Annotated in this window: 58 protein-coding genes (2 of these 58 running past the window's edge); 21 read left to right on the forward strand and 37 right to left on the reverse strand. The window is 29.5% G+C overall.

The features are described from left to right. The 5 genes from ACYPV9_RS01015 to ACYPV9_RS01035 all read right to left on the reverse strand — a co-directional run. Positions 1-804: the 5' portion of a LytTR family DNA-binding domain-containing protein gene (locus tag ACYPV9_RS01015; protein ID WP_299064423.1), read on the reverse strand. 72 nt of this gene lie to the left of the window's left edge; only the first 804 of its 876 coding nucleotides appear in the window; the start codon lies at positions 802-804; its stop codon lies off the left edge, out of view. Positions 805-811: 7 nt separating this feature from the next. Beyond that, entirely contained in the window at positions 812-1,252 is a 441-nt protein-coding gene (locus ACYPV9_RS01020; protein ID WP_299064425.1) for a LytR/AlgR family response regulator transcription factor, read from the reverse strand. A gap of 500 nt (positions 1,253-1,752) precedes the next feature. Further along, complete coding sequence (locus ACYPV9_RS01025) at positions 1,753-2,679, reverse strand: SPFH domain-containing protein (protein ID WP_299064427.1); 927 nt, start codon at positions 2,677-2,679, stop codon at positions 1,753-1,755. A gap of 153 nt (positions 2,680-2,832) precedes the next feature. Continuing rightward, a complete protein-coding gene (gene gltX, locus ACYPV9_RS01030; RefSeq protein WP_299064429.1) occupies positions 2,833-4,353 on the reverse strand; it encodes a glutamate--tRNA ligase in 1,521 nt (506 codons plus the stop codon). A gap of 121 nt (positions 4,354-4,474) precedes the next feature. Next, positions 4,475-5,314, reverse strand: a complete 840-nt coding sequence (locus ACYPV9_RS01035) for a hypothetical protein (protein WP_459741300.1) — start codon at positions 5,312-5,314, stop codon at positions 4,475-4,477. A gap of 113 nt (positions 5,315-5,427) precedes the next feature. On the opposite strand from ACYPV9_RS01035, the gene ACYPV9_RS01040 reads away from it, so the two are divergent. From ACYPV9_RS01040 to ACYPV9_RS01055, 4 genes are read left to right on the forward strand one after another with little or no spacing between them, the layout of a single operon-like run. Beyond that, complete coding sequence (locus ACYPV9_RS01040) at positions 5,428-8,850, forward strand: DUF4175 family protein (RefSeq protein ID WP_459741301.1); 3,423 nt, start codon at positions 5,428-5,430, stop codon at positions 8,848-8,850. Then, positions 8,850-9,263, forward strand: a complete 414-nt coding sequence (gene ybeY / locus ACYPV9_RS01045) for an rRNA maturation RNase YbeY (protein ID WP_299064435.1) — start codon at positions 8,850-8,852, stop codon at positions 9,261-9,263. The genes ACYPV9_RS01040 and ybeY overlap by 1 nt, the downstream gene beginning before the upstream one ends. A 43-nt stretch (positions 9,264-9,306) precedes the next feature. Continuing rightward, entirely contained in the window at positions 9,307-11,184 is a 1,878-nt protein-coding gene (mnmG, locus tag ACYPV9_RS01050; RefSeq protein ID WP_459741302.1) for a tRNA uridine-5-carboxymethylaminomethyl(34) synthesis enzyme MnmG, read from the forward strand. A gap of 54 nt (positions 11,185-11,238) precedes the next feature. Next, positions 11,239-12,096, forward strand: coding sequence for a class I SAM-dependent methyltransferase (locus ACYPV9_RS01055; RefSeq protein ID WP_299064439.1), 858 nt, complete (start codon positions 11,239-11,241; stop codon positions 12,094-12,096). Positions 12,097-12,239: 143 nt separating this feature from the next. On the opposite strand, the gene ACYPV9_RS01060 is transcribed toward ACYPV9_RS01055, so the two are convergent. The 6 genes from ACYPV9_RS01060 to panB all read right to left on the reverse strand — a co-directional run bounded on the left by ACYPV9_RS01060 (position 12,240) and on the right by panB (position 15,787). Next, a complete protein-coding gene (locus ACYPV9_RS01060) occupies positions 12,240-12,638 on the reverse strand; it encodes a DoxX family protein (protein ID WP_299064441.1) in 399 nt (132 codons plus the stop codon). Positions 12,639-12,641: 3 nt separating this feature from the next. Further along, positions 12,642-13,028 carry a hypothetical protein gene (locus tag ACYPV9_RS01065; protein ID WP_459741303.1) on the reverse strand — a complete coding sequence of 129 codons (387 nt, stop codon included), beginning with the start codon at positions 13,026-13,028 and terminating at the stop codon, positions 12,642-12,644. A 31-nt stretch (positions 13,029-13,059) separates the two neighbouring features. Then, positions 13,060-13,449, reverse strand: a complete 390-nt coding sequence (locus tag ACYPV9_RS01070) for a VOC family protein (protein ID WP_459741304.1) — start codon at positions 13,447-13,449, stop codon at positions 13,060-13,062. Next, positions 13,450-13,908: a DUF1801 domain-containing protein gene (locus ACYPV9_RS01075; RefSeq protein WP_299064447.1), complete on the reverse strand. Its 459-nt coding sequence runs from the start codon at positions 13,906-13,908 to the stop codon at positions 13,450-13,452. 24 nt (positions 13,909-13,932) lie between these two features. Next, on the reverse strand, positions 13,933-14,871 hold the full coding sequence (locus ACYPV9_RS01080) for a 2-hydroxyacid dehydrogenase (protein WP_459741305.1): 939 nt from the start codon (positions 14,869-14,871) through the stop codon (positions 13,933-13,935). Positions 14,872-14,968: 97 nt separating this feature from the next. Beyond that, positions 14,969-15,787 (reverse strand): 3-methyl-2-oxobutanoate hydroxymethyltransferase, encoded by an 819-nt coding sequence (gene panB, locus ACYPV9_RS01085; protein WP_299064451.1) that lies wholly within the window; start codon positions 15,785-15,787, stop codon positions 14,969-14,971. A 127-nt stretch (positions 15,788-15,914) separates the two neighbouring features. On the opposite strand from panB, the gene ACYPV9_RS01090 reads away from it, so the two are divergent. From ACYPV9_RS01090 to ACYPV9_RS01105, 4 genes are all read left to right on the forward strand, one after another. Beyond that, positions 15,915-16,394 carry a nuclear transport factor 2 family protein gene (locus ACYPV9_RS01090; RefSeq protein ID WP_459741306.1) on the forward strand — a complete coding sequence of 160 codons (480 nt, stop codon included), beginning with the start codon at positions 15,915-15,917 and terminating at the stop codon, positions 16,392-16,394. 27 nt (positions 16,395-16,421) lie between these two features. Then, positions 16,422-16,988 (forward strand): sigma-70 family RNA polymerase sigma factor, encoded by a 567-nt coding sequence (locus tag ACYPV9_RS01095; RefSeq protein ID WP_079737767.1) that lies wholly within the window; start codon positions 16,422-16,424, stop codon positions 16,986-16,988. A 3-nt stretch (positions 16,989-16,991) separates the two neighbouring features. Further along, entirely contained in the window at positions 16,992-17,255 is a 264-nt protein-coding gene (locus tag ACYPV9_RS01100; RefSeq protein WP_299064457.1) for a hypothetical protein, read from the forward strand. An 84-nt stretch (positions 17,256-17,339) separates the two neighbouring features. Continuing rightward, a complete protein-coding gene (locus ACYPV9_RS01105) occupies positions 17,340-17,981 on the forward strand; it encodes an O-methyltransferase (RefSeq protein ID WP_340931869.1) in 642 nt (213 codons plus the stop codon). A 3-nt stretch (positions 17,982-17,984) separates the two neighbouring features. On the opposite strand, the gene ACYPV9_RS01110 is transcribed toward ACYPV9_RS01105, so the two are convergent. After that, complete coding sequence (locus tag ACYPV9_RS01110) at positions 17,985-18,266, reverse strand: Sec-independent protein translocase subunit TatA/TatB (RefSeq protein ID WP_077810643.1); 282 nt, start codon at positions 18,264-18,266, stop codon at positions 17,985-17,987. A gap of 115 nt (positions 18,267-18,381) precedes the next feature. On the opposite strand from ACYPV9_RS01110, the gene ACYPV9_RS01115 reads away from it, so the two are divergent. Continuing rightward, positions 18,382-18,588, forward strand: coding sequence for a hypothetical protein (locus tag ACYPV9_RS01115; RefSeq protein WP_459741307.1), 207 nt, complete (start codon positions 18,382-18,384; stop codon positions 18,586-18,588). A 3-nt stretch (positions 18,589-18,591) separates the two neighbouring features. Here the strand turns inward: ACYPV9_RS01115 and ACYPV9_RS01120 are convergent, their stop codons facing one another. After that, the gene (locus ACYPV9_RS01120; protein WP_459741308.1) at positions 18,592-19,050 is read right to left on the reverse strand and encodes an RNA methyltransferase; all 459 of its coding nucleotides are present in this window, start codon (positions 19,048-19,050) and stop codon (positions 18,592-18,594) included. Positions 19,051-19,380: 330 nt separating this feature from the next. Beyond that, positions 19,381-21,954: a DNA mismatch repair protein MutS gene (gene mutS / locus ACYPV9_RS01125; RefSeq protein ID WP_459741653.1), complete on the reverse strand. Its 2,574-nt coding sequence runs from the start codon at positions 21,952-21,954 to the stop codon at positions 19,381-19,383. Between the two features lie 159 nt (positions 21,955-22,113). On the opposite strand from mutS, the gene ACYPV9_RS01130 reads away from it, so the two are divergent. From ACYPV9_RS01130 to ACYPV9_RS01140, 3 genes are all read left to right on the forward strand, one after another. Then, positions 22,114-22,641 carry an RNA methyltransferase gene (locus tag ACYPV9_RS01130; protein WP_459741309.1) on the forward strand — a complete coding sequence of 176 codons (528 nt, stop codon included), beginning with the start codon at positions 22,114-22,116 and terminating at the stop codon, positions 22,639-22,641. Positions 22,642-22,717: 76 nt separating this feature from the next. Then, positions 22,718-24,676: a tetratricopeptide repeat-containing sensor histidine kinase gene (locus ACYPV9_RS01135; RefSeq protein WP_459741310.1), complete on the forward strand. Its 1,959-nt coding sequence runs from the start codon at positions 22,718-22,720 to the stop codon at positions 24,674-24,676. Beyond that, positions 24,666-25,343 carry a response regulator transcription factor gene (locus ACYPV9_RS01140; RefSeq protein WP_459741311.1) on the forward strand — a complete coding sequence of 226 codons (678 nt, stop codon included), beginning with the start codon at positions 24,666-24,668 and terminating at the stop codon, positions 25,341-25,343. The genes ACYPV9_RS01135 and ACYPV9_RS01140 overlap by 11 nt, the downstream gene beginning before the upstream one ends. Positions 25,344-25,549: 206 nt before the next feature. Here the strand turns inward: ACYPV9_RS01140 and mgtE are convergent, their stop codons facing one another. From mgtE to ACYPV9_RS01165, 5 genes are all read right to left on the reverse strand, one after another. Next, a complete protein-coding gene (mgtE, locus tag ACYPV9_RS01145) occupies positions 25,550-26,899 on the reverse strand; it encodes a magnesium transporter (RefSeq protein WP_459741312.1) in 1,350 nt (449 codons plus the stop codon). Then, positions 26,889-27,692 (reverse strand): 16S rRNA (adenine(1518)-N(6)/adenine(1519)-N(6))-dimethyltransferase RsmA, encoded by an 804-nt coding sequence (gene rsmA / locus ACYPV9_RS01150; protein ID WP_459741313.1) that lies wholly within the window; start codon positions 27,690-27,692, stop codon positions 26,889-26,891. Before rsmA ends, mgtE begins: the two co-directional genes overlap by 11 nt. Positions 27,693-27,798: 106 nt before the next feature. Beyond that, on the reverse strand, positions 27,799-27,981 hold the full coding sequence (locus ACYPV9_RS01155) for a hypothetical protein (RefSeq protein WP_459741316.1): 183 nt from the start codon (positions 27,979-27,981) through the stop codon (positions 27,799-27,801). After that, positions 27,982-28,311 carry a DUF4286 family protein gene (locus ACYPV9_RS01160; RefSeq protein ID WP_459741317.1) on the reverse strand — a complete coding sequence of 110 codons (330 nt, stop codon included), beginning with the start codon at positions 28,309-28,311 and terminating at the stop codon, positions 27,982-27,984. A gap of 27 nt (positions 28,312-28,338) precedes the next feature. Then, a complete protein-coding gene (locus ACYPV9_RS01165) occupies positions 28,339-30,162 on the reverse strand; it encodes a tetratricopeptide repeat protein (RefSeq protein WP_459741318.1) in 1,824 nt (607 codons plus the stop codon). A gap of 126 nt (positions 30,163-30,288) precedes the next feature. On the opposite strand from ACYPV9_RS01165, the gene ACYPV9_RS01170 reads away from it, so the two are divergent. Next, complete coding sequence (locus ACYPV9_RS01170; protein WP_299064483.1) at positions 30,289-30,432, forward strand: hypothetical protein; 144 nt, start codon at positions 30,289-30,291, stop codon at positions 30,430-30,432. Between the two features lie 87 nt (positions 30,433-30,519). Here the strand turns inward: ACYPV9_RS01170 and serS are convergent, their stop codons facing one another. Beyond that, the gene (gene serS / locus ACYPV9_RS01175) at positions 30,520-31,794 is read right to left on the reverse strand and encodes a serine--tRNA ligase (RefSeq protein ID WP_459741319.1); all 1,275 of its coding nucleotides are present in this window, start codon (positions 31,792-31,794) and stop codon (positions 30,520-30,522) included. A 120-nt stretch (positions 31,795-31,914) separates the two neighbouring features. Beyond that, positions 31,915-32,853 carry a bifunctional riboflavin kinase/FAD synthetase gene (locus ACYPV9_RS01180; RefSeq protein ID WP_459741320.1) on the reverse strand — a complete coding sequence of 313 codons (939 nt, stop codon included), beginning with the start codon at positions 32,851-32,853 and terminating at the stop codon, positions 31,915-31,917. 192 nt (positions 32,854-33,045) lie between these two features. On the opposite strand from ACYPV9_RS01180, the gene ACYPV9_RS01185 reads away from it, so the two are divergent. Next, complete coding sequence (locus tag ACYPV9_RS01185) at positions 33,046-35,763, forward strand: TonB-dependent receptor (RefSeq protein WP_459741321.1); 2,718 nt, start codon at positions 33,046-33,048, stop codon at positions 35,761-35,763. Positions 35,764-35,781: 18 nt separating this feature from the next. Beyond that, entirely contained in the window at positions 35,782-37,368 is a 1,587-nt protein-coding gene (locus ACYPV9_RS01190) for an SGNH/GDSL hydrolase family protein (RefSeq protein WP_459741322.1), read from the forward strand. A gap of 77 nt (positions 37,369-37,445) precedes the next feature. On the opposite strand, the gene ACYPV9_RS01195 is transcribed toward ACYPV9_RS01190, so the two are convergent. The 4 genes from ACYPV9_RS01195 to ACYPV9_RS01210 all read right to left on the reverse strand — a co-directional run bounded on the left by ACYPV9_RS01195 (position 37,446) and on the right by ACYPV9_RS01210 (position 40,382). After that, positions 37,446-38,660 (reverse strand): aminotransferase class V-fold PLP-dependent enzyme, encoded by a 1,215-nt coding sequence (locus ACYPV9_RS01195; protein ID WP_459741323.1) that lies wholly within the window; start codon positions 38,658-38,660, stop codon positions 37,446-37,448. A 71-nt stretch (positions 38,661-38,731) separates the two neighbouring features. Further along, positions 38,732-39,001 (reverse strand): hypothetical protein, encoded by a 270-nt coding sequence (locus ACYPV9_RS01200; protein WP_459741324.1) that lies wholly within the window; start codon positions 38,999-39,001, stop codon positions 38,732-38,734. 5 nt (positions 39,002-39,006) lie between these two features. Beyond that, positions 39,007-39,591 carry a hypothetical protein gene (locus ACYPV9_RS01205; RefSeq protein WP_459741325.1) on the reverse strand — a complete coding sequence of 195 codons (585 nt, stop codon included), beginning with the start codon at positions 39,589-39,591 and terminating at the stop codon, positions 39,007-39,009. A 14-nt stretch (positions 39,592-39,605) separates the two neighbouring features. Next, positions 39,606-40,382, reverse strand: coding sequence for a hypothetical protein (locus ACYPV9_RS01210; RefSeq protein WP_459741327.1), 777 nt, complete (start codon positions 40,380-40,382; stop codon positions 39,606-39,608). A gap of 152 nt (positions 40,383-40,534) precedes the next feature. Between ACYPV9_RS01210 and ACYPV9_RS01215 the strand changes: the two genes are divergently transcribed. After that, positions 40,535-41,854: a serine hydrolase domain-containing protein gene (locus ACYPV9_RS01215; RefSeq protein WP_459741329.1), complete on the forward strand. Its 1,320-nt coding sequence runs from the start codon at positions 40,535-40,537 to the stop codon at positions 41,852-41,854. 49 nt (positions 41,855-41,903) lie between these two features. On the opposite strand, the gene ACYPV9_RS01220 is transcribed toward ACYPV9_RS01215, so the two are convergent. From ACYPV9_RS01220 to ACYPV9_RS01260, 9 genes are all read right to left on the reverse strand, one after another. Then, positions 41,904-42,107, reverse strand: a complete 204-nt coding sequence (locus tag ACYPV9_RS01220) for a hypothetical protein (protein WP_459741330.1) — start codon at positions 42,105-42,107, stop codon at positions 41,904-41,906. Between the two features lie 91 nt (positions 42,108-42,198). Next, a complete protein-coding gene (gene sufD, locus ACYPV9_RS01225) occupies positions 42,199-43,512 on the reverse strand; it encodes a Fe-S cluster assembly protein SufD (protein WP_299064509.1) in 1,314 nt (437 codons plus the stop codon). 69 nt (positions 43,513-43,581) lie between these two features. After that, a complete protein-coding gene (sufC, locus tag ACYPV9_RS01230) occupies positions 43,582-44,331 on the reverse strand; it encodes a Fe-S cluster assembly ATPase SufC (RefSeq protein WP_077810620.1) in 750 nt (249 codons plus the stop codon). A gap of 78 nt (positions 44,332-44,409) precedes the next feature. Beyond that, entirely contained in the window at positions 44,410-45,858 is a 1,449-nt protein-coding gene (gene sufB, locus ACYPV9_RS01235) for a Fe-S cluster assembly protein SufB (RefSeq protein WP_299064511.1), read from the reverse strand. A 13-nt stretch (positions 45,859-45,871) separates the two neighbouring features. Further along, entirely contained in the window at positions 45,872-46,201 is a 330-nt protein-coding gene (locus ACYPV9_RS01240) for a HesB/IscA family protein (protein WP_077810618.1), read from the reverse strand. Positions 46,202-46,307: 106 nt separating this feature from the next. After that, positions 46,308-47,366, reverse strand: coding sequence for a cytochrome-c peroxidase (locus ACYPV9_RS01245; protein WP_459741333.1), 1,059 nt, complete (start codon positions 47,364-47,366; stop codon positions 46,308-46,310). A gap of 4 nt (positions 47,367-47,370) precedes the next feature. Further along, complete coding sequence (locus ACYPV9_RS01250) at positions 47,371-48,123, reverse strand: MbnP family protein (protein ID WP_459741334.1); 753 nt, start codon at positions 48,121-48,123, stop codon at positions 47,371-47,373. Continuing rightward, positions 48,120-49,439: a hypothetical protein gene (locus ACYPV9_RS01255; RefSeq protein ID WP_459741335.1), complete on the reverse strand. Its 1,320-nt coding sequence runs from the start codon at positions 49,437-49,439 to the stop codon at positions 48,120-48,122. The genes ACYPV9_RS01250 and ACYPV9_RS01255 overlap by 4 nt, the downstream gene beginning before the upstream one ends. After that, positions 49,440-50,657 (reverse strand): choice-of-anchor B family protein, encoded by a 1,218-nt coding sequence (locus ACYPV9_RS01260; protein WP_299064515.1) that lies wholly within the window; start codon positions 50,655-50,657, stop codon positions 49,440-49,442. A 158-nt stretch (positions 50,658-50,815) separates the two neighbouring features. Between ACYPV9_RS01260 and thiL the strand changes: the two genes are divergently transcribed. Further along, complete coding sequence (gene thiL / locus ACYPV9_RS01265) at positions 50,816-51,865, forward strand: thiamine-phosphate kinase (protein WP_299064519.1); 1,050 nt, start codon at positions 50,816-50,818, stop codon at positions 51,863-51,865. A gap of 198 nt (positions 51,866-52,063) precedes the next feature. On the opposite strand, the gene ACYPV9_RS01270 is transcribed toward thiL, so the two are convergent. After that, positions 52,064-52,846: an alpha/beta fold hydrolase gene (locus tag ACYPV9_RS01270; protein ID WP_299064521.1), complete on the reverse strand. Its 783-nt coding sequence runs from the start codon at positions 52,844-52,846 to the stop codon at positions 52,064-52,066. 44 nt (positions 52,847-52,890) lie between these two features. Between ACYPV9_RS01270 and brnQ the strand changes: the two genes are divergently transcribed. From brnQ to ACYPV9_RS01290, 4 genes are all read left to right on the forward strand, one after another. Beyond that, the gene (gene brnQ, locus ACYPV9_RS01275; protein ID WP_299064523.1) at positions 52,891-54,162 is read left to right on the forward strand and encodes a branched-chain amino acid transport system II carrier protein; all 1,272 of its coding nucleotides are present in this window, start codon (positions 52,891-52,893) and stop codon (positions 54,160-54,162) included. A gap of 62 nt (positions 54,163-54,224) precedes the next feature. Then, on the forward strand, positions 54,225-55,064 hold the full coding sequence (locus ACYPV9_RS01280) for a helix-turn-helix domain-containing protein (protein ID WP_459741338.1): 840 nt from the start codon (positions 54,225-54,227) through the stop codon (positions 55,062-55,064). A gap of 367 nt (positions 55,065-55,431) precedes the next feature. Next, complete coding sequence (locus ACYPV9_RS01285) at positions 55,432-55,965, forward strand: carboxymuconolactone decarboxylase family protein (RefSeq protein WP_299064527.1); 534 nt, start codon at positions 55,432-55,434, stop codon at positions 55,963-55,965. A gap of 41 nt (positions 55,966-56,006) precedes the next feature. Then, positions 56,007-56,363: a cupredoxin domain-containing protein gene (locus tag ACYPV9_RS01290; RefSeq protein ID WP_459741340.1), complete on the forward strand. Its 357-nt coding sequence runs from the start codon at positions 56,007-56,009 to the stop codon at positions 56,361-56,363. Positions 56,364-56,419: 56 nt separating this feature from the next. Here the strand turns inward: ACYPV9_RS01290 and ACYPV9_RS01295 are convergent, their stop codons facing one another. Next, complete coding sequence (locus ACYPV9_RS01295) at positions 56,420-57,439, reverse strand: transporter family protein (protein ID WP_459741341.1); 1,020 nt, start codon at positions 57,437-57,439, stop codon at positions 56,420-56,422. After that, positions 57,414-57,671, reverse strand: the 3' portion of a protein-coding gene (locus tag ACYPV9_RS01300; protein ID WP_459741342.1) for a cytochrome-c peroxidase. The gene runs 795 nt beyond the window's last position; only the last 258 of its 1,053 coding nucleotides appear in the window; its start codon lies off the right edge, out of view; its stop codon occupies positions 57,414-57,416. Before ACYPV9_RS01300 ends, ACYPV9_RS01295 begins: the two co-directional genes overlap by 26 nt.

Genomic DNA, 57,671 nt, shown 5'->3' on the forward strand with positions numbered 1-57,671 from the left:
AGATTTTAACAAATAACCTCTTGCATTGCCAGAAATATCGTTAATAAAATTAGTGTTTACAATGTAACTTTTATGACATCTAATTATGTTAGGATAATTTTCTAATTCTGATATAATTTTTAGTAATGTTACGCGTAAAATTTTCTCTTTTAATTTATCCTCTTTTTTGATAAAAAAACTAGCATAGTTTCCTTGTGAAGTTATATACACTAAATGATCTATATGAAAGTTAATTTTTTCTTTTCCGTTGTCTGATGTTATACTAATTTCTTTATCAAGTTTTTTTGTATTATTTATTTCTTGTACTCTTTTTATTTCTTTGATATCTTTTACTTTTTGCTCTCTTTTTAGTCTAATATTTTTCTCATTTATAAAAACAAAAAATGTTAAAGGTATAAGACTAACCAAAAATGTATAAGATAAGAACTGTAAAAGATTTATTTTTCTTAAGTTATAAGGTTCTTTATAAATTTCACCAAAATACCACAATGCAACTCCTATAAAGGTTACACCAACAAACATTAGTAATAAATTTCTACCTATAGTCCATTTATCTTCACTAAAATAATCTTTAAAAATAAGTGCTGGTATGTATAAAATTAAAAAAGTGGCAACAAAAGCTGTAATACCAATGCCTAAGGTATATGGTAATATAATTTCATCAAATTCGTGTAAATAAAAAGGTCTAAAAATATATAAGAAAAGAAAAATAAATAATCCGTGATAAATACTTACTTTAAGTTTATAAGCAGGTTTAGGATTAAAATAATATGGTTTTTGTAACCAATTAATTATATTTTTCATAAAAATTTTAACTTATTAATTGTTGTAGTTCTTCTTTTTTATAAGTTCTAGATATTGGTATTTTAATTGAAATAATATCAGATTCATAAAAGTAACCTCTAGAATTTCCACTAATGTTGTTCATAAACTTGGTATTAACAATATAAGATTTGTGACATCTAAAAATATTGGTATTTTCATGAACTTGTGACATAATTTTAGTTAATGTATTTCTCAAAATCAATTCTTTTAATGTACTATTTTCTAAAACAAAAATGCAAGCATAATTACCTTCTGATGTTATGTAGACAATATTAGATATTTTAATATTTAAAGTTTCTTTTTTATTTTCTGAATAAATAGTTTTAAATTCTATAGGTATTATAGGTAATTCTACCTTTTTTTTAGATTTTAGTTGAGTGATTTTATCATTAATAACATAAAGTAACGGAAAAGTAATCAATGCCATTGAGAAAGAATATTTAGAAAAACGAAATAAACTTAACTTATTAACGTATAATAAAAAAACATCTTTATAAGCTCTACTAAATCCCCAAGTTATAACACATAAGACACAAAGAAATAAGATAGAAGTAAGTATAATTTTTAAAATAGAGCTTTTATTAAATTTTAGTTTTTGGCATAAACTCAAAAAAAATAAAGGAATAATAAAATATAAAACACTTATTAAAGCACTATAACCATAAAAATGTAGTTTTAATAAAACTAATTTAAAGGGTTTAAATAAGTTTAGAAAAATAAATAGAAATATACCATGAAATGCAGAAAGATATAATTTATTAGAAAAAAAAACTTCTAAGTCTATTTGTTTTCTTAATTTTTCTTTTATTGATTTTAACAAAGCATTTTATTAAAACATAAAGATATAAATTTTTATGTTCTTAAAACAAAACAAGTCTATAACTATTTAGTTATTGACTTGTTTTTTAATGATTTAAAACTTAAAATTTATTCTAATTTTTTTGTTTTTGCATTTTTCATTGCTTCACCAATTTGATTACTTGCTGTAAAACTTGCAACCATATCATTTAGCATTTGGCTACCTGCTTGTGGTGAGTTTGGTAATAAAATTAAGTTACTATTTGTTTCTTGTCCTATAGATTGTAAAGTATCATAATGTTGCGTTACAACAATTAAAGCAGATGCTTCTTGCGAGTTGATACCAACTTTATTTAAAACTTCTACAGATTCTTCTAAACCGCGTGCAATTTCTCTTCTTTGATCTGCAATACCTTGTCCTTGTAAACGCTTGCTTTCTGCTTCTGCTTTGGCTCTTTCTACAATTAAAATACGTTGTGCATCTCCTTCAAATTGTGCTGCAATTTTTTCTCTTTCAGAAGCATTAATTCTATTCATAGATTCTTTTACTTGTGCATCTGGATCTATATCTGTTACTAAGGTTTTTATAATATCGAAACCATAATCTAACATAGCGTCGTTTAATTCTGATTTAACAGCAATAGCAATATCATCTTTTTTTACAAAAACATCATCTAATTTCATTTTTGGTACTTCTGCTCTTACTACATCAAAAACATATGAAGTAATTTGATCATGTGGATAATCTAATTTATAAAAAGCATCATATACTTTATTGTAAATGACTTTATATTGCACAGAAACTTTTAATTTTACAAATACATCATCTAAAGTTTTTGTTTCTATAATTACATCTAATTGCTGAATTTTTAAACTCAATCTTCCGGCAATTCTATCTATAAATGGTATTTTAAATCGAAGACCAGATTGTCTTATTGCATTAAATTTACCAAAACGCTCTACAATTGCTGCAGTTTGTTGTTTAACGGTAAAAAATGATGCAAAAATTATTAATCCGATTATAACAATAAAAATAATAAATGGTGGTGATATCATAACAAAGTTTTTAATAGTTAATAAATAGTTGAATTGTAAATATACTTCTTTTAAGTATTTAATTATTTGACGCAGATTTGTTTGCAATGTTACATTATTAAACAAAAAAACCTCTCGAAATTAACGAGAGGTTTTATATTTAGTTGTAAATAATTACAATTTTTCTATGGCATTTTTAAGCCTTAATAAAGTTTCTTCTTTACCAATCATAGCAATAATATCAAATAAATGTGGGCCAGCTAATTTACCAACTAGACTTAATCTTAATGGTTGCATAACTTTACCAAAACCAATTTCTTTAGCAGTTATCCATTCCTTTACTTCTTTTTCTGTATTTTCTGATGAAAAATCTTGAATATTAGAAATAACTTCTATCAATTCTTGCATTAATTCTGCAGTTCCTTCTTTCCAGTTTTTCTTTGAAGCTTTTGCATCATATTCAGTAGGTGTTTCAAAAAAGAAATTAGATAAATCCCAAAAATCGTTTACAAAAACAGCTCTTTCTTTTATAGCTGTAACAACTTTTAAAACATATTCTTTATCTTTTGTGATGCCTTTTTCTGCTAATATTGGTAAAAATAGTTCTGTTAATTCAGCATCAGACTTTGTTTGCATGTATTGCTGATTGAACCATTTTGTTTTATCTGGACTAAATTTAGCACCAGATTTGCTAACTCTTTTTAAATCGAACGCTGCAATTAATTCTTCTAAAGAGAAGATTTCTTGTTCTGTACCAGGATTCCATCCTAAGAAAGCCAACATGTTTATAAAAGCATCATTAAAATAACCATCTTCTTTATAACCACGTGAAACATCACCAGTTTTTTCGTTGGTATATTCTAACGGAAATACCGGAAATCCTAACTTATCTCCGTCTCTTTTACTTAATTTACCTTTACCAACTGGTTTTAAAATTAATGGTAAATGTGCAAATTTTGGTGCTTCCCAACCAAATGCTTTGTATAATAAAACATGCAATGGCATAGAAGGTAACCATTCTTCACCACGAATTACATGCGTAATTTGCATTAAATGATCATCAACAATATTTGCTAAATGATAGGTTGGCATACCGTCTCCTTTAAATAAAATTTTATCATCTAAAGTATTGGTATCAATTTTTATATTTCCACGAATTTCGTCTTCCATTCTTAAAAGCTCGTCTTGCGGAGTTTTAAAACGGATTACATAATTTTCGCCAGCATTTATTTTCGCTTGAACTTCATCTGCAGTTAAAACTAAAGAATTTACCAATTTGCCTTTTTCTCTATTATGCCAATTGTAAATAAATGTTTTACCTTCTGCTTCGTGCCCTTTTCTAAGCGCATCTAATTGTTCTGATGTATCAAAAGCATAATAAGCCCAACCAGTTTTTATTAAAATATCTGCGTATTCTTTATAAAGATTTTTACGTTCCGATTGTCTGTATGGTCCAAATTTTTCGTTTTTATTTGGTCCTTCATCAAAAGGAATATTACACCATTCTAAAGCGTCTATAATGTATTGTTCGGCATTCGCAACGTAACGAGTTTGGTCTGTATCTTCTATACGCAATACAAAAGTACCATTGTATTTTTTTGCAAATAAATAATTATATAAAGCTGTTCTTACACCACCAATATGCAAAGGTCCTGTAGGACTTGGTGCAAAACGCACACGAACATTAGATTCCATTTTTTCTGTTTTTTTAATGCTGCAAAGATAGTTTTTAAAAGAGAAAATAGAAATTAGAGACCAAAAAAAAGACTTTAGAATATTATTTTCTAAAGTCTGTATTATTTAAAAATAATTTGGTTTAAAATGTATTAAAAATACCTATTGAAAAAGCTGTTTTTTTAGGAACGTTATTACCAAAAAAAGCATTACCAAAACTTGTTGTAATACCTAAATCGCACAATTGTAAAATTCCTTTTAAACCATAAGAACCATATTCTTGGTCTGTTACATATAAACCATTTCTAGGTGTTAATGTTTGCGGATTAATTTCACCTGTTTTGTATACGCCATTATCTATATTTTTTACAATATCTACAAAGCCAATTAACCAAATATTTTTTGATATTTTACCACCAAACTCTCCACCAATTTTAAAATTATTACTGTAATCGTTTGTTCTAATATCTGCGCCAATTTGTGTTTGTAAAAACGTTTTACCAAAACTTTTACCAATTAACAATTGAGGTGTAAATGTAAAAGCATCGTAGCCAGTTCTAATTTTCGTGTTTTCATCAAAAGTACTTGTGTTTAATGCTGTAACCAATTGCCCAGATATAACCCAGTTTTTATTATAAAATTGATGTTTTAAACCTAAAGAAATGTTACCAAAAGCAGTTTTAGAACCAGAATCTAAACTAGATATTAAGTTATTAGTATCTTCTGTTTTTATAGATTTTATAGGAATATTAAAAACAAGTGCTGTTTTATTAGTTAACCCATATTCACCGTAAATTTGATACGTTCTATCTGTAATATTTTTCTCGGTATTATAATCTGGATTACCAAATAATTGGTTGTAATTTGCTATAGAAGTGTAAGATAAATTTAGAAACAAATTTTTCTTTTCTTTTGTCCACGGACTTTGAGAAAGTGCTGATAAACTTACTAGAAAGAATACTATTTTAAGACTTTTTTTCATGGTATTTTATTATTTATGTTTAGTTGCAAGCTTGTAATAAAACTTACAAAAAAGCTTTTAACATTTAATTTCATTGTAAATCCTATCAAAAATACTATTTTTATTAGTTGATTATGAGCGCATTTAAAATAATTGAGCAAAAGCTACATCAGTTTACTAGAAAATATTACGTAAACGAATTAATTAAAGGAGTAATTTTATTTCTTTCTTTAGGATGTTTATATTTCTTTTTTACTCTTTTTTTAGAGTATTTTTTATGGTTAAAACCAACAGCAAGAACTTTCTTATTTTGGCTTTTTATTTTAGTAGAATTATTTCTATTAATTAAGTTTATTGTTATTCCAATTTTTAAATTATTTGGTTTACGAAAAGGGATTTCTTTAAAAGAATCATCATCAATTATAGGCAATCATTTTCCGGATGTAAAAGATAAGTTATTAAATGTAATTCAGTTACAAGAGTCTTCTTATCAATCAGATTTGTTATTAGCAAGTATAAATCAAAAATCTAAAGATTTACAACCGATTCCTTTTGTTAAAGCAATTGATTTTACTCAAAATAAAAAGTATTTAAAATTTGCCATTTTTCCTGTTTTTATTTTGTTAACTATTTTATTTACAGGTAATAAACATTTTTTTTCTGAAAGTTTAGAAAGAGTTGTAAATCATAGAACTGCATATACGCCTCCAGCACCTTTTTACTTTAATATTACTAACAATTCTTTACAAGTTATACAAGGAAATTCTATTACAATCAATGTTGAGACGATTGGAGACGTGTATCCATCCGAAGCAAAAATTCATTTTAATAACGAACAATATTTTCTTCAAAATAATAACGATGGTACTTTTTCTTATACATTTTCCGATGTTTTAAATCCTATTGATTTTTACATAGAATCTAACAGTGTTATATCGAATAATTATACCATTGATATTGTAAAAACACCAGTTATTAACAATATAAGTTTAGAATTAAAATATCCTTATTACACAGGTAAAAAAAATGAAGTAATTAACAATTCTGGTAATTTAATTGTGCCAGAAGGCACAAAGATTAATTGGTTGGTTTCTGCTGTAAATACTAACGAAGTTTTTTTTATCAATAATGCCAAAAGAGAAAAATTTACAAATGATGGAGAAAATTATTTTAAATTTTCTAAAAGAATTATAAATGCTGTTAATTATGAAATTTCTTCGTCTAATGATAATTTAAAAGACTTTGAGAATTTACAATTTTCTGTAAATGTTATAAAAGATGAATTACCAGAAATTAAAGTAGAAACCAATATAGATTCTATTTCTAGAGGTACTGCTTTTTTTGCTGGTCAAATTTCTGATGATTATGGTTTAAAAAAATTGCAATTGGTTTATTATGATGAAAATAATCCTGAATCGATTAAAACACATCAATTAAATATTTCTAAAGCTAATGTTCAAGCTTTTTTTTATGAATTTCCAGATAATTTAAATTTAGTTAAAGGAGTTAATTATGAGTTATTCTTTGAAGTTTATGATAATGATGCTGTAAACGGAAGTAAAAAAGCTACTACAAAAGTTTTTAATTATCGTCAAAAAACAAATAATGAAGTAGAAGAGGAGCTTTTACAAGAACAACGAAACACAATTAATAGTTTAGAAAATTCTATACAAAAACAACAAAAGCAGCAAAAAGACTTAGATCAAATAAAAGAGCAACTTCAGAATAAGAAAAAACTGAGTTGGAATGATAAAAAGAAAGTTGAGAGTTTTATAAAAAGACAAGAACAATATAAAAACATGATGCAGCGTCAAACAGATTTGTTGCAAGAAAATTTAGATGAAAAGAAAGAACAATCAGAGAATTTACAAAAGAAAAAAGAAGAATTAAAAAAGCGTATAGAAGAGTTAAAAAAAACTGATAAACAACAAAAACTCTTAGATGAAATTGCAAAACTTGCAGAAAAGTTAAATAAAGAAGATTTGGTTAAAAAAGCCAAAGAATTAGCACAACAGAATAAACAACAACAAAGAAGTTTAGAACGCATGTTAGAATTAACAAAGCGCTTTTATGTTGAGCAAAAAACGATGCAAATTGCAAATAAATTAGAGCAGTTATCTAAGAAACAAGAAGAATTAGAACAAGATGATATATTAGATTTAGATGCGCAAAAAGAAATAAATAAAGAATTTAATGAGTTAAAAGAAGAGTTAAACGAGTTGGCTAAAGATAATGAAAAATTAAAAGAGCCAATGGAATTACCAGATGTAGAAGATGAAAAGCAAGCTATAGATGCTTCATTAAAAAAGTCTGAAGAAGACATTCAAAAAAATGATAAAAAATCTGCTAAAGATTCTCAGAAAAAAAGTGCTTCTAAGTTGAAAGAGATGAGTGCTAAAATGCAAAAAGCTATGATGGAGATGGAAGGTGAATCTATTGAAGAGAATATGGATGATTTGCGTAAAATATTAGAAAATCTTGTTACTTTTTCTTTTAAACAAGAAAATTTAATGAATAAGTTTAACGAAATATCTACTTCACATCCAGATTTCGGAAAAGACCTAAAAAAGCAAAATGATATAAGAACTTATTTCGAACACATAGATGATAGTTTGTATGTATTGTCTATGCGTTTGCCTAAAATTTCTGCTAAAATTCAAGATGATTTATCTTCTGCACATTATAATTTAGAGCAATCTTTAGAAAATTTTTCAGAAAATAGATTTAACAACGGTATTTCTAACCAACGTTATGTAATGACGGCTACTAATAATTTGGCAGATTATTTAAGTAACATGTTAAATAGTATGAAAAATGCCTCCATGAAAATGGGTAAAGGAAAAGGTAAGGGGAAAGGCAATGGTTTTAGTTTACCAGATATTATTAAGAAACAAGGCGAACTTTCTAAGAAAATGGATCAAGGTATGAAAAAGGGTTCTAAATCTGGTGAAAATAAATCACCGGGTAATGAAGGAAAAAAACCTGGAGATAAAAAAGGAGAAAAAGGAAAATCTGGAAAAGAAGGAAAAGGAAATAATGGTGAAAAAGGAAGTGAGCAAGGTGATGGAAATGGTAAAAGTGGTAATGGCAAGAAACAAGGTGAAGGAAATTCTGATAATGATGATTTAGACGGAGAATTGTATGAAATTTATAAACAACAATCTCAACTTAGACAACAACTACAAGATGCTTTAAAAGAATCGGGTCAGTTGGGTTCTGGTAATAATTCTAATGCAAAAAAAGTTTTAAAAACTATGGAGCAGTTAGAAAATGAAATGTTAGAAAAAGGTTTCAATGCAGCTACATTACAAAAAATGCAGCGTCTTAATTATGAATTATTAAAATTAGATAAAGCTGCATTAGAACAAGGTAAAGACAGTAAGCGAAAATCTAATGCCAATAATTTACTAAATAAACGTAATAAAATTAAAGCCTTAGAATTTAAAAAGCAGTTTTACAATCAAATAGAAATATTAAACAGACAATCATTACCTTTGCACCTAAAATATAAATTAAAGGTTAGAGAATATTTTTCTTTACCTAAGAATAAAGCATAATGATTACGTTTAATTACGAAACGAATTTTAAATTAGATAATGAGGATTCTACTTACAATTGGATTCAAAATACTATTGAAAAGCATAATTGCGAGTTAGGTGAAATTAATTATATTTTTTGTGATGATGATTATCTTCATAAATTAAATGTTCAATTTTTACAACACGATACACTTACAGATATTATAAGTTTTGATAATTCATTAGGAAAACTTTTGAACGGTGATATCTATATTTCTGTTGAAAGAGTTGCGGATAATGCCAAAGATTTTAATGTATCTTTTGTCGAAGAATTACATAGAGTTATTATTCATGGTGTTTTACATTACATTGGTTTTAAAGATAAAACAGAAAAAGACCAAAACGAGATGACTTTACAAGAAAACCATGCTTTAAAAGAGTTAAATTATTAATAATCAATAAGTTAATTTACACGTTTCACGTGGAACTATAAAAATGAGTTTATTTTCAACAACATTTGATGTTATAGTAGTCGGTGGTGGTCACGCAGGTAGTGAAGCCGCGGCAGCAAGTGCTAATATGGGCGCGCATACATTATTAATTACAATGAATTTGCAAAATATTGCGCAAATGAGTTGTAATCCTGCAATGGGTGGAATCGCAAAAGGACAGATAGTAAGAGAGATTGATGCTTTAGGTGGTTATAGCGGAATTGTTACTGATAAAACAGCTATACAATTTAAAATGCTTAATAAATCTAAAGGTCCTGCAATGTGGAGTCCTAGGGCTCAATCTGACAGAATGCAATTTGCAGAATGCTGGAGAACGATGTTAGAACAAACTGAAAATTTAGATTTCTATCAAGATTCTGTGAATGGATTGTTGTTTGATGGTGATAAAATTGTTGGTGTAAAAACGGCTTTAGGTTTAGAGATAAAATCTAAAACTGTTATTGTTACAGCTGGTACTTTTTTAAACGGATTGATTCATATAGGTGATAAAAGTTTTGGTGGTGGTAGAGCAGGTGAAGGTGCATCAAAAGGTATTACTGAAGATTTAGTTGCGAAGGGTTTTGAAGCTGGACGAATGAAAACCGGAACTCCACCTAGAGTTGATGGAAGATCTTTAGATTATTCTAAAATGTTAGAACAACCAGGTGATGAAATTACAGAGAAATTTTCTTATTTGCCAACAACAAAAGCATTGCAAAAACAACGTTCTTGTTGGTTGACTTATACTAATCTTGATGTACATAATTTACTTCGTGAAGGTTTTGATCGTTCGCCAATGTTTAATGGTAGAATTCAATCAACAGGACCAAGATATTGTCCTTCGATAGAAGATAAAATCGATCGTTTTGCAACAAAAGATAGACATCAGATTTTTGTAGAACCAGAAGGTTGGTCTACAGTAGAAATGTATGTAAATGGTTTTTCTACTTCTTTACCTGAAGATATTCAAGATAAAGCAATACGTTCAATTGAAGGTTTTGAAAATGTAAAGTTTTTAAGATATGGTTATGCAATAGAGTATGATTATTTTCCGCCAACCCAATTAACGCATACTTTAGAAACAAAGCTAATCGAGAATTTATATTTTGCTGGTCAAATAAATGGTACTACAGGTTATGAAGAAGCTGCTTCTCAAGGTTTAATGGCTGGTGTAAACGCTGCTCTAAAAGTACAAGAAAAAGAACCTTTTATTTTAAAAAGGAATGAGGCTTATATAGGTGTTTTAATAGATGATTTAATTACAAAAGGCACAGAAGAACCATATAGAATGTTTACTTCTCGTGCAGAATATAGAACTTTATTAAGACAAGACAATGCAGATTTAAGGTTAACGCCAAGAGGTTTTAAAATAGGTTTGGCATCTAAAGAACGAATGGATCGTGTTTTGGAGAAGCAAGAAAAGACCAATATGTTGATTCAGTTTTTACAGAAAACAAGTGTAAAGCAAGAAGAAGTAAATCCTATTTTAGAGGCTAAAAATTTAGCATTAGTTAATCAATCTATGAAGCTATTTAAAGTAGCTGCAAGACCTCAGTTGTCTTTTGATGATTTTAAGTCTATTAAAAAGTTAAATGATTTTTTAATTGATAACAATATAGAAAAGGATGTTATAGAACAAGCCGAGATTTATTTAAAGTATTCTGGTTATATTGATAAAGAAAAGAATAATGCAGATAAATTAAATAGATTAGAAAATGTTGTAATACCAACTAATTTTAAATATGATAAGGTGAAATCTCTTTCCTTTGAAGCTAGAGAAAAATTAAATAAAATTAAACCAGTTTCTATTTCACAAGCAAGTAGAATTAGCGGTGTATCTCCAAGTGATATATCTGTACTTTTGGTTTATATGGGAAGATAAAAAAAAGAAAAATTGCAAATGTTCCTCGTGGAACAAGTCTAAAAATTAAGTGATATGGAGAATGAAAAAGAACTCTATACAAATTTAACACCCCTTTTAAATTGTAAAGATTATACTGTTTCTGGTGATACTTTCGAAGTAATGCAGAATGATAAATATGAAATGTTAGTTACATCTCCTGTACCAGTAGATTTAGAAAACTATTATAAAAGTGAAAACTATATTTCACATACAGATAGTAGAAAATCACTTTTTGATAAAATTTATCAAAAAGTAAAAAATCATACTTTAAAACAGAAATTAGGTTTACTTAATTCATTTAAAATAGAATCTAAAACAGTTTTAGATGTTGGTGCAGGAACCGGAGATTTTCTTAAAATTTGTAAAAATAAAGGTTGGGAAACTTATGGTGTAGAGCCAAGTTTAGATGCTAAAGAAATAGCTAAAACAAAAGGAATATTACTAGAAGATGATTTATTTAATATTTCTAATAAAAAATTTGATGTCATTACTCTTTGGCATGTTTTGGAACATGTAGAAAATTTAAAGAAAACAATTAAAACACTAAAACAATTATTAAAGCCAAATGGTAGAGTAGTGGTTGCAGTTCCTAATTATAAAAGTTACGATGCTAAACACTATAAAGAATTTTGGGCTGCTTATGATGTGCCAAGGCACCTTTGGCATTTTAGTCAATGTTCAATTCATAAATTATTCTCTGAAGTAGAAATGGTTGTAGAAAATACTTTGCCTATGAAATTTGATAGTTATTATGTTTCATTATTAAGTGAAAAATATAAATCAGGAAAATCTAATCCTATAAAAGCAAGTTATGTCGGTTTTGTGTCAAATATCAAAGCAATGTCAACTTCTGAGTATTCTTCGCTTATTTACGTCTTAAAAAACTATTAAAAATAGATTTTAAAGCTATTTAATCGTGTTTTAATGATTTATATGTGTAAATACCTTCTAAAAATAAAAAAAGGTCTTAAAACTTAAGTTTTAAGACCTTTTTTTATAGTTTTTAATTATTTTAAAATTATAAATAATAGTTTTTAACTATTTAATAGATAAACACCAATCACTGTTAGGATGAAGTAGACAGTTAAAGACATCGCTCCGGCATAATCTTTTGCAAGTCGTTGCCCTACTAATAAAAAAAGTAAAGTGATTGCAGAGAGCTCAATTCCTAATAATGCAATTTCTTTGGCTTCTAAAGTATAAATTTGATATACGCCAATAATCATTAAAATCGAAGCGATAATTTCTACAATTAAAACTATAGCGAGTAATACAGGAACATTATTTTTTAAAGGAGAATTTTTAAAATGCTCTTTTATAAATGAAATATTTCCTTTCCAGTCTGTTAATTTATCGATGCTCGATTGTACGTAAGTAATTATTAAAAAGAATAGTATTAAAATTTCTGCAGGATAATTAGATAATAATTTCATATTTTATTTTCCGAATAATCGTTTAAAAAAACCTTTAGTTTTCTTTGTTGCCTGTTCTAATTCTTCTTTAGCATCTTCTGCAAAGTCTGCTAAATTTTCTACAGCATCGCTAGCTAATTCTGATGCTTTTTCAGAGACATCTTCTAAGACATCCTTTGCATCATCTGTATATTCATCTAATTTCTCTTTTACTTTATCAATATTTTCTTCAGAAAAAGTTTCATTCATTTTTTCTTTTACGGTTTCAAAAGCTTGTTTTGATTCTTCTTTAAATTCAGTTGCCTTAACATTTACTTCATTTTTTAGCTCTTTTGCTTGCTGTTTTATATTTTCTAAAGCATTTTTATCTGTGTTTTTTACGCCTTTATTTGGTGTTAAATCTTTTTTCATTTTTTTAAATTATTGATTATCAGTATTTTATTTATTTAAAAGCTTCATCTACAGGCTCCCAAAGTTCTATTTTGTTATTCTCATTGTCTAAAATCCATCCAAATTTACCATATTCAAACTCTTGAATTTCACCAACAATAGTTACACCTTCTTCTTTTAGTTGCGCTAACAATTCAACTAAATTTTCTACTCTATAATTAAACATAAAGTCTTTTTTAGAAGGTTCAAAATAATCGGTATCGCTGCTAAAAGGACTCCATTGTGTAGTTGCATCTTTACCATTTTTATCTTTCCACCAAAAAGTAGCGCCCCAATCGTCTGTATTAAAACCTAAATGTTTTTGATACCAATCTTTTGCGTTTTTAGGATTATCAGATTTAAAAAATACACCACCAATTCCTATTACTTTTCCTTTTTTCATCTATTTGTTTTTAATTGAAGATTCATACAAAGAAATCCAATCTTCTACAGTTACTTTTTTACATAATGCTGCTATTAGTTCAAACGGAATTTCTTCAACTTTTTTAAATCGGATACAACTTTTACCCATATCTAACTTTCTTTTACAATGTTTTGGGTATTCATTTACAAACCAATCATACAAATCTTTATTTGCATAAATACCGCTGTGATATAAATTTATTGAGTTTTTTTGTGATGCAAAACTCATAAAAGGCAACGGTTCTTTTTGGTTACAATGATAACCATCTGGATAAATTGAATGTGGTACATAATAGCTAATAAAACTATATTGCATACCTTCTTCAAAACCTTTAGGAAGGTTTTCTTTTATAATTTTACGAAGTTTTTTTAAAGTTTCTTGTCTTTCTTCCGGAACTTGATTTATGTAATCTTCTGGTGAATTTGCCTTGTATTGCATTCTTATGGTTTTAGTGTTAACAAGTTAACAAAATTTTGATTTAATTTTATTTACAATAGTTTGGGCTAATCTTTCTTTGCTTTCTATGGTCCAACCAGCTACATGTGGAGATAAAATAACAGCATCAGAATTTATTAAATATTCAAAAGCTGCTGGCATTTTATTATCAGAAAAAAGGTTTTCGAAAGATGATTTTTCATATTCTAAAACATCTAAACCTGCACCTAAAATTTTACCAGATTTTAAAGCTTCAACCAAATCTTTAGTAACTACAGATGTTCCACGTGCGGTATTTATCAACCAAAAATTCTTTTTAAAATTATTGATAAAATCTGCATTTATCATGTTTTTTGTAAGTGGTGTTTGTGGCGTATGTAAACTTAAAACATCTGCTTTTTCTTGTAATTCTTCTAAAGAAACTTGCTTGCAATTTTTATCGCCAACATTAGGTTTTAAATCATAACAAAGTACTTCTACATCAAAACCGCGTAATTTTTTAGCAAAAGATTTTCCCATATTACCATAACCAATTAAACCTACTATTCTTCCGTCTAATTCTATACCTCTATTCTCTTCTCTAAGCCATTTGCCATTTCTAACCTCTTTATCGGCTTTATTTAGTTTGTTAAATAAAGAAAGTAGCATTGCTAAAGAATGTTCGCCTACAGCGTTTCTATTACCTTCTGGTGCCGCAATTAATGTTACTCCCAAGCTTTCGGCATAATCGCAATCTATATTTTCTAAACCAGCGCCAACTCTACCAATAAATTTTAAGTTTTTGGCTTTATCTAAGAATGTTTTATCAATAGAAAAACGACTTCTAATGATAAAACCATCATATAAGTGAATCTTTTCTTCGATATCTTTTTTCGAAGAAGTATAATCTTCATCATTAGTAAAACCTAAAGTGTTTAATTGATTTATTAATAGTGGATGATTTGAATCTAAATGTAAAATTTTCATATTTTTTACTTCAATTTATGGATAAAAATAAAGGCAGAAATCTAAAAATTTTTTCTAGATGTCTGCCTTTATATAAAATTTAAAGTTTCAATTTTTATTAGTATTGTTCTTTTTCGCTAGGGAAATCTCCGCTTTTAACATCAGAAATGTAATTTTCAAAAGCACCTGTCATGTCTTTATATAGATCTAAATATCTACGTAAAAAACGAGGGTTAAATTCATGTGTCATTCCAATCATATCATGTGTAACTAAAACTTGTCCATCTACGCCATTACCAGCGCCAATACCAATTACCGGAATTGTTAATGCATCTGCTACTTTTTTAGCTAAAGAAGCTGGTACTTTTTCTAAAACCAACGCAAAACAACCAATTCTTTCTAGCATTAATGCATCTTCCATTAATTTTTCTGCTTCTTCTTCTTCTTTTGCTCTTACAGTATATGTACCAAATTTATAAATAGATTGTGGTGTTAAACCCAAATGCCCCATTACCGGAATACCAGCATTTAAAATTCTTTTAATAGATTCTTTAATTTCTTTACCACCTTCTAGTTTTATCGAATGTCCGCCAGATTCTTTCATAATTCTGATAGCAGAACGTAACGCTTCTTTTGGGTCAGATTGATAACTACCAAAAGGTAAATCTACCACAACCAAACAACGCTCTATTGCTCTAACTACAGAACTTGCATGATAAATCATTTGATCTAAAGTAATTGGCAATGTTGTTTCATGACCCGCCATAACGTTAGATGCAGAATCTCCTACAAGTAAAACATCGATTCCAGAACCATCTAAAATTTTTGCCATAGTAAAATCGTAAGCAGTTAACATGGATATTTTTTCTCCATTTGCTTTCATTTCTACCAAAGATTTTACGGTAACACGTTTATATTGCTTCTTAGCTACAGACATATTTTTATCATTTTATTAGGTTGTAAAAGTAAGGAATATCAATAGATATTTTAGTACTTAAATTTCTAGTGACACAAAATTATAATTTAAAAATTAGTAGCTTTATGTTTTTAAAAATCAAAATAGTATGCTACAAAAGTTCGTTTTTATCATTTTAGTATTAGGTAGTAATGTGATATTTGCCCAAAAAAAATCAGAAGAAATAGCAATTAAAAACGTAATTTATACTTTTTTTGAAGGATTACACAAAGGCGATAGTACTGTTATGAAAAAGACTTTACATAAAAATATCAAAATACAAACAACCAACACAAATAAAGAAGGTTTACATATTTTAAAAACAGAAACTAGAAATCAATTATTAACTAGTATTGCAGATAAAAATCCAGAAAATGTTTACTTAGAGAAATTGCTTTCTTTTTCTATTAATATTGATGGAAATTTAGCTTCTGTTTGGACACCTTATGAGTTTTATTTTAATGGTAAATTTAGTCATTGTGGCGCAAACTCTTTTCAGTTATTTAATGATAACGGAACCTGGAAAATTATCTATTTAGTTGATATGAGACGAAGAGAAGATTGTAAGTATTTAAAAGAAAAAAATTAACGTTATCTTTGAAGCTTTAAATTATCAATGGCAGAAAAAATACACACAATAAATACAAATAAATGGATAGATAATTATGCCGATTATTTGTATAATTACGCTATTTCTCGTGTTAATAACAGCGATTTGGCCAAAGATCTTGTGCAAGAAACTTTTTTTGCAGGATTAAAATCTGCAAAGAATTTTAAAGGAAAAGCATCTGAAAGAACTTGGTTGGTTTCTATTTTAAAAAGAAAAATTATAGATCATTATAGAAAAATAAATTCTAAAAAAGGACAAGCAGAAGTTCGAATGAATTTTTATAATGATGGTGAAAATGAAGGAGATTGGTTAGAAGAAAGAGTACCACAAAAATGGGACAATACTTCTGAAACTTCTATAGAAAATGAAGAATTAAAAGACCAATTAGAAGCTTGTATAGACAATTTGCCAGAAAAATATGCAATGGTTTTTAGAATGAAAACAGTGCAAGAATTTGAAACAGAAGAAATTTGTAAGGAGTTAGATATTACAGCGTCAAACTTATGGGTTATTATACACAGAGCTAGAACTCAGCTTAGAAAATGTATGGAAGATAACTGGTTTAATAATTAAGAAATGTTTAAGAGTTTAAAAATTACCTGCGACGAAGCCACAACAATTTGTGATAAAAACCAATATGGCGAAGCTTCTATTAAAGAGTTAATAAAGTTAAATATTCACTTTATTAGATGTAGAATTTGTGCTAAATATACCAAACAAAATATGGCTCTAAGTAAACTTTACAAAGGCTATTCTAAAAATTGTAAGAGTATAAAACATTGCTTATCATCAGAAGAAAAAGACGCATTAAAAAATGCTTTAGAAGAAAGCAAACAATAATATAAATAACACTATTAAAAAACGGAACTTATAATTTATAAGTTCCGTTTTTTTGTATTTTTGAACTCTCTTAATCATTATAAAATGCACTTTTTACCAGAAAAATTAGACAATTACGTTGTTGCACATTCGCAAATAGAGCCTAAAATTTTGCAAGAACTTACCAAAGAAACTTGGCAAAAAGTTTTAAACCCTAGAATGTTAAGTGGTGCTTTTCAGGGTAGAATTTTATCGATGATTACAAAATTGATTCAGCCAAAATCTATCTTAGAAATTGGTACTTACACAGGTTATTCTGCTTTGTGTTTGGCAGAAGGTTTGCATAAAGATGGTGAGATAATTACTTTAGATAAAAATGAAGAATTAGAAACGCTTCAAAATAAATATTTCGAAAAATCTGGTTTTAGAAATAAAATTACGCAACATGTTGGTAATGCAATAGAAATTATACCAACGTTAGATAAAAAGTTCGATTTGGTGTTTATAGATGCAGACAAATCTAACTACATAAATTACTTTCATTTAATTATCGATAAAATGAATTCTGGCGGAATAATTTTATCTGATAATGTACTTTGGAGTGGTAAAGTTGTCGAAGAATTAGACTTAAAAGACAAAGACACTAAAGTACTTTTAGAATATAATAGGTTGTTAAATGAAGATGAAAGAATAGAAACTGTATTGTTGCCAATACGAGATGGTTTAACAATAAGTAGAGTAAAATAAACGTTAAAATTGCCTTTTAATTGGGCCTGTAAAATCGTCTATATCATCTTTAACAGCATTAATTTCTTTATTAATGTCTTTAGCGATATTTGTATCTAAACCAGTTTTTTCTGAACTGTCTTTAATTTCTCTTTTAATATCATTGGTGGCATCTTTTACTTGCCTAATACCTTTACCCAAACCTCTAGCAATTTCGGGTATTTTATCTGCACCAAAAACCATTACAACGATTAACATAATCACCATAATTTCTGGACCACTAATAAATAAGAATACTGTATTCATAGTACAAAGATAGTCAGTTATTTTTATAAAAAGAATAAACTATAATTGTTTAACGCAATTTTCTGGTTTTCTATATCAAATAACCAAATAATTATGTATTTTTACTAAAAAAATTATGCTTTTTATTTCTTCTTTTGTTGCCACAGTTATTGTTGGTCTTGTATTAATTTTGCACATTACAGCACTTGTATTTGCTTCAAAAAGTGAAAGTAATTTACGTTTTTTAATTTGGGGTGCAATTATTTTGTTTATTCCGTTTTTAGGCGCAATTGCATGTATAATTAATTACTACGCTACTAAAAATAAGGTAAAATCTGCTTAAAGTTTATTTGAAGTTTAATTTTGCTTGTCTATCGTACATAATAATACTTCCGGCAACAGAAACATTCAAACTCAATTCCGATTTAAATTTTACCAAATGATGCGATTTTTCTATCGCAATTTTAGACATTCCGTGATCTTCTGCGCCTAATAAATAAACACAACGTTTAGGGTGTTTAAAGGTTTCTAATTGCACTGCTTTTTCATCTAATTCTACACCAACTAACATTGCACCTTTTGGTAGGTTTTTAAAAAAATCATCAAAAGTTTCATAATGAAAATAAGGCATGGCACCCACAGCTTTATGTGTATCGCAAGCTTGTTTTGCATATCTATTGCCAATTGTAAAAATAAAACTTGCGCCCATATTTTGTGCAGAACGCCATAAAACGCCTAAGTTTTCTGGTGTTTTTCCATTCTGAATTCCGATACCGAAAAAACCTTGTTCTAAATTGTTTATCATTAATATAATTGGTTTTAATATTTGGTATATAATATATTTTTTGTAGATTGTAATTTCGTTTCAGGTTTAAATAATATAATATGATAACTTCTTCTGAAATAGTTATAATAGTTGGGATTTCTTATATACTCTTTGTTCCTTTCTTTGGATTCAAGAAAAAATATAAACTATTGTTTGTATTATGCGGAATTTTCTTATCAACTTTAAACATAACTTTTAAAGAGGACAAAGATATAATTTTAAATGTTTTAAGTCTTTTTTTACTAATTTTTCCTTTTGTAATAATAAGAATTAAATCGGTAGATTTAATTAAAGAAAATTATAAGTAACCTACTTCTTAACCAACATTCGTTTAATCTCGTTCAATTTCATTAAAGCTTCAATAGGTGTTAAAGCATCTATATTTGTTGCTAAAATTTCTTCTTTGATATTTTCTAATAAAGGATCATCTAATTGAAAGAAACTCAATTGCATTTCTTCTTCTTGTGTTTGTTTTAAAACATCCTTTACTTCTGAATTTTTGTTGTTTTTTTCTAATTTTTCTAGAATTTTATTTGCTCTATGAATCACCATATTTGGCATTCCAGCAAGTTTAGCAACATGAATTCCAAAACTATGATTAGAGCCACCAGAAACTAATTTACGTAAGAAAATAATGTTGTCTTCCAACTCTTTTACAGACACATTAAAGTTTTTAATACGTTCGAATGTTGTGGTCATTTCATTCAATTCGTGGTAATGCGTAGCAAATAATGTTTTTGCTTTGCTTGGGTGTTCGTGTAAGAACTCAGAAATAGCCCAAGCAATCGATATTCCGTCATAAGTAGAAGTTCCTCTACCAATTTCATCTAACAAAATTAAACTACGCTCAGAAACGTTATTTAAGATCGATGCAGTTTCGTTCATTTCTACCATAAACGTAGATTCGCCCATAGAAATATTATCACTGGCGCCAACTCTTGTAAAAATCTTATCTACAATACCAATTTTTGCGTTTTGAGACGGAACATAACTTCCCATTTGCGCTAATAAAACAATCAAAGCGGTCTGACGTAAAATTGCCGATTTACCAGACATGTTCGGTCCGGTAATCATAATAATTTGTTGCTGATTTCTGTTTAAAACAACATCGTTTGCAATATAGGTTTGGTCTATTGGTAATTGTTTCTCTATAACCGGATGACGCCCATTTTTTATTTCCAAATCGGTGCTTTCATCCATAATTGGGCGCACATAATTGTTATCTATTGCTAAAACCGAAAAAGACAATAAACAATCTATTTTTGCAATAATTTGTGCATTTTCTTGCACAATTTGTACATATTGAATGATGTATTGCAATAATTTAGAAAAAATATCTTGTTCTAATTTTGCTATTTTTTCTTCTGCACCTAAAATTTTAGTTTCGTATTCTTTTAATTCTTCAGTAATGTATCTTTCTGCAGAAACTAAAGTTTGTTTACGTATCCATTCTTCGGGAACTTTATCTTTATGCGTATTTCTTACTTCAATGTAATATCCAAACACGTTGTTAAACGCAATTTTTAAACTTGTAATTCCGGTACGTTCGGTTTCGCGCGCCAACATATTGTCTAAATACTCTTTACCAGAGTTAGAAATTGCACGTAAATCGTCTAATTCTTGATGCACTCCGTTGGCAATTGCATTTCCTTTATTGATGTTTACAGGAGCTTCATCAAACAAGGTTTCAGAAATTTTATCAATTAAATCTTGGCAAGTATGTAATTGATTTCCTAAAGATTTTACAGCGTTGTTTTTACTGCTTTCTGCGGATGCTTTTATTGGTAAAATTGCTTTTAAAGAATCTTTTAATAAAACAATTTCTCTTGGAGATGCTTTGCCAGTAGCCACTTTAGAAATTAAACGTTCTATATCAGATACTTGTTTTAATTGATACGTTACGATCTGAGAAAAATCATCAGAATCTATAAAAAACTTTACCAATTCATGACGATTTTTAATCTCGTCGATATTTTTTAAAGGAAGCGCTAACCAACGTTTTAATAAACGTCCGCCCATTGGCGAAATAGTTTTATCTATTATATCTAAAAGGGTTACGGCATTTATAGAATTCGGATTGTACAATTCTAAATTTCGAACAGTAAATCGGTCCATCCAAACATAATTATCTTCTGCAATTCTACTAATATGTTGAATATGTTTTAACTTATTGTGTTGTGTTTCCGATAGATAATACAACACTGCACCTGCAGCAATAATTCCGTTTTTAACATCTTGTACACCAAAACCTTTTAAGCTTTTTACCTCAAAATGATTTTGCAAAGTTTCGTTGGCATATTCCTTTTGAAAAACCCAATCATCTAAATAAAAAGTATAATATCTATTTTCAAAAAGTTCTAAAAATTGTTGCTTGTTTTGTTTTTGAACTAAAACTTCACTCGGATTAAAATTCTGTAATAATTTATCGATGTATTCTGCGGTTCCTTGCGCGACTAAATATTCACCAGTAGAAACATCTAAAAAAGAAATTCCGAGTTGTTTTTTATCAAAATGAACCGCAGCTAAAAAGTTGTTAGTTTTGGTTTGTAAAACTTCGTCGTTTAAAGAAACACCAGGCGTAACCAATTCTGTAACACCACGTTTTACAATGGTTTTAGTCATTTTAGGATCCTCTAATTGATCGCAAATTGCAACACGCATTCCTGCTTTTACCAATTTTGGTAAATAGGTATTTAAAGAATGATGCGGAAAACCAGCCAAAGCAGTTTCAGAATCTGAACCAGCGCCACGTTTCGTTAACGTAATTCCTAGAACTTCTGCGGCTTTCTTAGCGTCTTCACCAAAAGTTTCGTAAAAATCGCCAACTCTAAAAAGCAACATTGCATCAGGATATTTATTCTTGATAGCGTTGTATTGTTTCATTAAAGGCGTTACCTTTTTAGCTTTTGATTTTGCCAAGTTTTAGAAATTTTCTGTTAGTTTTGCGAAGATAGAAAAAAGTCTTTAGCCTTTAGCTCTTAGCCATTAGTTTTCATACCAAACTAGCTAAAAGTAGAAAGCTAAAAGCTAAAAGTTTAAAACATGAGGAAATTAAAAAATAACGAATTAGGTAGAATAACTGTTGATGAGTTTAAAACAGTAAAAAAAACACCAATTATTGTAGTTTTAGACAATATTAGAAGCTTAAATAATATTGGTTCTGTTTTTAGAACTAGCGATGCTTTTTTAGTTGAAAAAATATATTTGTGTGGTATTTGTGCTACTCCGCCAAATAAAGAAATTCATAAAACGGCTTTAGGTGCAACAGAATCTGTTGCTTGGGAATATGTAGAAGATACCTTAGCTTTAGTTGAAAAATTAAAATCAGAAAATGTAAAAGTTTTAGCAATAGAACAAGCAGAAAACTCAACAAAACTAGATACTTTTTATCCGAAGAAAACAGAAAAATATGCCATTGTAATGGGTAACGAGGTAAAAGGTGTACAGCAAGAGGTTGTAAATGCTTCCGATATGTGTATCGAAATTCCGCAATTAGGCACCAAACATTCGCTAAATATTTCTGTAACTACAGGTGTTGTTATTTGGGATTTGTTTCAGAAATTACAATAGAAACTTTTTTATTAAAAATGAAAGGACTAATTTTATGGTGCTATAAATTTAAGAAGTAAACACTTCTTTTTGAACTATGAAAAAAGAAATACCTCTCCTACTTTTATTTAACGTATTTGCTGTTTTTAATGTATTTACGCAAACACCAAAAGATTCACTAAATTTTTATTTAGACAATGCTAAAGGATCTAAAAAGGTTACATATCTTAAAAGAGCTATTACCTTACTAGAAGATTTAAAAATAGATTCTTTAATACAACAAACTAGTATAGAATATGCTAAAGAAAGTTATTTTGCGAAAGATACTTTGGGTTTAACTTTTTCTAAGAATAAATTACAAAATCATTTTAAACGCAGTAAAGATTCTTTTTCTTTAGCTAAGGCTTACCATTTTGCCGCTTTAAATCATAAAATAAAAAATAATTTAGATAGTAGTTTTTACTATTATCAAGAATCTAAAAAAATTTTTATAGGTTTAAAAGATTCTGTAGAAACCGGACGAAGATTGCTCTCTATGGCGATACTTCAAGTTAAAGAACTCGATTATTTAGGTTGTGAAACAACCGCTGTAGAAGGTTTAAAATATATAGAACCTGCCCAAGATAAAGAATATAGAACTCTAATTTCTTTATATCAAACCTTAGGAAATGCTTTAGGCCACTTAAACAGACCTCAAGAATCTAGAGCCTATTATATAAAGGCAAGAGAAATGGCTAAATTTAATACGGTAACCTCTAGAAGAGAAGTTAACTATTTAAATTTATATAATAATATTGGCGCAACTTACGTAGATGAGGGTAATTTTGATAAAGCAATTGCTTTGTTTAAAGAAGGTTTACGTTTTGATAGTATAGCCATAAAATACCCAAGACAATATCAAAATTTATTAGGAAGTTTATCTTCTGTATATTTTAGACAAGGTAAAATTGATAAAGCAATTTCTGGTTATAAAACAGTTTTAGAAGGAAGAAAAAAATCTAAATACGTTTATGGTGAAAGTGTTTCACATAGTTTATTAGCAGAAGCTTACATGAAAAATAAACAATATAATTTGGCAAAAAAACATGCTTATATTGGTTTAGAGTTAGGTAAAAAAACAAGAAATAACGAGCAAGTTTTAGACTGTTTACAATTTTTAACGGAGTTAACTTTTGGTGAAACAGCCAAAAAGCATTTTAAAGAATATGTTCAATTAAAAGATAGTTTATTTACCAGAGAAAGAACTCGAAAAAATCAATTTGCCAAGGTTATATACGAAACCGAAAAAAAAGAAAAAGAAAACACAAGTTTAAAAGTAGAAAATCAACGTAAAGAACTACTAATAAAAAGTGAAAAACAACAAAAAACGATTGGCTTTTTAGTTGCAGGCGCTGGTATTCTTTTTATTGGTTTTGGTGCAAATATTGTTGCTAGTAGAAGAAAAAAAATACTTTTTGAAGCTAAACTATTACAAGTAGAAGCCAGAGAAAAAGAAAGACAACAAATTGCTAAATCTTTACATGATGAGGTTGCTGGCGATATTAGAATGTTGCATTTAAAATTAGAGAAATCTAATCAATTAGAAGAGGCAAATAGTCTAAATATTATAAAAGACAATGTGCGTAATTTGTCGCATCAACTAAGTAGCGAGAGCTTTGATAAAGTATCGTTTAAAGACCAAATTATAAACTTAGTATCAGATTATTTTGAGCCTAATTTTAGAATTAAAATACATGGTTTAGATACTATTCTATGGAAAGAAATTAATAATTCTATAAAAAGAACCTTGTTTTTAACTATTAGAGAAAGTATTCAAAACGCTAAGAAATATGCAGAAGCAACAGAGCTAATTTTAAGTTTTTCTGGAAGTAAAAAGAATCTAATTTTAGAAGTTTCTGATAACGGAATAGGTTTTGATGTAACTGCAAATAAAAACGGAATAGGTTTAAAAAATATTAGAGAAAGAGTAGAAGATTTAAACGGTGTTTTTACTATTGATAGTGAGCTAGAAAAAGGAACAACTATTAAAATTGATATTTCAAAAAATGGAAAATAAAATTAAAATTTTAGTTGTTGATGATCATCAATTAGTTATTCAAGGAATTTTATGTTCTTTAAAAGATATAGGAGATTTTGATGTTGTAACAACAAATAGTTGTGATGAAGCCTTTCTATTGATAAAACAAAGTCAAAACACCAAGCCCTTTCAGCTTTTATTTACAGATTTAAGCTTTGATAATTCTACAGAACAAACAAAACTAGATGGCGGTGAAGAATTGATTAAAGCGATTAAAAATAATGGGTTAGATATAAAAATAGCAGTAATAACAGGGCATACAGAAACCAATAGAGTATACAATGTTATTAGTAACTTAAACCCGAACGCTTATTTACTAAAAAGTAAATGTGATGCAGCAGAAATTGGTTTTGCATTAACTAAAATGTTGGCTAACGATTATTATTATACGCATGAAATTCATCAGAAAATAATGCGTAGAAACATCGTTCAAATACAAATGGATGACATTGCTATACAAGTCTTAAAAGAGTTGCCAAATCAGCCTAAAATAAGTAATTTAGAAGGTGTTATTAAAAAGAGTGATGGTTCTATTGTAAAACTTAGATCTATAGAAACAAAATTAGCGAATCTTAGAACAGATTTAAACGCAAACAATAATACAGACTTAATTTTAAAAGCAAAAGAATTAGGTGTAATAGATTAAATGTTGTTTTTGCGGAAAATAACATTTCAAATTACGGATTTCCACAAAGTTATTTTTTTTACTAATACTATATTTGTCTTGTAGATAATGATAACTCAATCATCTATAAAGAATGGGATTAATTGCGAGAAATGAGATTAGGGGCTTATTTTTTATCAATTATGAAGAAAAAGGAGAAAGCCTTTCTGTTAATTCAGGAAGGCTTTTTAAATACCTAAAATCATTTTTGCAATCATAAAATAAATTAAGATTCCAAAGATATCGTTACTAGTAGTAATAAAAGGGCCTGTTGCAATTGCCGGATCGATACCTCTTTTGTGTAAAAATAATGGCACAAATGTTCCTATTAATCCAGCAATAATAATTACGACTACTAGAGATACAGAAATTGCAAGAGAAAGATTCACTTCTCCTTTGTAGATCCAAACAAAAATAAATAGAAATAGGGCTAAAATAACACCATTTAAAGCGGCCAAAAGCATTTCTTTTAATAACCTACTGTAAATACTTCCTTTTACATCATCATTAGCCAAACCTTGTACAATAATTGCAGATGATTGTACACCAACATTACCAGCCATGGCCGCAATTAATGGTGTAAAAAAGAAAAGCGTACCGTATTTAGAGAAAATATCATGAAAACCTTCCATAATAATAAACGCACCAACTCCACCAACTAAACCTAAAAACAACCATGGTAAACGAGCTTTAGTTAGTTCGAAAATACTATCATCAGAATCTACATCTTGGGTTAAACCAGCTGCCATTTGATAATCTTTGTCTGCTTCTTCTTTTAAAACATCTACAATATCATCAATTGTAATTCTACCTAACAAAATGTTATTGTCGTCTACAACAGGTATGGCTTCTAAATCATATTTTGCCATAATTTTTGCGACTTCCTCATCATTTTCATTAACATTAACTGCGTCTACTTTTGTTTTAGAAATTTCGGCAATTTTTTGTTCTGCTTTGGCAATTATTAAGTCTTTTAAAGACAATCTACCAACCAGTTTATCTTGTTTATCTACAACATAAATAGAGTGTACTCTAGTTACTTCTTTTGCTTGTCCTCTAATTCTTCGCATACAACCAGCAACCGTCCAAGTTTCATAAACTTTTACCAATTCTTTAGCCATTAAAGCACCTGCTGTATTGTCTTCGTAAGACAAAAGTTCTTTGATGTCTGCAGCTAATTCATCATCTTCTAAAGCATCTATTACGCGTTCTTGGCGTTCTTCTGATAGTTCACCAATAATATCTGCAGCATCATCAGAATCCATTTCACCAACTTCATCTGCAATTTCTTTAGCAGATAAGTTTTCTAAAATTTTTTCTCTGGTATCTTCATCTAATTCAGTAAGAATTTCTGATGTTTTTTCGCTATCTAAAAGCTTGATAATATAAATAGCTTCATCAAAATTTACTTCATCTAAAACCTCTGCAATATCTGCAAAGTGTACATCTTCAAAAAGTTCTTTAATTGCAGCATCATCATTCTTATAGATTAAGCCAATTAAATTCTCTAGAAATTCATCAGTAATTTCAAATGCCATTTTCTATTAATTTTTGAGTGAGAGAAATAAAATCTTTTACAGATAATTGTTCTGGTCGTTTGGCAAATATAGGGTCTTCTTTTAAAGAATCCGAAAGTTGAAAAGACTTTAAACTAGAGCGTAACATTTTTCTACGTTGATTAAAAGCGGTTTTTACAACTCTAAAAAATATTTTTTCGTCTACTGGTAAAGAATAATCTTTTTTTCTGATTAATCTAATTACGCCAGAATCTACTTTTGGCGGCGGATTAAACACCGTTGGTGGTACCGTAAATAAGTATTCTACATCAAAAAAAGCTTGTGTTAAAACAGATAGAATTCCGTAGATTTTACTTCCTTCTTTTTCCGCCACTCTCATAGCAACTTCTTTTTGAAACATACCTGCAAATTCTGGTACAAATTCTTTATTTTCTATGGCTTTAAAAACAATTTGAGTAGAAATGTTGTACGGAAAGTTACCGATGATTGCTACTTGTTTTTTTTGAAATATTTCTTGAATATCTTTCTTTAAAAAATCGCCTTCGATTATAGAAAAATGCTCTTTAGATGTGTTTAAGTTTATATGTTCTAAAGGAAAAGTGTCGTGTAAATATGCAACAGACTCTCGGTCTAATTCCATTACAGTTACTTTTGCTTTTTTTTCTAATAAATATTTGGTTAAAACGCCCATTCCTGGTCCTATTTCTAAGACATCGTCATAACCGTTTTCTGTTAAAGCATCTGCAATATCTTTTGCAATACTTTCATCCGTTAAAAAATGCTGACCTAAATGTTTTTTTGCTTTTACAGACACAATCTTTGTTTTTATCCTTCTAAGGCAAAGGTACAGTTTAAAAGGCGTAATTTTTATTAAGTTATAAAATTATACAAACCCTCTCTTGGGTTTAACAAAAACTAAATTATTCTTTTTTTAAATTTAGAGAAAGCAGAAGTATACCAAAACCTAAACCAACTAAAAAACCGGCAATAGTTTCTTGTGGTTCTATGCCCCAATTTAGATAAGCAAGAATGGCACCAAAAACCAATAATAAAATACTTAAAATTTGTATTTTTTTTCTATTTCTATAAAAAAATAACTTCATTTAATTACTTACACTTGTTGGAAAAAATTCTTTTACAACCTTTAATTCTGTTCTAAAAGCTAACATTTTATCTGCAAATTTTTTTAGAGCTTCTAAGCGTAAATTATTTGCATCTATTTTGTAATACGATTCTAAATCTTCTCTAGATGCTGCAGTATATTGTATAGAATATGTTTTACCACCCATTTCTTCTTCTACCAAAACCTCTGTAAGTTTTGCTGATGTAAATTTACCAGTATCTAAAACTTTTACAACATGAGATTCTATCCAAGTTAACCACTCGTTATGCACAGTGTTATCTATGTTTACTGTTACGTTATATATATACATTTTATACTTTTAATTGTTATTGATTATTTACTGCGAAACATTATCGCCTCTTAATTTTCTAAACTTTTTTCTGGCATCTACTAAATAGATGCTAGAGGTATGGTCGAAAATTATTTTCTGATAATATTCTTGTGCTTTTTCTGAATTTTTAAGATGATTGTTATAGGTTTCTGCCATCATAAAATAAACATCATCTGTTAAAAAACCTTGATTATCTGCTGCTATAATTTTATCTAAAGCTGTTATTGCTTCTGTATATTTTTGTTGTTTAATAAGAAGTTTTGCTTTAAAAAATAGCACATCATCATAAATTACTTCGCTAGGTATAAAACCATTTATAAAAATATCGTTTCTAGTAAATAACGAGTTTAATTCTGATAGTGCAGCTTCATCTTTGTTTTGAAAAGCAAGTAATTCTGCTTTAGCTAATTGCTTTAATCCAGACGGAATAGAATCTACAGGCTCATTATCTGATATTTTTAAAAATAGGTTTACTGCATCATTCGCAATTAATTGTGTTGTAGAACCTTTTAAAACTTTTAATTGTGCTTTTGCCCATTCGAAATCGCCTTTAAAATAACTTGTTTGTGCTACTTTAAACCTTGCTTCTTGTGCTAATTCGTGATTTTTTAGTTGTGTTTGAATTTGAGAAAAATAAATGAGTGCTTTATTAAACTTGTTAGTAAACACAAGAACGTCGCCAAGTTTTAGTTTAATTCTAGCCTTATCAAATTTTGAGTTTGCATAACTTAAAGCTTCTTCTAAAACTGTATTTGCTTGCAGAGGTTCGTTTTTAGTAAACGTTAAATAGTCTGCATAAGCAACTTGTAATTTTATAGTTGCACTGTTTTTACCAAAAGCTAAAAACAACTTTTTGAAAAGGTTTTCTGTTTCTGGATTTTTAGTTTCAATGGCAATTTTCATCAAAAATAAATGTGCATTAATAGTTTCGCTTTTGGTAGATGATTTTTCTACAATAAAATCGAAACACTGTTTAGCATCTTCAAAAAATTTATTTTCGAAAGCAATTTTACCTAAGGTAAAAATTGCCCCTAGATCTTGGGTGTTTCTTTGGTAAAGTGCTTTTTCTTGTATAAATGCTTTGTTATAATCTTTTTGTTGGGTAAAAAGCCAACTTAAAAGTGTATTCCAAACATCTTTTGGGTTACTAGCAGATTTTCTTAAAAGTGTTTTTCTAAATAAAATGTTTGCCTCATTTTCTGAATCATCTGTAATGTATTTGCTAGTATATCTTTGTACAAGGTCGAAATATTGTTCATTTTTATCAACCAAATCTATATACGATTCAAACATTTTTTTAAAATCGCCTTTCTCGCCATAAATTTGAGCAATTTGAAAATTATAATTTGCGTTTTTATTTGCTTCCATGGCTTTCTCATACGCCAAAATTGCATTGTCAAGTAGGTTATAATCTTTAAACAAGCGTCCTATTATTCCGCCATAAGAAGGTATTTTATCCAAAGAATTTAACGCTAGTTTATAATTTTCTGAAGCTTTTTCTGTTTGTTGTTGTCTTTGGTAATTATAGCCTAAATAAACATATAAATATGCCTGACTTTTATTCGCCTTAATTCTTCCTTTTAGTAAGTTTTCTGCTAAAATAAATTGATCTGTTTCTTGGTAACAAGAGATTAATCTACTTAAATACGTTGTATTAAAAGGACTAGAAGTATAAAGTTTCTTATAAATTTGTGTAGCTTTTTCATAAGCACCTTCTCTATAATAATTTTCTGCTAAGAGGTAATTATTTTTAGCATTTGTTTGCACTTTGTTTTGCGACACTGCTAAGGTGCTAATTGCTAGAAAAATAAGTAGAAATATTCTCTTCATCAAAATCAAAGATACTTAAGATTTATGTTAATTTTTTATTAAACCAAACGTATTTTACATCTTCTTTGTAACATTTTGGCACAAAACTTGTCTTTAAGATATAACAACTAATTAAAACTTAAAATTATGAAAACTTTTTCTACCCAATACGAAACTGCAAAAAGAAACTCTATAGAGTTTATGCAAAAAGGACAAATAAGTGCTTACTTAAATGCTTTAGTAGAAATGAATAAATATAAAAGACTAATGGTAGCTGTTATAGCTAACTAGGTTAATTTTCAGTATCAGTTTACAGTTAAATTTTAACTAAAAATAGTTAAGAACTGCAAACCGAAACTGAATACTTTGTATTAAGAATTAATTTATTATGTCGAAACCGCAATAAGGTACTAAAACATCTGGTATTTTAATTCCGTCTGCAGTTTGGTAATTTTCTAAAATTCCGGCTAAAACCCTTGGTAAAGCTAAAGAACTACCATTAAGAGTGTGTGCTAATTCGCTTTTACCTTCTTTGTTTTTAAAACGTAATTTTAACCTGTTTGCTTGAAATGTTTCGAAATTAGAAGCAGAACTAATTTCTAACCAACGATCTTGTGCTGTCGAAAACAACTCAAAATCGAAAGTTAATGCAGATGTAAAACCTGTATCGCCACCACACAAACGTAAAATTCTGTAAGGTAATTTTAGTTCTCTTAAAATATCTTTAATATGCTCTACCATTCCGTTTAAAGCATTGTAAGAATTCTCTGGATGTTCTATGCGCACAATTTCTACTTTATCAAATTGGTGCAACCTGTTTAACCCACGCACATGTGCACCATAACTACCAGCTTCTCTTCTAAAACAAGGCGTATAACCCGTTACAGTTATAGGAAAATCTGTTTCTTGTAATAAATTACCACGAAACATATTTGTAATTGGCACTTCTGCCGTTGGTATTAAATACAAATCATCTACTGTAGAATGATACATTTGTCCGTCTTTATCTGGCAATTGCCCAGTTGCAGTTGCAGAATCTGTATTTACCAAATGTGGTACTTGTACTTCTTTATAACCCGCTTTAACATTTTTATCTAAAAAATAATTAATTAAAGCACGCTGTAATCTAGCGCCTTTACCTTTGTAAACAGGAAAACCAGCACCAGCAATTTTGGTACCCAATTCAAAATCTATAATATCATATTTTTTAGCTAATTCCCAATGTGGTAAAGCATTTTCACCCAAATTAGGTATCGTGCCTTCGCTAAAAATATTTTCGTTGTCTTCTTCAGAATTTCCTGCTTTTACAGAAGCATGTGGTACGTTTGGTATTTGGTACAACAAGTTTTGTAACTCATCAGAAAAAGTAGCTAATTTTTCTGTTAGCTCTTTAGATTGTTCTTTTAACTGACTAGTTTTTTCTTTTAAAACATTTGCTTTTTCTACTTCACCAGACTTAAAAAGACCACCAATTTCTTTGGATAATTTATTAGATTCGGCCAAAGTATTATCAAGAGAAACTTGCGTTGCTCTTCTGTTTTCATCTGCCGATAAAACTTGTTCTACAATTGTTTCTGCGTTTGCAAAATTACGTTTTGCTAAACCCTCTAAAACAGTTTCTTTGTTGTCTCTAATAAATTGTACTTGTAACATATTTTCTATGAATTATGAAATGCAAATATATAATTTGTGTTGTAGTTTTACCACGAATTATTAAATAATTAAGAATGTTTAAAAAGGATAACTTTTTTAGAGAAAGTAAATCGATAATTACTATAATTCGCAATTGTTTTTGATGTAAACACGGGCAGTTTCTTCGTCTTTTTTTAGTTGAAGAATTAGATGATCTATCGAATCGAATTTATGTTCGTCTCTAAGAAAATAAATCAATTCTATTGTTAAATTCTTATCGTATAAATTGTCGTTAAAATCAAAAAAATGCACTTCTATTGTTTGATGATTTCCGTTAACGGTTGGTCTGTTACCAATATTCATCATACCAAAAATGGTTTTAGAATCAATAGTAGATTTTACAACATAAACTCCTGTTTTAGGAATTAATTTATACGTTTCTTTAACATCTAAATTTGCCGTAGGAAAACCAATTTTACCGCCTAATTTTTTGCCATTTACAACTTTACCATTCAATAGAAAATTATACCCTAAATAGTTGTTTGCAGTTTTTAAATTTCCAGCATGTAAAGCGCGCCTAATTTTTGTAGAACTTACAGAAACATCATCTATATCTTGTGCCGGAATTTCTTCTACCGTAAAATCGTATAAATGGCTATATTCTGTTAATTGCTCTATGTTACCTTCTCTGTTTTTACCAAAATGATGATCGTAACCAATAATCAATTTAGAAATATTAAAAGTATTTACTAAAATATCTCGAACAAACTCTAAGGCTGTAGTTCTAGAAAATTTTTTACTAAAAGGATGAATAATTAAGTAATCTAACCCTGTTTTTTCTAACAGTTTTGCACGCTCATCAATAGTATTTATCAGCTCTATGGTTGCATCTTTTTGTAAAACCATTCTTGGATGCGGAAAAAAGGTAAGTAAAACAGATTTTTTTCCTGCATTTTTTGCTTCAGATACTAGTTTTTCTAATATTTTCTGATGCCCAAAATGAACACCATCAAAAGTACCAATTGTTACAAAAGTTTTTTCGGTTGTAGAGAAATTTGCAATATCATTAACTACTTTCAAGTGTATCTAGTTTTAATAGTAACAAATGTACAATTTCTGAATGTTTAAATTCATAGAAAAATAATTTTTTCGAATGCTAGATACCTTATTTTTATGCCTATTTTTTATTGATTACATAAAATTGACACCCAAATAATAAATAATTCAAAAAAAATTGTATTTTGCATATTAGTTAACAAATTAATTCAAATTATGATAAAAAAGATTTTACTAATTGCGTTTATAGCTTTTAGTAGCATTACTATGGTTGCACAAACCACAGTAACTGGTACAGTTAAAGATGCAAAAACAGGAGAGACACTTCCAGGTGCAAATATTAAAATTGAAAACAAAGCTGTAGGTACTAATACAGATTTTGATGGAAATTTTGTGTTAAAGGTTTCAGATAACCCGCCATTTACCTTAGAAGTTTCTGTGTTAGGTTACAAAATGGAAAAGATAGAAGTAACAAAAAACAATCAAAAAGTTACAGTTTCTTTAACAGAAAATGAAACGTCATTAGATGAGATTGTAGTATCTGCTTCTAGAACTCCAGAACGTATTATGGAGTCTCCGGTTACAGTAGAAAGATTAGATGCAAGAGCAATAAAGAACACTTCTGCACCTTCTTTTTATGATGGATTAGAAAACTTAAAAGGAGTAGATGTTAATACAAACAGTTTAACATTTAAATCTGTAAATACAAGAGGTTTCGCAACTTTTGCAAATACACGTTTTATGCAGTTAGTAGATGGTATGGATAATTCTTCGCCAGCATTAAACTTTGCCATTGGTAACCTTTTAGGAATGTCTGAGTTAGATGTAAATACAGTTGAATTATTGCCAGGAGCATCTTCTGCATTATATGGTGCAAATGCATTTAACGGTATTATGTTTATGACAAGTAGAAGTCCTTTTAATGATCAAGGAATCAGTTTTTCTTATAAATATGGTTTAACAAGCCAAAAAGCAGCAGGAGACAATAGTTTTCATGATGTAAGTATTAGAATGGCATATGCTTTTTCTGATAAATTGGCAGCAAAAGCATCTCTTTCTTACTTAAAAGGAACAGAATGGTTTGCTACAGATTATAGAAATACTAGAAATGGTAAATATGCTGTAGGAGATAGATCTATTAATGACTATGATGGTTTAAATATTTATGGTGACGAGGTTGCTATTGATTTAGGTGGTGCTGTTGGTAGAGTTAGTAGAACTGGTTACCAAGAAGTAGACTTAATGAAAGATTATGAAGCAAAAAGTGTTAAATTAAATACAGCTTTACATTATCGTCCTTTTGGAGATGATAGATTAGAATTAATATTTAACTCTAAATTTGGTGTAGGTAACACAATTTACCAAGGTGCAAACAGATATAATATTAGAGATTTTTATTTAGCACAACAAAAATTAGAATTAAAAGGAAAAAACTTCTTTGTTAGAGGTTATGTTACAACAGAAGACGCAGGTAATTCTTACGATTCTCGTTTTGCTGCAATTAACATTAACAGACAATGGAAATCAGACCAAGATTGGTTTACACAATATGCAGGTACTTATTTAGTAACTGGTTCTCATGCAGCAGCAAGAGCAGCAGCAGATACAGGGCGTTTAATTCCAGGAACTAGCGAGTTTCAATCTGCATTCGACCAAGTTACTGCAGATCCAAATTTAGTTACTGGTGCTAGATTTCAAGATCAAACTAAATTATACCATAGTGATTTAAATTACAATTTTCAAGATATAATCGATTGGGCAGAATTTCAAGTTGGAGGTTCTTATAGAAGATATTCTTTAAATTCTAACGGAAGTATTTTTACAGATTATGATGGTCCTATAGATTATGACGAATTTGGTGTTTACACTCAAATGCAGAAAAAATTCTTAGAAGAAGATCGTTTAAAATTTACTGCTTCTATTCGTTATGACAAAGCACAAAACTTCGACGGAAACTTTTCTCCAAGAATATCTTTAGCGTATGCTGCAGGAGAGAATAAGAATGATAACTTTAGAGCTTCTTTCCAAAAAGGATTTAGAAATCCAACAACTCAAGATCAATACATTGGTTTAGATGCAGGTGCTGCTATTTTAGTTGGTTCTGCACCAGATAATTTAGATAGATATACTAGTTCTCCTTTAAATGTAAGTACAGCAGGACAACCACTAGTTGGTGGTGCTACAACTACACTTTCTGGTAGATTAGCATACGAAAACTCATTTTCTGCTAGTTCGGTACAAAATGGTACACCTACAGCTTCTGTAGCACCTTTAGTAAAACCAGAAGAGGTTACTGCTTTCGAATTAGGATATAGAGGTTTAGTAAATACTGGAGAATCTAGAATTACTGTAGATTTAAGCGCATACTATAACAGCTACAACAATTTTATCTCTGGTAAAAATGTTCTAGTTCCTTTTTACGGTACAGTAGGAGATAACAGTTTGTCTTTATTAGCGCTTCAAAACGGAGACTTTAAAGCTTTTCAAGTATACACAAACACAACAGCAGATATTAGTTCTTATGGTGCTTCTTTAGGTTTAAACACTAAAATTTTAAATGGTTTCGATTTAGGTGTAAATTATACTTATGCTAAATTTGATTTTGATCAATCTTCAGATCCAGATTTCGAGGCTGGTTTTAATACCCCAGAGCACAAGGTGAAATTACAGTTTGGAAATCCAAATTTATTTGAAAATTTTGGTTTCAATATCAATGCTAGATGGCAAGGAGATTACTTATGGGAATCTACTTTCCTAGATGCAACTATCGAGTCTAGAACTCTAATAGATGCTCAAATTAACTATTCTGTACCAAGTATTAAATCTGTATTTAAGTTAGGTGGTGCTAACTTAGGTGGTAAAGAATATTTTAGTGCGCCAGGAGTTGGAGCCATCGGTTCTCAATACTACATTTCTTGGACAATTAATAACTAATAAAAAATACGATATTATATGAAGAATTATAAATATATAGGATTATTACTTTTATCAATTGGTATTACATCTTGTGATGTAAATAACGATTTAGATCCAATTGTAGAAGAAACAGGGCCAGTTGTACAAATTGATGCTAATGGTGTAGATTTTTCTAATTATGTAGCCGTAGGTGCTTCTTTTACTGCTGGTTTTACAGACGGTGCACTTTTTATAAAAGCACAAGAAAATTCATTTCCAAATACATTAGCTTCAAAATTTAGTTTAGTTGGTGGCGGTGACTTTAACCAACCACTAATGGAAGATAATATTGGAGGTTTTGTTTTAGGAGGAACAGCAGTGCAACCACCAAGATTATATTTTAATGGTGAAGGTCCAACAAGGTTAACAGATATACCTACAACTAGTTTAGGTGTTAGAGCAAACGGAACTTCATTTCATAATTTCGGAATTCCTGGTGCAAAAAGTTTTCATTTAACTTTTCCAGGTTATGGTGCTGCAAACCCATATTTTGGAAGAATGGCTTCTAGCGCAACAGCTTCTGTTTTAAGTGATGCAGTTGCTGCAAACCCAACATTTTTTACATTATCTGAAGTAGGAGGTAACGATGTTTTAGGTTATGCTACTTCTGGTGGAGATGGATCGGATATGATTACACCAGCAGCAACTTTTGATGCTTCTTTTAACGGAATGGTAAATGCTTTAACAGCAAACGGTGCTAAAGGTGTTTTAGCGACAGTGCCAGATATTACTTTATTACCTCACTTTACAACAGTTCCTTACAATCCTTTAGATCCTTCGGATGCTACTTTAAAGGCTCAAATACCGTTATTAAATTCTGTATATGGTGCAGTAAACCAAATTTATGCGGGTGCAGGAGAACCAGAAAGAGCAATTGTATTTTCTGAAACAGAAACTAACGCAGTTGTAATTTTTGATGAAGATGCTACAGATTTATCTGCAGCAATTACAGCTACATTAGCAGCAAGCCCAACTTTTGTACCTTTTGTACAATCTCTTGGCTTGCCAGAACAAGCAGCTCCTTTAGTTGCAGGTTTATTAGGTCAGCAATACGGAAAAGCAAGAGCAGCAACTTCTGCGGATTTATTTGTATTACCAAGTAGTGCTGTAATTGGTACAGTAAACATGACAGCTGCTGGGGCTTTAATAGCTCAAAGTAACGGTCTTTTACCAGCTACTTTAGCAGGTCAATTTTCTGCAGAAGGTGTTACACTTCCTTTAGGTGATCAATGGGTTTTAACACCTCAAGAGCAGCTAGAAATTAAGACTGCAACAGACGGTTATAATGCTACAATTACAAGTGTTGCCAATGCAAAAGGTTTAGCAACAGTAGACTTAAATGCTATTTTAAGTGAAGCTGCTAATGGTATTAAGTTTGATAGATATACATTAACACCTTCTTTAGTAACAGGTGGTTTAGTTAGTTTAGATGGTATTCATTTAACGGGTAGAGGTTATGCTTTAATGGCAAATAAAGTTTTAGCTGCAATAGATGCTACTTATGGTAGTAATTTTACTGTTGCTACAGATGGTTTAGCTAAAGCAGATGATTTTCCTACAAACTATTCTCCTGCTTTAAAATAAATAGCAGAATAGATGATATAAAAAAGGCTGAGAATGTAAATTCTCAGCCTTTTTTAATTTTTAATAAATATCCTTTTTTAAGAAAGCATTCTAACCGCTCTTTTTACTCCGTTAACAAAAACATCTATTTCTTCTTTTGTATTGTAAAAAGAAAACGAAGCTCTAACTGTACCCGGAATTTTATAAAAATCCATGATAGGTTGTGCGCAATGATGGCCTGTTCTTACTGCTATGCCCAATTTATCTAAAATTGCACCAATATCATAAGGATGAATTTCTTTTACGTTAAAAGAGATTACAGCGGTCTTATTCGATGTGTTTCCGTAGATTTTTAAACCTTCTATCTTTAAGAGTTCTTCCGTTGCGTATTTTAACAATTCATCTTCATAATTTGCTATGTTTTTAAAACCTACAGAGTTCATATAATCTATTGCAGTTCCAAAAGCAATACCACCACAAATGTTTGGTGTTCCGGCTTCAAATTTATGAGGTAAACCAGCATATGTAGTTTTTTCAAAAGAAACAGTCGCAATCATTTCTCCACCACCTTGATACGGTGGTAATTTATGCAACCACTCTTCTTTACCATACAACATACCAACACCTGTTGGGCCACAAAGTTTATGAGCCGATGCTACATAAAAATCTACATCTAAGGCTTGAACATCTGGTTTAATATGTGGTGTTGCTTGGGCACCATCAATTAAAACAGCTGCATTAAATTGATGTGCTTTGGCAATAATTTCTTCTATAGGATTTACAGTTCCTAGTGCATTCGAAACATGGTTGCAAAAAACTAATTTCGTTTTTTGGTTTACTAAAGAATGGTAAGCTTTCATGTCTAAAGAACCGTCTTCTAACATCGGAATTACTTTTAAAATAGCACCTGTTTTTTCACATAACATTTGCCACGGTACTATGTTAGAGTGATGTTCTAAAGCAGAAACGATAATTTCATCATCTTTTTCTAATAATGCAGAAAATCCAGAGGCAATCATATTAATACTGTGTGTTGTACCAGAAGTTAATATAATCTCGTAAGGGTTTTTTGCATTAAAATGTTGTTGAATTTTAATTCTAGCTTCTTCATATTTGTCGGTAGCTTCTTGACTTAAAGTATGTACACCTCTATGAATATTTGCATTGTAGTTACTGTAATAATCTACAATAGTATCTATTACTACTTGTGGTGTTTGTGAAGTAGCTGCATTATCAAAATATATTAAAGGTTTTCCGTGTACAGTTCTTTTTAGTATTGGAAAGTCTTCTCGAATTTTATCAACATTTATCATAGAAAATATATTTACCACAAAGATAAAGCATGATTTTTTAAACTTGTAATAAAGCGAATAAGATTTTCTTATTATACTACTTTAGAAACCAATTTCACTAAAAAACCGACTCCGTTTTGAATATTCGATATAGCATTTGCTTTTTCGTTATTTGATAATGAAGCATTATTAATTTCTTTTAAAACAGACAAAGCATTGTTGTTTGTTATTTTACTTTCAGAAATAAACGCATCAATTTCTGATGTTTTTAAACTAGTTAAACCAGCTAATTGGTTGTGAAACTCTGTATCTGTTTGTGAAACCGCTTTTTCTGCTAAACCAGTCCAATCTATATCGCTCATAATTTTTATTTTATTAGTTTTTCTAGTTTTAATAACTTTTCCATTCCTAAACCTGTTTTATTTAATAAGCTATCTAATTTATTTTCTACTTGCTTAAAGTTTAGTTTGTTTCCGGTAAGTTGGTTAATTTCTGACAAGGCATTTTGTTCTTCTTTGTTTTCTTTTACTGCAGAATTAATTAAATTTTGTAAAGATGATGTTGCTTTAGAATAAGAAATGAAATTTGCATTTAAACCAGTAACAATCTTTTGTTGTTGGTTAGATAATATATCTTGTAAAGAATCTCTTTTTCTGTTAATTACAGGTATAATTGCTTCTATAATATTTGGTAATTCTTTTTTGTAATCTACATTCTGTGGTAGCAATTTTTGAAATTTTTTTATAATTTCTGGCGTATATTTATTTGTGATAAATGTATTTAATCGCGCTTTTTTTTCATTGAACAACTCATTTACCAAAGAAATATTTAATTGATGCATTGCATCGCCTTCATTTATAACATCTTTTGTTAATGTTGCAGTTGCATCTGGTAAACTAGCACACGATATTAAAATGCTTGTAATTAGCAATAATAGTATATTTTTAAACATTAGATTTTGGTGTTTTAAGTAGTAAAAATGTTTTTGATTTTATTTATAATTCCTTGTAAAATGCTAAAGATTGTATCCGAAGAAAACCCACCAATTAAAGCAAGAATACTTTTATTAAATAAATTGATTTGTTTAGGATCTGTAGTATAAAATGCTATGATTTCTGACATGATAAGACCAGAAATTATTCCCAATATTATTTGTGATAAATACCCAATTGCATTTTCTGGGATTAAGGTTCCTTTTTTTAAAGAAATACTTACTTCTTTTAATAAAAAAAACAAAACGCCTAAACCTGCTATAGAACTTAAGTAAGCAATGTTTAACAGTAACGGAATACCACTATTGTTCATCATTCCTTTGTCTAAAGAATCGTTGTTTACTTCTGCAGACATACCAGTAGCTATATAAGTAATCAAAAAAACTATTGCTAATACAACCAAATTTCTTAGTAGAGGAAATTCTCTAAAAATAGAATTTCCATTTCCGTTTTTATTTAATTTTCTTGTATATCCAATAGATTTTGGTGTTGCCGGAGCTACGTTTTTACAAAGTAGATTATGTGCATTTATTAAATCGTCTACGTTACTATTTTGTATCAATGCATTCACTTCTGTGTTTACAGTAATTCCGTTATAAATAGCAAAAGACAACATATTATTTATTTCGCTACTTAACTCGCTAATAACCGTGTCAGAAATCCCAGGACTTAATTTTTCTAATATATTTTCTTTTTTTTCTGATGTTTTTTCTGTAATTTTTTTCTTACTGATGTTGGCTGATGTGGTCATTTTATGTGTTCATAAATTCGAATTAAAACTAATAAAATCAATTAGTTATATTTTAGGAATAAACCCTTTTTTTTATTTATGGGTATTTATACTCGAACTAAAAATGATATGTTTTTTAATGCTTATTTTTACATTATTAAACTTATTTTTTTATGAAATTTCTCAAACGAATTCTACTTGTATTATCAGTAATACTTATTATAGCGGTAATTTATAATTACCCGAAGTTGAATATTTTGGCTGGTTATTCAGCAAAAAATACTGCATCTTCTGTATATCTAGGTAAAAGAACTTTAGAGTTTACAGATAAAACAGATAATAATTTTTCTCCTGTAAACTTGGCTACAGATAAAGTAGATACATCTTCAAAATCTGCTACCTCATCTGCTTTTGGTTTGTTAACTAGAAAAGCAATTTATAGAGAAGGTTTAGGCGCTGTTTTAACTTTAAATAAAGATGATGAAAAAGCTAGTTATTTAAAACCTGTTAGATCTAATGCTGATAATGTAGCTGCTTTTCCTTATGGAAATGCACCACAAAAAGACACTGTTTTTGAAAATATAAATTATGATAAAATAACAAATGCTGTAGATAATATCTTCGGAAAAAGTAATTATTCTAGAGCCGCAGTTGTTGTTTATAAAGACCAAATTATAGCAGAGAAATATGCCGATGGTTTTACGAAAGACTCAAGAATTTTAGGTTGGTCTATGACAAAAAGTATTATGAGCACTGTTTACGGCATTTTACAGCATCAAAATAAGATAAACATACAAGATAAAGCACCCATTGATTCTTGGCAAAAAGACGCCAGAAAAGACATTACAATTCATAATTTATTACAAATGAATTCTGGTTTAGAATGGGACGAGAATTATGATGAAATTTCTGATGCAACAAAAATGTTATTTTTAGAAAGAGACATGACAAAAATGCAAGAAGAAAAACCTCTTGTAGGTAAGCCAAATGCAACTTGGAATTATTCTTCTGGAACGTCTAATTTATTATCTAAAATTTTAAGAAAACAATTTAATACACACCAAGAATACTTAGATTTTTGGTATACAGATTTTATAGATAAAATTGGCATGAACTCTATGGTTGTTGAAACTGATTTGGCCGGAAATTACGTAGCTTCTTCCTATGCTTGGGCAACGGCAAGAGATTGGGCAAAATTTGGGCTACTATACCTTAAAAATGGTAATTGGAACGGTGAAGAATTGTTTACTAAAGATTGGGTAGATTATGCAACTACACCAACGCCAACATCAAACGGAATTTATGGTGCTCAATTTTGGTTAAACACAAATGGAGGTTATAAAGATGTGCCAAAAAACATGTATTATGCAGATGGTTATCAAGGGCAAAGAGTATACGTTTTACCAGATGAAGAATTGGTAATTGTTCGTTTTGGGTTATCTGGATTTCAAGAAAATAAATTTTTAAGCGAAATTATATCTGCAATACAATAAAAAAACCACTTATTTCTAAGTGGTTTTATATCTATATTGTAAAAATGTTTTACTTCTTTCCCGAAATTAATCCTACAGCTAAGGCAGTTACACCAATTACAATAGTTATGTAAGAGCTAGTGTTATCTTGTGCTTCTACCAAATCTAAATCTCCAATAGAAACTTGTGTTTCTGGCTGAATCATTGTGTAGATTCCGTAAATAGTTAAAATAAGTCCTACAATTAACAATACTGTTTTAATACTTTTATTCATAATAAATAATTTTTAGTGATTAGTTTGGTATAAAATTACAAACTAACTTAAGTTATTATGAATGCAAATGATGCAGTGTTTAACTTATATGCTATAAATCGAAACCAATATTAACATTTAACTTCTTTGCAATTAGCTTAGTTATACGTTGTTTTACCTCTGGTATTTTAACACTTTCTAGTACCGTATTTGCAAATGCAAACATTAATAAAGCTTTTCCTTCTTTTTTTGGAATACCACGTTGTTGCATATAAAATAAAGCATCTTCATCTAACTGCCCAATGGTACAACCATGAGAACATTTTACATCATCTGCAAAAATTTCTAGTTGAGGTTTGGCGTTTATTGTTGCTTTATCACTAATTAAAACATTATTGTTTTGTTGATAAGCATTTGTTTTTTGAGCTTCTTTATTAACAATTACTTTTCCGTTAAAAACCCCTGTAGATCTTTCATCATAAATACCTTTATAATCTTGATGAGACTCGCAATTAGGTTCTATATGATGTACTAAAGTATGATGATCTACGTGTTGTTTACCTTCTATAATAGTAATTCCTTTTAAGATAGAATCTATATGTTCTCCTCTCTGAAAAAAGTTTAAGTTATTTCTAGTAATGTTACCACCAAAAGAAAAGGTATGCACAGAAACAACAGAATTAGATTTTTGTTCTATGTAAGAATTGTCTACTAATGATGCGTTTAAATCATCATTCTGAATTTTATAAATATCTACAGTTGCATCTTTAGCTGCGTAAACTTCTGTAACCGCATTTGTTAAAACTGGGTTAGAAGTTAAACTTTGATGACGCTCTATAATTTGAACGTGTGCATTTTGCTCTGCTACAATTAAATTTCTTGGTTGTAACATGGTAGCATCTTCTGTACCTGTTGTAAAATTTATAATTTGAATTGGCTTTTCTACTTCTACATTTTTAGGAATATAGATATAAGCACCTTCGTTTGCAAAAGCTGTATTTAAAGAAGTTAAATTATCTTCTTTTGCTATTTTATTAAAATAATTATCGATTACTGCTTTGTATTTTGGCTTTTTTAAAGCTGCAGACATTAAGCAAACATCAAAAGTATCATGTGTAGTTTCAGATAAAAAAGAACTGTACTTACCGTCGATAAAAACAAGCTTGTAAGCATCTATATCATGTATAAAATACTTCTTAACATCAGATAATTGAATTGTATTATCTTTATTAGGAAACAAACTATAATCTTGCTTTAAAACAGCGTTTAAAGAAGTGTATTTCCAAGCTTCTAATTTTTTGGTAGGAAAACCTAATTCTTCGAATGTTTGAAGCGCTTTAGACCTAATATCATGAATATCTGACTCTGTATCTACTTTATTTTCAAAAGCTACGTATGATGATAATAATTTATCTTTTAATTCCATTTTTTCAGTTTTCAGTTTTTAGTTTCAATAGTCAGTTATGTAAACTGCATACTGCTACTGCAAACTTATTTACACCAATTCTTGTTTAATCCAATCGTAACCTTTTGCTTCTAGTTCTAAAGCTAAAGAAGCATCGCCACTTTTAACAATTTTACCATCGTGTAAAACGTGTACAAAATCTGGTACGATATAATCTAATAAACGTTGGTAATGTGTAATTACAATAACCGCATTGTCTTTAGATTTTAATTTATTTACACCGTTAGCCACAATACGCAAAGCATCAATATCTAAACCAGAATCTGTTTCATCTAAGATGGCTAATTTTGGCTCTAACATTGCCATTTGAAAGATTTCGTTACGTTTCTTCTCTCCACCAGAAAAACCTTCGTTTAAAGAACGAGACAAAAATTTACGGTCTATTTCTAATAATTCAGATTTCTCACGAATCATTTTTAACATATCTTTTGCAGGCATGTCTTCTAAACCTTTTGCTTTTCTTGTTTCGTTAATAGCTGTTTTGATAAAGTTTGTAACAGAAACACCAGGAATTTCTACTGGATATTGAAAAGATAAAAACACACCATTATGTGCTCTTTCTTCTGGCGCAAGTTCACTAATATCTTCACCATCTAATTCGATAGAACCGTTAGTAACTTCATAGTCTTCTTTACCAGCAATAATATTAGCCAAAGTACTTTTTCCTGCACCATTTGGCCCCATAATTGCATGAACTTCTCCTGCTTTTACTTCTAAATTCAATCCTTTTAAAATTGATTTATCGTCTATACTTGCTTGTAAATTTTCTATTTTTAACATCTTATTTATGCTATTGGCTTTTAGCTTTATGCTATCGGCATTATTTTTATAATTATATATTTTGTGGTTGGGTACTAATTATCCAACACTTCCTTCTAAAGAAATTTCTAGTAATTTTTGAGCTTCTACAGCAAACTCCATTGGTAATTTGTTTAAAACCTCTTTACTAAACCCGTTTACAATTAAAGCAATTGCTTTTTCTGTATCAATACCACGTTGGTTACAGTAAAATAATTGGTCTTCACCAATTTTACTAGTTGTAGCCTCGTGTTCTATTTGTGCAGATTTGTTTTTGGTTTCTATGTAAGGAAAAGTGTGTGCTCCACATTCGTTACCCATTAATAAAGAGTCACATTGAGAGAAGTTACGAGCGTTTTCTGCTCTAGAATTTATCTGTACTAAACCTCTATAAGAGTTTTGAGATTTTCCTGCAGAGATACCTTTAGAAATAATTGTAGACTTAGTGTTTTTACCTAAGTGAATCATTTTTGTACCTGTATCTGCTTGTTGATGGTTGTTTGTTACTGCGATAGAATAAAACTCACCAACAGAATTATTTCCTTTTAACACACAAGAAGGATATTTCCAAGTAACTGCAGAACCAGTTTCTACTTGTGTCCAAGAAATTTTTGCATTTGTTTCACACAAACCTCTTTTGGTTACAAAATTGTAAACACCACCTTTACCTTCTTTATTACCAGGATACCAGTTTTGTACTGTAGAGTATTTAATTTCTGCATCGTCCATTGCAATTAATTCTACAACCGCTGCATGTAATTGGTTTTCATCTCTACTTGGTGCTGTACATCCTTCTAAGTAAGAAACATAACTACCAGCATCTGCAACTACTAAAGTTCTTTCAAATTGTCCTGTTCCACCTTCGTTAATTCTAAAATAGGTAGATAATTCCATCGGGCATTTTACACCTTTAGGAATGTAACAGAAAGATCCATCAGAAAAAACTGCAGAATTTAAGGCTGCGTAGAAGTTGTCTTTAGTTGGTACAACGGTACCTAAATATTTTTTAACTAAATCTGGGTGTTCTTGTATTGCTTCAGAAATTGGCATAAAAATAATTCCTTTTTCTGCAAGAGTTTCTTTAAAAGTTGTAGCTACAGAAACAGAATCCATTACAATATCTACTGCAACGTTGGCTAATTTCTTTTGTTCATCTAAAGAAATTCCTAAACGCTTAAAAGTGTCTAACAACTCTGGATCTACCTCATCTAAAGAGTTTAATTTTGGTTTCTTTTTTGGTGCAGAATAATAAGCAATGTCTTGAAAATTTGGTTTTTCATAATTTACATTAGCCCATTCTGGTTCTTCCATTTGCTCCCAAACTTTAAAAGCTTCTAATCGCCATTCGGTCATCCATTCTGGCTCATTTTTCTTTTTAGAGATTGCACGAACAACATCTTCATTTAAACCAACCGGAAATGTATCGCTTTCTATATCTGTATAAAACCCGTACTTATATTCTTGGGTTTTTAATTCTTGTTCTAAATCTTCTTCGGTGTACTTTGACATCTTTTTCTTAATTTTAAAGTGAAAAACTTTCTCCACAACCGCAAGTTCTATTTGCGTTAGGATTGTTAAAAACAAACCCTTTTCCGTTTAAACCACCAGAATATTCTAAAGTAGTTCCTACTAAATATAAAAAGCTTTTTTTGTCGACAATAATTTTAACGTCATTCTCTTCAAATACTTTATCGTTTTCTTCTTTTTTATTATCAAAAGTTAAATCGTAAGATAAACCCGAACAACCACCACTTTTTACACCAACTCTTATATAATCTGTTGCTGCATTAAAGCCGTCGTCAGTCATTAATTCTACGACCTTCTTTTTTGCTGAGTCTGATACTTTTATCATAATTTTAAATAGATTAAATCTAAACTGACTGCAAATATACAATATAACTAGAAGAAAAACGAAGAAGTTGTATTATGAAACCTAATAAACCAATTGGTTTTATTGATTATTTTTGAAAGGCAGGATTGTTAACAAATTCGTTGTCTGTTAATGTAAGTAAAAAAGCTTTTAAATCTGCTTTGTCTTTGGCTGTTAAATTAACACCACCTTGGTTAATTTTTTTCATTAGTGGATCTATTGTAGAAGATCTTTTTAGGCCTTCGGAGTAATGATTGATAACTTCGTCTAAAGTTGTAAATCTACCATCGTGCATATAAGGTGCTGTAAATGCTAAATTTCTAATAGACGGAGATTTAAATTTGCCGTTATCATTTGGGTCTCCGGTGATTTTACCTAAGCCTAAATCGATAAAATTTTCATCTAAACCGTTGTTGTGAAATTTGTTATCTGTCCATAAAGGGTTGTTGTTACTGCCATGGCAATGAAAACAATCACCTCTTTCTTCATCCATAAAAACATTAAAACCATTTGTTTCGTTTTCTGTTAATGTAGCTTCTCCTTGTAAATATTTATCAAATTTAGAATTGCCAGAAATCAACGTTCTTTCGAATTGAGCAATTGCTTTGGTAACAAGAGTAGAATCTATTTTTTCTGAATCAAAAGCTTGTGAAAACAAATTTCTGTAGGTTTCGTTTTGATTTAATTTTTCTGCAATATTTATCCAATCAGCATGCATTTCTATAGGATTTGTAACTGGTTCTAAAGCTTGTGTTTCTAGACCAAATTCTTTACCGTCCCAAGTAAAAAGTTCATCAAAATTCCATGCTAAATTAAATAATGGCATTGTGTTTCTTTTGCCAAAATTACCACTTACGCCTTTACTAAATTGTTTGTTATCTGTAAAAGCCTTTGAAGGGGTATGGCAGGTAGCGCAAGATTGTGTATTATCTTTTGAAAGAATTTTATCGAAAAATAGTTTTTTGCCTAAAGCGACACCTTCTATTGTTAATGGGTTGTCTACAGGAATTATAGGTGCAATTAATTTGTCAGAAAAAAGCGTTGGTATTTCTAAATTATATGCAACTGGTGTATAAAAATCTTTTTCTTTGGATGTGCAATTCATCAAAAGTAAAAAAGAAAAAAAGTACACGAAAAAGTTTTTCATTTTGTTAATTTATTTTGCCTAAAGTAAACACAGATTTACCATTTGCGCTTATCATTTTTTGGGCTTCAAAATTTGGCATTAAAACTGTGTTTAGTTCATTTAAATTCCATGTATTGGGGTTTTTAAACCATTCTGCAACATTCATTTTAACTTCTACAGTGGTGTTTTTTACAATTTTTATACTGCCTAAATCTACTTCAAAAGAAGTGTCTTCAAATTTTAAATCGTTTGGGTTTGTTCTGTCAACAGCTCTTATTGCATGAAAATTAAAACCAGTTTCTTCATCATTATTATTTAAAAATTTACCATCAAATTGCATGTAATGATAACCGCCACCAAGCATTGCAGGAACATTAAAATTTACAGAATTTAATAATTGATATTCACCATCTTTATTGTCTTTGTCTTGTAAGCCAAATGTAAACTTAAGATTGTAAGTGCCAGGTGAAATATCTGTTACAGAAATAGAAGAGCCATAATTTTCGCCAAAGTCTATTAAAAACTGATTATTGCTACCAACCAAACTTAGATTAGAAATTAAATAACGCAGCCTTTCGATACTTATTTTTTCTCCGTTTTCTGTAGTAAATTTAAGTTCATTTAATTCTTGATTTGTAATTTCTTTACCATTCCAATTGTGTGTAAAGTTTATGGTAGTTGTTATATTTTCTGGAAAAACACAACAATCTTTATCGTCTTTACAATTGGTAAAAAATAGTATAGAAATTAACAATGTAAAAGTAATTTTTTTCATCATAATTTAATTATTAGTGCGTCTGTAAAACCTTTGTTTTCTGGTATATCTTTATCAAAACTACTCGACTCGCCAACAGCAATAATACTGCTGTTTTTTAATACTGTAATATCGTATAAAAAATCGATTTTAGAGCCACCAAAGGTTTGTTGCCAAAGTAATTCGCCATCGTTATTTATTTTTATAATTAGTGCGTCATTTTGCCCTTTGTTTTCAAAACCATTGTCTAAACTTCTAGAGCTTCCTGCAATTACAAAGTCGTTGTCTTGAGTTTTTGTAATTGCTCTTGCTACATCAAAATTTGTTGCGCCAATTGTTTTTTCCCAAATAAGATTACCGTCTGTAGAAATTTTAAGAATCCATATATCTGCTGCACCGTTATTTTTAGAAACATTTTTGTCTTTACTTCTTGTGTCTCCAACAATTAAAAAATTACCATCATTGGTTGTGGTAATTGCTCTTGCTTCATCGATTTCTGAGCCACCAAAACTTTTTTCCCAAATAAGATTGCCAAAATTAGATATTTTAACAACCCAAAAATCATAGGTTCCTTTGTTATCAGAAATATTAAAATCGTTGCTATCGCTAGAGCCAACAATTATAAAATTGTTGTCATTGGTTTCGACAATTCCTAACGGAGTATCTGTAAAGCTACCACCAAAATATTTGCTCCAAAGTAAATTACCAATCTTGTCTATTTTTATTGCCCAATAATCTCCGCCAGCATGCTTTATAGCGTTGGTTTTTGCATTTCCTTGTCCGTTAGATGCTGTAACGTCTAAAACACCAGTAATTAAGAATCCGTTATCTTTTGTTTCTAAAAGAGTTGTGCCGTAATCTAAACCTAAATATCCAAAGCTTTTTTCTGATATTAAATTGCCCGAACTAGATAGTTTTATAAACCAAAAATCTTGAGAACCAGCATTTGAAGAGACATCTGAATCTTTACTTGTAGAATAGCCTAGAATTGCAAATTCTCCGTTTTTTGTTTCTATAATATCGGCAGCTCTATCATCATTAGAACCACCATAAGTTTTTTGCCATTCTAGTTGATTATCCGAAGAAAATTTAGAGATAAAAAAATCGAATGAAGTATTAGATTTATCTGTAATATTTAGATTGTTACTTTGTGTGTAACCTGCTGCAATAAAACCGCCATCTGCTGTTTTTTCTACAGAAGTAAAAGCATCATTATTAGTGCCGCCAATTGTTGTAATACTAGTGTTGTTTACAACGATATTATCGTTAATAGACAGTCTGTCTTTATTTGAGCAATTTAAAAGAAGTAAAAAGCAATATAACAGACAGATTTTTTTCATTTAGGTTTTACTTTTTCTGATAACAAACAAACCTCTATTAATATCGCTAATAATGATATTGCCAGATGGTAAATAAGGATACACGTTCCAGGCACCATTAAATGCTGTATTGTCATTTTCTGGATAGGTATCAAAAAAACCAACTTCTGTAAAGCTTTTTGCATCGATATTAGAAATATCTATTATTCTAACACCGGCAGTATAGCTTGCTTGAAAAAATAAATTGTCTTTTACATAACCATTGTGATCTATAGCAGCTGTTGGGCCAGAATAATCGAAATGATGTTTAGGGTTGTCTAAATCTGTAAAATCGAAAACAATCGTTCTTGTATTTAAACCTTTGTCCCTTTCATCTAGTTCATCTCCTAAAATAAAATATTTAAAGTCTTCTGTAAACCAGCCTTGGTGTGTGTACCCAATATTAGAATAACTAATAGAAGATATTTTAACAGGATTTTGCTTGTCTGTAATATCTGCAATTACAACTTCTGTTTCATTACTTCCTATTAATATTTCTCTACCAGAATAATCGGAATCGGGTCCGTTATAGGTTACTGCTTGCGCGTCGTGAGCATAGTCTTCAAAACCACCTTCGTCTACAGGTTTAAAAGGGTTGTTTATGTTGATAAATAAAGGGCCGCCTTTATAAGTTGCGCTTCTAGAAGTACCAACAGGATATGCGTAGCCTGTATCTTCATTAATAACAATATTGTGTGCGCTACCAAAAGAAGTAAACACTTTATCTGCAGTAAATTCTACCGGTATATTAACCAAACCTCTTAGGTTGTTTAGGTTAAAAATTTGCATTCCGTGATTGTCTGCTTCACTAACAATAAATGCAAAATCGTTATAAACTTTTACATCTCTCCAAAGACTATTTTCTGTTCTAGTTTTTAAAAAGCCAATAATTTTTGCATCTGCCGGATTGGTAATATCTATAAACGAAGTTCCTTTATTTGTACAAATAATAGCATATTCATTGTTTGTTACAGGATCTACCCAACCCCAAGAATCGTTACCTTGTGTGTTTTCACCTGCAATTTCATCTAAAGTAATGTGTGTAAGTAAATCGTAATCGTTACAAGGAAATTCGCCTGCAAAACCGTCTTCACATTTTGCAATCGGATTTATAATTGTTTGTTTCTCTGGCTCTACAACCTCTTTTTTAGAGCAACCAACTATAATTAAAACGAATATGAAAAAAGTTTTTTTTATCATTTTTAAATATTTATCAAGTAAAAACCTGCTTTAATTAGTATAACGTAATTATTGTTTTTTAGTACATAAAAACTCTATTAAGTAAAAATAAAGCTTTTATTTTTACTTCTCTATTAAAGGAACTCTGTAATTTTTAAGAATGTAAGTATCTTTGCAGCATGATAGAAGATAAAAACACACAAAAAACATCGTTAGCCGAACTTGGTGAGTTTGGTTTAATAAATCATATTACAAAATATTTTAAAGCAGAAAATGCCACAACAGTGAAAGCAATCGGAGATGATGCTGCTGTTTTAGATACATCAGAAAAACAAACTTTGGTTACTACAGATTTGTTAATAGAAGGTGTGCATTTCGATTTAAGCTATATGCCTCTTAAACACCTAGGTTATAAGGTAATTATGGTTAATTTGTCTGATGTTTATGCTATGAATGGTGTTGCAGAACAAGTAACTGTTTCTATTGCTGTTTCTAATCGTTTTCCTTTAGAAGCAATAGAAGAATTGTACGCAGGTATTCAATTAGCATGTAATACTTATAATGTAGATTTAATTGGTGGCGATACAACATCTTCTACCAAAGGAATTTTAATTTCTGTAACAGCTATTGGTAAAGCAACAAAAGAGGATGTTGTGTATAGAAATGGTGCTAAAGAAACCGATTTAATAGTTGTTTCTGGTGATTTAGGGGCTGCATATTTAGGTTTGCAAGTTTTAGAAAGAGAAAAACAAGTTTTTAAAGTAGATCCAAACAACCAACCAGATTTAGACAATTATACCTATTTAATTGAAAGACAATTAAAACCAGAAGCACGTAAAGACGTTGCTGGTATTTTAAAAGAATTAGAAGTTAAACCTACTTCTATGATTGATATTTCTGATGGACTTTCATCAGAAATTATGCACATTTGTTCGCAATCTAAAGTGGGATGTAAAATTTATGAAGACAAATTACCTTTAGATCCACAAGTTATTTCAGCTTGCGAAGAATTTGAACTAGACTCTACAATGGTTGCTTTAAGTGGAGGTGAAGATTATGAGTTGCTTTTTACAGTGCCAATTGCAGATTTTGATAAGATTAAAGGAAATCCTAATTTTTCTATCATTGGTCATATCATTGCAGAGAATCAAGGTTTAAATCTTGTTACAAGAGCAAATCAAGAAATAGAATTAAAAGCTCAAGGCTGGAATCCTTTAAAAGGAGAATAAAATATTTTATAAACAAAAAAGGCGCAAATTTTAAATTTGCGCCTTTTTTGTTTTATTCTTTTTAAGAAAAATTTAGTTTTTTGTAGTTACTTTTTCTTCTAGATCTAAATTAAATTTCTTGATAGATTTTATTTTTTTAGAGATTTCATCATAGGTTTTCCAGTAACCATCTTTTAAATTATTTTTAAAATTAGGTTATTAGATTCTTACAAAGTCTTTTAAAGCAATAATTAATTCGGATGTGTTTTCTATATGACTCATATGTCCAGAAGGCAAAACTACATATTTGGCATTGGTTTCTTTAGCCTCTTCAATTAACGTATCAGCGTTTAAAATTCGATCATTTTTACCAATAATCATCAATTTTTTAAAAGTACTTTCTTTTAAGAATTCTAAAGAGTTTGGTCTGTTTTTCATTCCTTCGTTTGCAGCAATATATCCTTGCAAAGAAGTTTGTAAAGCTTCGGTTTTAACTTGGCTAATTTCCTCTTTAAATTTTAATGTATTTTCTTGATGAAATAAATTGGAGACAGACATTTTTATCATGTTGTCAAAATTCTGTTGTACCATTTTATTGGCTCTAATTCTTAATTTTTTTCGTTCTTCAGAATCATCAGCAGTTGTAGAGTTCATCAAACAAATACCTTTAATATTTGTTGCTTTTTGTTTTGCCATTGCCAAAGCAACATAACCACCTAAAGAATGACCAATAATAAAGTATTTTCTAATTCTTAAATGTTTTAAAACAGCATGTATTGTATCTGCAAATAAATCCATAGAATGTACATAACCTAAGCAATCAGAATTTCCATGACCTAATAAATCAATAGTAATAATTCTGTTTTTTTTAGATAATTCATCAGTAATGATGTTCCACATTTTAGCATTTTCTAAAAAGCCATGTAGCAAAACAATTGCGCTTCCTTTACCAGTATCAGAAAAAGAAATGTTTGCATTTTTAAATTGAATAGAATCTTGCATCTCGCAAAAATATGTATATTTCGCCCACTAAGACAATATTTACCATGAACAAAACAAAAGAAATTTGGATTGCTGGATTTGCCCTTTTTTCGCTTTTTTTCGGAGCAGGAAATTTAATTTTACCGCCAAATTTAGGTGTAAAAGCTGGTGAAGATTGGTGGATTGTTGTCTTGGGTTTTATAGCTACGGCAATTATAATTCCTATTTTGGCAATTTTTGCGCATGCAAAATTACAAGGAACTTTGTATGATTTAGGTAAAAAAGTGTCGCCAGTTTTTAGTACAATTTTTTGTTTTTTAATATACATTATTGCCATTGCAATACCATCACCAAGAACAGCTGCGGTAACGCATGAAATGGCAATTCAGCCATTTTTCGATTCGCCAGCAATATTAACTAGTATTATTTACTTTGTTTTGGTGTTTTTGTTTTCTGTAAATAGATCTAGAATAATTGGATTAATTGGTAAGTTTTTAACACCAATAATTGTTGTAATTTTACTAGTAATTATAGGTATTTCCTTTTTTGTATCTTCAGGATCTTTAGAAGTTACTTCGTTTAAAAACCCTTTTATTGACGGAGTATTAGAAGGATATCAAACTTTTGATGCAATTGCTGGCGTGGTTGTTGGCGCAGTTATTATAATTTCTTTAGATTATAGCAATCATAACAGTTTTGATGAAAGAAAAAGGTTGATAAGAAAAGCGGGTTTAATTGCCGGTACAGGTTTGTTATTAATTTACGGAGGTTTAATATTAAGCGGTGCTTTGTTTGCAAATTCTTTTGCAGAAAACGCCACCAGAATAGAAGTTTTATCTGGTTTAAGTACTAAAACTTTAGGAACTTTTGGTACAACATTTTTAAGTGTTTTAGTTGCTTTGGCTTGTTTTACAACGGCAGTTGGTATTGTAACAGGTACTGCAGATTATATAAAAGGAATTTGTAAAAATTCTAAAAAAGCGTATATAATTACAGCGGCTGTATGTTCTGTAATTGGTATTATAGTTGGTAGTTACAATGTTGGTTTTATTATTGATGTTGCTGTACCAGCGTTAATGCTTTTATATCCAATTACAATTATGTTAATATTATTAAACGTTATACCAGAAAAGTATGCTTCTAAAATGGTTTTTAGAGCGGTTATCTTGGTAACATTTGTATTTAGTATTCCAGATTTTTTAGGCTTTATAATTCCTAGAGAAAACTTAACAGGTATTAAAAACATTATTCCGTTAGCAGAACATAGTTTGGGTTGGGTTTTACCCGCTATTTTAGTTTTTCTAGGATTTAATGTAAAGAAATTCAGTAAAGCCTAAGCGTTACTTTTTTTGAAAAAAAAAGATAGAAAGTTTAATAAATTTTCTACGACCAACATATTATGGCGGTTCAAGATATTGTAAAATACACTTTTAAAGATATTTTTTCGGTAAGCACAGTTCGATTCGAAAAAGCTTGTACAATAGATCATTCTGTGCAACAAAATGCCTATGCAATCTACTGGATTCAAGAAGGTAGCGGAACGTATAATATCGATTTTAAACAATATCATTTTGATGATAATGTTTTGTTTTTCTTATCTCCAGGACAAGTTTTTACTGTAGATTCAGAACAAATAAAAACGGCATATAAACTTACTTTTGTAAAAGATTTTTACTGCATACAAACGCACGATGCAGAGGTTGCTTGTAACGGAATTTTATTCAACAATATTTACGAAACTCCGTTTGTAAAACCATGTAAAAAAGACACCGATAAATTAGACTTTATATTAACAAGTTTACTCGAAGAGTTTCAGCAAAACGAAACAGCGCAGTACGATATGTTACAAGCCTATTTAAAGCAATTTATTATTTCTGCTGTTCGTGTAAAAAAAGAAAACCATGTTGTTAAAGAAGATGTCGAAACACGCCTTTTTAAAGATTTTAGTTTGTTGGTAGAGCAAAATTACAAAACACTTCATTCTGTAACAGATTATGCAAAAAGATTAGGTCTTTCGCCAAAATCAATCACAAAACATTTTCAAAAAGCTGGTACAATTTCGCCATCAGAATTTATAAAAAACAGAATTTTGTTAGAAGCAAAACGCTTGTTAATTTACACCGATAAAACCGTAAAAGAAATCGCATTCGAGTTAGGTTTTAACGATCCGGCATATTTTACGCGTTTCTTTACAAAGGCAATTTCAAAATCGCCACTTCAATTTAAAAAAGACTATTAAAATTATTTTATTTCTTTTTTTTGGCGTGCCCTTTCAGGTCAGGCTTTCGAAACTCGCTTTTTAAAGTTTTATCAAACTTTAAAAGAGCTCAAACAAATTTCTCAATCCTTCACGCGTGCATTTTTGTGGGCTTTATTTCAAAGTCCAAACAGTAAGAACTTTTGTCCAATTTTAGAGCTTAATGTTGGTTATACCTTTGCAGTGTCAATCAATAAGAACTTAAAATAAACATATGAAATCAATAGAAAATACACAATGTCCCAATTGTTGGGGTTACCAAACGTACGACGAGCAAAATCAAAACCAGCAACTTTGCGAATGCAAATAAATTATTTAAAAAATAACAATTCATTTAAAAACAGATATTATGAGTACATATAATGTTCCAACAAAAAACGAAGTATCAGAAAACAACCAAGCAATATTTAGTCAGTTAGAAAAAGGTTTAGGTTTTGTACCAAACTTATATGCGGCATTTGCACATAGCGAAACTGCTTTGGGTAATTTTTTAGCAATAGGAAATGGTAAAACTAGTTTTTCTGCCAAAGAAAAAGAAGTAATAAATTTAGCTGTAAGTCAAGTAAACGAATGTGTTTATTGTTTATCTGCCCACACAGCAATTGGTAAAATGAATGGCTTTACAGAAGCACAAATTTTAGAATTAAGAGCAGGTAAAGCTTCTTTTGATGCAAAATTAAATGCATTGGCAAACTTTGCTAAAAGTACAGCAGAAAACAGAGGTGCAGCAACACCAGCAACAGTAGAAAACTTATATGCACAAGGTTACACAAAAGGAAATTTAGCAGATGCGATAATCTTAATTGGTGAAATTACAATTACAAATTATTTTCATAAAATAACAGATGTAGCTGTAGATTTTCCGTTAGCAGAAGCTTTATAAATAGTAGAACAATAATTTAATAATTTTAATAAACAACAATCATGAAAAAAATAATCGCAATTTTAGTATTAGTAGTAGGTTTTGCATTTAACACAAATGCACAAGAAGTAAAAACAGTTTCTTTAGAACAAACAAAAGGAGAGTTTACACAAAAGCAAATAACGTTATCCGAAGGAACTTATATTTTTGAAATAGCTAACAACAACGTAGGGCACAATGTAGGTTTTGTTTTAGCGCCAAAAGCAAATGTAAAAGCACACATCAAAAACGCTTATGTAACTGCACAAGTAAAAGATAACAGCAAAGAAACTTCAAAAGAAGTAACGCTTAAAAAAGGAGAATATGTTTATTTCTGCCCTTTAAACCCAACACCACAATACACTTTAATCGTAGAGTAGTTTTTTAATTCAATTAGTTAAAAAGGCGAACAGAAATGTTCGCCTTTTTTTATTTTTTAGTTATTTAAATTAAAGTTTAAATAAATAGAAACTGCTTGTTTTGGAGTAACGTTACCTCCAAATAAATTATGCGAAATTGGTAGCGTATAATTGGCTCCAAAAATAAAATCTTTAGTAGTTATTTCTGCACCTAAAGTTCCGTTAAAAACGTTGCCATCTGTTTTTGCAATTTCTTCGTCATACTGCTTAATTTTATTATAAATATTACCAGAAAAGCCTACAAAAGGCAATAACATATACTTTTCTTTAGAAATAGCATAAAAAAAGTTAGAAGCATAACTAAACTGATTCCCGAACTTGTATTCATTTTTATTCTCGTTTTTAAAATAGTAAGTTAAGCTAGTATTTACGCCAAATTTATCTGCACCATAACTATGTGCAAGACCTAAAATACCGTCTAAACTTCCAGTTCCTAATTGAAAACCAGGATTTACTCTATCTGTTAAAACTTGTTCGAATTTACCTGTTGGTAACTTGGCTCCTAAACCAATTTCTAACGAATGTCTAGAAGGTTCTCGTGTAACATTTGTGTACAATTTAGACTTTTCTTCATCTACTTTTTTGTAAAATTTAAATTTGTACCAACTCATTATGGTTACGTCTCCAAAACCATTTATATTTTCGTTTCTATCTGTATATTCTCTATTTAAATCTTGATATGGTAAAATTGCACTCACATATAAATTTTCACTTATTGGTAACCTTCCCCATAATTGATACGTATGAAAATTTTCTGTACTTGTTGGCGAATTATTAAAAACACCATCTTTCGATTCAAATTTTTGAAAAATATATCTTACACCCACAAAGCTCGCATTGTTTAAAGTACCTAAACCAAAACTACCGCTACTTGTAGAGCAACCGCATAAATCACAGAAATAATATTCGAAAGTATGATTGTTGTGATAGGTACATATTTCTTTGTTTGTATTAGCAAAACTAGCAAGTGTTATCCATACAAATACTAAAAGTGCAATTGTTTTTTTTATTTTAAAATTCTGCAAAACGTTTATCATTTAAAAATGTGTTATCTGTTAATGTGTTTAAAAAAGCAAGTAATGCTGTTTTTTCTTCGGATGATAGATCGATACCTAAATTGCCATTAGATTTTATTAGTAAAGTGTCTACAACGCCACCATTTTGTATCATTCCATCAGAATAAAAATCTAATACGGCTTCTAAATTTCCAAATCTGCCATCGTGCATGTACGGAAAAGATTTTGCTACATTTCTTAAACTTGGTACTCT

Source organism: Polaribacter sp. OB-PA-B3, from assembly GCF_054589375.1.

Excerpts from the sequence above, each read along its gene's own strand:
- ACYPV9_RS01020 (WP_299064425.1), bottom strand. The coding sequence starts at position 1,252 with ATGGCATTGATTACTTTTCCGTTACTTTATGTTATTAATGATAAAATC.
- ACYPV9_RS01025 (WP_299064427.1), bottom strand. The coding sequence starts at position 2,679 with ATGATATCACCACCATTTATTATTTTTATTGTTATAATCGGATTAATA.
- gltX (WP_299064429.1), bottom strand. The coding sequence starts at position 4,353 with ATGGAATCTAATGTTCGTGTGCGTTTTGCACCAAGTCCTACAGGACCT.
- ACYPV9_RS01035 (WP_459741300.1), bottom strand. The coding sequence starts at position 5,314 with ATGAAAAAAAGTCTTAAAATAGTATTCTTTCTAGTAAGTTTATCAGCA.
- ACYPV9_RS01040 (WP_459741301.1), top strand. The coding sequence starts at position 5,428 with ATGAGCGCATTTAAAATAATTGAGCAAAAGCTACATCAGTTTACTAGA.
- ybeY (WP_299064435.1), top strand. The coding sequence starts at position 8,850 with ATGATTACGTTTAATTACGAAACGAATTTTAAATTAGATAATGAGGAT.
- mnmG (WP_459741302.1), top strand. The coding sequence starts at position 9,307 with ATGAGTTTATTTTCAACAACATTTGATGTTATAGTAGTCGGTGGTGGT.
- ACYPV9_RS01055 (WP_299064439.1), top strand. The coding sequence starts at position 11,239 with ATGGAGAATGAAAAAGAACTCTATACAAATTTAACACCCCTTTTAAAT.
- ACYPV9_RS01060 (WP_299064441.1), bottom strand. The coding sequence starts at position 12,638 with ATGAAATTATTATCTAATTATCCTGCAGAAATTTTAATACTATTCTTT.
- ACYPV9_RS01065 (WP_459741303.1), bottom strand. The coding sequence starts at position 13,028 with ATGAAAAAAGATTTAACACCAAATAAAGGCGTAAAAAACACAGATAAA.
- ACYPV9_RS01070 (WP_459741304.1), bottom strand. The coding sequence starts at position 13,449 with ATGAAAAAAGGAAAAGTAATAGGAATTGGTGGTGTATTTTTTAAATCT.
- ACYPV9_RS01075 (WP_299064447.1), bottom strand. The coding sequence starts at position 13,908 with ATGCAATACAAGGCAAATTCACCAGAAGATTACATAAATCAAGTTCCG.
- ACYPV9_RS01080 (WP_459741305.1), bottom strand. The coding sequence starts at position 14,871 with ATGAAAATTTTACATTTAGATTCAAATCATCCACTATTAATAAATCAA.
- panB (WP_299064451.1), bottom strand. The coding sequence starts at position 15,787 with ATGTCTGTAGCTAAGAAGCAATATAAACGTGTTACCGTAAAATCTTTG.
- ACYPV9_RS01090 (WP_459741306.1), top strand. The coding sequence starts at position 15,915 with ATGCTACAAAAGTTCGTTTTTATCATTTTAGTATTAGGTAGTAATGTG.
- ACYPV9_RS01095 (WP_079737767.1), top strand. The coding sequence starts at position 16,422 with ATGGCAGAAAAAATACACACAATAAATACAAATAAATGGATAGATAAT.
- ACYPV9_RS01100 (WP_299064457.1), top strand. The coding sequence starts at position 16,992 with ATGTTTAAGAGTTTAAAAATTACCTGCGACGAAGCCACAACAATTTGT.
- ACYPV9_RS01105 (WP_340931869.1), top strand. The coding sequence starts at position 17,340 with ATGCACTTTTTACCAGAAAAATTAGACAATTACGTTGTTGCACATTCG.
- ACYPV9_RS01110 (WP_077810643.1), bottom strand. The coding sequence starts at position 18,266 with ATGAATACAGTATTCTTATTTATTAGTGGTCCAGAAATTATGGTGATT.
- ACYPV9_RS01115 (WP_459741307.1), top strand. The coding sequence starts at position 18,382 with ATGCTTTTTATTTCTTCTTTTGTTGCCACAGTTATTGTTGGTCTTGTA.
- ACYPV9_RS01120 (WP_459741308.1), bottom strand. The coding sequence starts at position 19,050 with ATGATAAACAATTTAGAACAAGGTTTTTTCGGTATCGGAATTCAGAAT.
- mutS (WP_459741653.1), bottom strand. The coding sequence starts at position 21,954 with ATGAAACAATACAACGCTATCAAGAATAAATATCCTGATGCAATGTTG.
- ACYPV9_RS01130 (WP_459741309.1), top strand. The coding sequence starts at position 22,114 with ATGAGGAAATTAAAAAATAACGAATTAGGTAGAATAACTGTTGATGAG.
- ACYPV9_RS01135 (WP_459741310.1), top strand. The coding sequence starts at position 22,718 with ATGAAAAAAGAAATACCTCTCCTACTTTTATTTAACGTATTTGCTGTT.
- ACYPV9_RS01140 (WP_459741311.1), top strand. The coding sequence starts at position 24,666 with ATGGAAAATAAAATTAAAATTTTAGTTGTTGATGATCATCAATTAGTT.
- mgtE (WP_459741312.1), bottom strand. The coding sequence starts at position 26,899 with ATGGCATTTGAAATTACTGATGAATTTCTAGAGAATTTAATTGGCTTA.
- ACYPV9_RS01155 (WP_459741316.1), bottom strand. The coding sequence starts at position 27,981 with ATGAAGTTATTTTTTTATAGAAATAGAAAAAAAATACAAATTTTAAGT.
- ACYPV9_RS01160 (WP_459741317.1), bottom strand. The coding sequence starts at position 28,311 with ATGTATATATATAACGTAACAGTAAACATAGATAACACTGTGCATAAC.
- ACYPV9_RS01165 (WP_459741318.1), bottom strand. The coding sequence starts at position 30,162 with ATGAAGAGAATATTTCTACTTATTTTTCTAGCAATTAGCACCTTAGCA.
- ACYPV9_RS01170 (WP_299064483.1), top strand. The coding sequence starts at position 30,289 with ATGAAAACTTTTTCTACCCAATACGAAACTGCAAAAAGAAACTCTATA.
- serS (WP_459741319.1), bottom strand. The coding sequence starts at position 31,794 with ATGTTACAAGTACAATTTATTAGAGACAACAAAGAAACTGTTTTAGAG.
- ACYPV9_RS01185 (WP_459741321.1), top strand. The coding sequence starts at position 33,046 with ATGATAAAAAAGATTTTACTAATTGCGTTTATAGCTTTTAGTAGCATT.
- ACYPV9_RS01190 (WP_459741322.1), top strand. The coding sequence starts at position 35,782 with ATGAAGAATTATAAATATATAGGATTATTACTTTTATCAATTGGTATT.
- ACYPV9_RS01195 (WP_459741323.1), bottom strand. The coding sequence starts at position 38,660 with ATGATAAATGTTGATAAAATTCGAGAAGACTTTCCAATACTAAAAAGA.
- ACYPV9_RS01200 (WP_459741324.1), bottom strand. The coding sequence starts at position 39,001 with ATGAGCGATATAGATTGGACTGGTTTAGCAGAAAAAGCGGTTTCACAA.
- ACYPV9_RS01205 (WP_459741325.1), bottom strand. The coding sequence starts at position 39,591 with ATGTTTAAAAATATACTATTATTGCTAATTACAAGCATTTTAATATCG.
- ACYPV9_RS01210 (WP_459741327.1), bottom strand. The coding sequence starts at position 40,382 with ATGACCACATCAGCCAACATCAGTAAGAAAAAAATTACAGAAAAAACA.
- ACYPV9_RS01215 (WP_459741329.1), top strand. The coding sequence starts at position 40,535 with ATGAAATTTCTCAAACGAATTCTACTTGTATTATCAGTAATACTTATT.
- ACYPV9_RS01220 (WP_459741330.1), bottom strand. The coding sequence starts at position 42,107 with ATGAATAAAAGTATTAAAACAGTATTGTTAATTGTAGGACTTATTTTA.
- sufD (WP_299064509.1), bottom strand. The coding sequence starts at position 43,512 with ATGGAATTAAAAGATAAATTATTATCATCATACGTAGCTTTTGAAAAT.
- sufC (WP_077810620.1), bottom strand. The coding sequence starts at position 44,331 with ATGTTAAAAATAGAAAATTTACAAGCAAGTATAGACGATAAATCAATT.
- sufB (WP_299064511.1), bottom strand. The coding sequence starts at position 45,858 with ATGTCAAAGTACACCGAAGAAGATTTAGAACAAGAATTAAAAACCCAA.
- ACYPV9_RS01240 (WP_077810618.1), bottom strand. The coding sequence starts at position 46,201 with ATGATAAAAGTATCAGACTCAGCAAAAAAGAAGGTCGTAGAATTAATG.
- ACYPV9_RS01245 (WP_459741333.1), bottom strand. The coding sequence starts at position 47,366 with ATGAAAAACTTTTTCGTGTACTTTTTTTCTTTTTTACTTTTGATGAAT.
- ACYPV9_RS01250 (WP_459741334.1), bottom strand. The coding sequence starts at position 48,123 with ATGATGAAAAAAATTACTTTTACATTGTTAATTTCTATACTATTTTTT.
- ACYPV9_RS01255 (WP_459741335.1), bottom strand. The coding sequence starts at position 49,439 with ATGAAAAAAATCTGTCTGTTATATTGCTTTTTACTTCTTTTAAATTGC.
- ACYPV9_RS01260 (WP_299064515.1), bottom strand. The coding sequence starts at position 50,657 with ATGATAAAAAAAACTTTTTTCATATTCGTTTTAATTATAGTTGGTTGC.
- thiL (WP_299064519.1), top strand. The coding sequence starts at position 50,816 with ATGATAGAAGATAAAAACACACAAAAAACATCGTTAGCCGAACTTGGT.
- ACYPV9_RS01270 (WP_299064521.1), bottom strand. The coding sequence starts at position 52,846 with ATGCAAGATTCTATTCAATTTAAAAATGCAAACATTTCTTTTTCTGAT.
- brnQ (WP_299064523.1), top strand. The coding sequence starts at position 52,891 with ATGAACAAAACAAAAGAAATTTGGATTGCTGGATTTGCCCTTTTTTCG.
- ACYPV9_RS01280 (WP_459741338.1), top strand. The coding sequence starts at position 54,225 with ATGGCGGTTCAAGATATTGTAAAATACACTTTTAAAGATATTTTTTCG.
- ACYPV9_RS01285 (WP_299064527.1), top strand. The coding sequence starts at position 55,432 with ATGAGTACATATAATGTTCCAACAAAAAACGAAGTATCAGAAAACAAC.
- ACYPV9_RS01290 (WP_459741340.1), top strand. The coding sequence starts at position 56,007 with ATGAAAAAAATAATCGCAATTTTAGTATTAGTAGTAGGTTTTGCATTT.
- ACYPV9_RS01295 (WP_459741341.1), bottom strand. The coding sequence starts at position 57,439 with ATGATAAACGTTTTGCAGAATTTTAAAATAAAAAAAACAATTGCACTT.